Source organism: Sphingobium sp. CCH11-B1 (assembly GCF_001556865.1).
Lineage (GTDB): Bacteria > Pseudomonadota > Alphaproteobacteria > Sphingomonadales > Sphingomonadaceae > Sphingobium.
Window position 1 is genome coordinate 1 of the sequence record NZ_LSJY01000210.1, and the last position, 52,166, is coordinate 52,166.

The window sequence follows — 52,166 nt, forward strand, 5'->3', positions numbered from 1 at the left end:
CGCCCCGGCTGTAAGCGCGGCTCAGGCGGCGCCGGCTGCGGAGCCGGCCTTGCCTTCGGGCAATGTCGTCAAGTCGCCGATCGTGGGCACCGCCTACCTCGCCGCCGAACCGGGCGCGGCCCCCTTCGCGCGTGTCGGCGCGCAGGTCAATGCGGGCGACACGGTCCTGATCGTCGAAGCGATGAAGGTCATGAACGCCATCCCCGCTCCAGCCGCCGGCACGATCAAGGCGATCCTGGTCGATAACGGCCAGCCGGTCGAATATGACCAGCCGCTAATCGTCATCGAATAAGGCCGCTGCACCCATGGCCATTGAAAAGCTGCTGATCGCCAATCGCGGCGAGATCGCGCTCCGCATCCATCGCGCCTGCCACGAAATGGGCATCAAGACCGTCGCGGTGCATTCCACCGCCGACGCGGACGCGATGCACGTCCGCCTGGCCGATGAAGCCATTTGCATCGGTCCGCCTGCCGCTCGCGACAGCTATCTCAACGTCGCCGCGATCATCTCCGCGGCGGAGATCAGCGGCGCGGACGCGATTCATCCCGGCTACGGCTTCCTGAGCGAAAACGCCAAATTCGCCGAGATCGTGGAAGCGCATGGCATCAAGTTCGTCGGCCCCAAGCCCGAACATATCCGCACCATGGGCGACAAGATCGAGGCCAAGCGCACCGCGGGCGCGCTGGGCCTGCCGCTCGTCCCCGGGTCGGACGGCGCGGTCAGCGATGTCGAGGAAGCGCGCGCCATCGCGGAGAAGGCGGGCTATCCCGTCATCATCAAGGCCGCGTCGGGCGGCGGCGGGCGCGGCATGAAGGTGTGCAATTCGCCCGACAGCCTCGAAACGCTGATGCAGCAGGCCGGCAGCGAGGCGAAAGCCGCCTTCGGGGACGCGACCGTCTACATCGAGAAATATCTCGGCAATCCGCGCCACATCGAAATCCAGGTGTTCGGTGACGGCAACGGCAACGCCATCCACCTTGGCGAGCGGGACTGCTCGCTCCAGCGTCGGCACCAGAAGGTGCTGGAGGAAGCGCCCTCCCCCGTGCTCAGCCAGGCGGAACGCGAGCGGATAGGCGGCGTCTGCGCCAAAGCGATGGCCGACATGAGCTATCGTGGCGCCGGCACCATCGAATTTCTTTGGGAAAATGGCGAATTCTACTTCATCGAGATGAACACCCGGCTTCAGGTCGAACATCCGGTGACGGAGATGATCACCGGGCTCGACCTGGTGCGCGAACAGATTCGCGTTGCCGAAGGGCGTCCGCTGTCGGTGGCCCAGGAAGATATCCGCTTCACCGGCCATGCGATCGAATGCCGCATCAACGCCGAAGACCCGCGCACCTTCGCGCCCTCGCCGGGCACCGTCACCAGCTATCATGTGCCGGGCGGCATGCATGTCCGCGTCGATAGCGGCCTGTATCAGGGCTACAAGGTGCCGCCCTATTACGACTCCATGATCGGCAAGCTGATCGTCTATGGCCGCACCCGCGAAGGCGCGATCATGCGCCTGCGCCGCGCGCTTGAGGAATATGTGATCGAAGGGATGAAGACCACCATCCCGCTGCATCAGGCGCTGCTGACCGATCCCGATTTCCTGGACGGCAATTATACGATCAAATGGCTGGAGGAATGGTTGGCCCGGCAGGAGGGTTGAGCTGACACACCGTGCTCCGGCCAAGGTCGGAGCCCAATTCAGTCTCATCCACCCCGCCACCCCTTGCACCCTTCCATATTTCGACTAATATCGAAATATGGAATCGGATGTTGCGGTCGAAGCCTTGGGCGCTCTTGCCCATCCCACGCGGCTGGCGCTGTTTCGCTTACTCGCTGCTGCGCCCGATGAAGGACTGGCGGCCGGAGACATAGCGGAACGGCTGGACGTCGCACCCTCCACCCTTTCCCACCACCTCGCCGCGCTGGAGCGGCCGGGCCTCATCCGCCACCGCCGTGACCAGCGCCGCCTGCTCTACAGCGTCTCCCCTCCGGCCGTCGGCGCGCTTATCGCCTTTCTGACCGACCAGTGCTGCGGCGGCCGCCCGGACCTTTGCGGGGGCCGGTCGTGAAGCGCATGTGCGCCGCCGAAGCGCTCGGCACCGGGCTGCTCGTCGCCACGGTCATCGGCTCTGGCATCATGGCGGAGCGACTCTCGGGCGGTAATGTCGCCGTCGCCCTGCTCGCCAACACGCTCGCTACCGGTGCGGGGCTCTATCTCCTCATCACTCTCTTCGCTCCCATCAGCGGTTCGCATTTCAATCCCGTGGTCAGCGCCTTGATCGCCCCGCGACGCGAATGGGCGCCGCGCATGGCCTCGCAAGTTGCCGGCGGCGTCTCCGGCACGATCCTCGCCCACGCCATGTTCGGCCTGCCGTTGCTCGCCCTCGGTACAGAGATTCGCACGGGCCCCGGCCAGTGGCTCGCCGAAGCCGTCGCGACCTGCGGCCTGCTGCTCACCATCCGGCTCGGTTCGGCTGTCCGCCCCGCCGCGGTGCCCGCTTTGGTTGCCGCCTGGATCATCGCCGCTTACTGGTTCACTGCCTCCACCAGCTTCGCCAACCCGGCGGTCACGCTCGCCCGTGCCTTCACCGACAGTTTCGCGGGCATCCGGCCAGTCGATGTCCTGCCCTTCGTCGCCGCCCAAGTTGCGGGCGCGGCGCTGGGGCATCATCTGGCGGGCTGGCTGCTCGCCGCCCCGCCTCTACAAAAGGAAAGTCCGATCGATGAAAGCCACCATCTGGCATAATCCCGCCTGCGGCACCTCGCGCAAGACGCTGGCGATCCTCCAGGAAACGCCCGGCCTCGACGTGGAGGTGATCGAATATCTGAAGACGCCCTACACCCGCGAGAAGATTGCCCAGTTGATCGCAGACGCCGGGCTGACGCCGGTCGAGGCGATCCGGAAGATGGGAACCGACGCAGAGGAGACGGGCCTCCCGCAGATGACCGCAGACGCCATCCTTGACGCCATGGCCGCCAACCCGGCCTATGTGAATCGCCCCTTCGTCGAAACGGACAAGGGCGTTCGTTTCTGCCGCCCCCAGGACAAGGTTCGTGAAATCCTCTAGGCCGGCCAGCGAGCCAACTGATGTTTTCCGGTTGGCGTCGCCGGCTGAGGTGCTCCCCCGCCCAATGTCTCGCCCGCCGTCACACCCCTGTAACAATGCCATGATTTCAGCCTTGCTTTGAACGGTGGAAGGCCTAGCCTTTCGCCCATGGCAAAGGATCCGGCATTGGCGACCATCGCCGTCTACAGCCTGAAGGGCGGCGTCGGAAAGACGACCTTCTCCGTCAATCTCGCCTGGACATCCGCAGCGATATCGAAACGGCGCACGCTGCTGTGGGATCTCGATCCGCAGGCCGCATCCAGCTGGCTTCTGTCCAGCGACAGCAAGGGGCGGGACGCCGCGCAGGCGATCTTCAGCAAGGATGTGGAGGTCAGGAAGCTGATCCAGCCCTCCGCCGTGCCGGGGCTCGACCTGATCGCCGCCGACACCTCGTTGCGAGGTCTGGATCATCTGTTCCGCGAAATGGACAAGAAGAAGCGGCTCGCCAAGCTGATCGAAAGCCTCGGCAAGGATTATGACCGGATCATTCTCGATTGCCCGCCGGGCCTTACCGAAACCAGCGAGCAGGTTCTGCGCGCGGCGGACCTGATCGTCATCCCGGTCATTCCGTCGCCCTTGTCCCAGCGCGCCATGGGGGAAGTGGCCCGCTATCTGGTGCAGCGCGGCGGTAGCCATGCGCCGATCCTGCCGGTTTATTCGATGGTCGATCGTCGCCGCGCGCTGCACCGATCGGCGCTGGACGCGCAGCCGGACTGGCACGCCATCCCCATGGCAAGCACGATCGAGCAGATGACGGTGCGCCGCAAGCCGCTGGGTGCCTTCGCGCCAGCCTCTCCGCCGGCGCAGGCGTTTGCGGCGCTGTGGACGGAAGTGGAACGCCTCCTGCTCGCGCGCTGAGGCAGCGCCCCCTCGCAAATGCGCAGGTCAGGCGGCGATGTCGTAGGGCCGGATTTCGCCGGTCAGATAGAGGTTGCGCGCCTTGGACCGGCTCAATTTGCCCGAGCTTGTGCGCGGCAGCGTGCGCGGCGGCACCAGTTCGACGACGCAGTTCATGCCGGTGATCGCGCGCACCCGTTCGCGGATCTGATCGCGCAGGCGGGAGCGTTCCTCATTGTCCGACGTGCGGCAATGGACGAGAACGGCGGGCGCTTCCTCGCCACCCGGCGTGGTGATGGCGAAGGCGGCGATGTCGCCCTGCTTGAAGCCGGGCAGCTGTTCCACCGCCCATTCGATATCCTGCGGCCAGTGATTCTTGCCGTTGATGATGATCATGTCCTTGGCGCGGCCGACAATGTAGAGATAGCCGTCGGACAGGTAGCCCATGTCGCCCGTGTCGAGCCAGCCGTCGACCATGCAGGCCTGCGTCGCGGCATCGTCGCGGAAATAGCCGACCATGAGGCTGGGGCCGGTGGTCCACACCTTGCCGATCTGCCGTTCGCCCAGCGGCGCGCCGTCCTCGTCGCGAATTTCCACGACCATGTCCTTGGCGGGCTTGCCGCAATTGACGATCGAGCGGAAGCGCTGTGGCCGGCCCTCTGGCGCGTCGCCGCCCGACAGGTCGGTTTCCTCCACCAGTTCGACGATGATCCCTTCGCCCGGCGGCATGATGGTGACGGCCAGCGTCGCTTCGGCAAGGCCGTAACTGGGCAGGAACGCCTTGGGCGAGAAACCCGCGTCGGCGAAGGCGTCGACGAAGCTTTGCATGACATCGGGACGGATCATGTCCGCGCCGTTGCCAGCGAGCCGCCAGCGCGACAGGTCGAAACGGTCGGCCGCCTTGGTCTGGCTGGACATGCGGCGGGCGCAGATGTCGTAGCCGAAGGTCGGCGAATAGCTGATCGACGTGCCTTCGTTCCGGCTGATGAGGTCGAGCCAGGCGAGCGGACGGCGGGCAAAATCCTCCGTCTTCATATAATCGGTCGACACCTGGTTCGCCACGACCGAGAGGAAGCAGCCAACGAGCCCCATGTCATGATACCAGGGCAGCCAGCTGATGCAGCGGTCGCTCTCGATCACTTCCATGCCATGGCTGTGCGCCGACAGGTTGGACAAGAGCGCGTGATGCGTGACAGCGACGCCGTGGGGGAAGCGGGTCGAGCCGCTGGAATATTGGAGATAGGCGATTTCGTGCGGCTGTGCCTGCGGCAGGTCGACCGGCACGGCATCGGTCGCCACGAAATCTTCGAACGCGATGCTTTCGACGCCGCGCTGCCGTCCGGCTTCCGCCGCCATTTCCGCCAGTTCCCGGGGAAAGAGGAAGAGCATCGGGTCGCAGCTCGACAACTGGACGTTCAGCTGGTCGATATAGCTTTCCTTGCCGCCGAAGCTGGTCGGCAGCGGCAGCGGCACGGGCCAGGCACCGGCATAGACGATGCCGAAGAAGAGTTGCGCGAAGTCCGCGCCGGTTTCAGCGACCAGCGCCACCCGGTCCTGCGGCTTGACGCCATGGGCGATCAGGCGGTGGGCGCAGGCGACAGCGTCGGCGCGCAGTTCGGAAAATGGATAGGGACGCGCCAGATTGCCGCGGGCGTCGTGGAAATTCAGGCCCCGCTTGCCCTGCGCCGCATAATCCAGCGCTTCGCCCAGCGTCCCGAAATCGGAAAAGCGGCGCGGCAGATCGTCGGTGGTCGGCGTCGGAGCCATCATTTCTTGCGAACCCGTCATATTGGTTGACCCAATGTCTTTGCAGTTTGGTGAAAAGTCGGCCGCTAGCAGCTTTGGCCACCGCTTGCACCGCCTATTCTACTCCAGCATCGACCTTTACCCGACAAGGCGCGGTAAAATTCCGGCCCGACTGTGGCATAAAGATGGCGCTTGGGCCATGGTCGCGTCCGATGACCGGCAAACGCCCGCCCGCCCCGCTGGACGAGGATGCGCTGCGCGAGCTTGCGCTGCGCCATGTCGCGCGTTTCGCCACCAGCCGGGGGAAGCTGCTGGCCTATCTGAACCGCAAGCTGCGCGAGCGCGGATGGGGCGGCGAACGGCCCGCCGAGCCGGAGGCGCTGGTCGAGCGCTTCGTCGAACTGCGCTATATCGACGACGCAGGCTATGCCGCCATGAAGAGCGCGGCGCTCGGCCGGCGCGGCTATGGCGCGCGGCGGGTGGCGGAGGAACTGCGCGCGGCCGGCATCGCGGAGGACGACCGGACACAGGCCGATGCGCAGGTCGCCGCCGACCGCTGGGCCGCGGCGGACCGCTTTGCGCGGCGCAAGCGGATCGGCCCCTATGCCCCCGCCCCGCTGGACCCCAGACAGCGGGAAAAGGCCATCGCCGCCTTCCTGCGGGCGGGCCATGACTATGCCGTGGCAAGACGCTGGGTCGATGCCGCGCCCGGCGAGGAGATGGCGGATGAAGGGCCTGGCTGACGTCACGGCAGGGTCACGCCGGCGAAGTTCACACCATCACGGGCAACGCGTTTCCGCCGGAAATGGCGCGCGACGCGCTTCCCAAGCGCCCGCGACGCTTCTGTCTGGTCACGCCGACGCACCGGAAAGGTCATGGGTCCGCGCCTGTCGCGCGTCAGCCGCGCGCCGGTTGGGTCACGGCTTTTCTGGCCGTCCGGGCGGGATCCGCGAAGGGATCGGCCATATTCTGCGCATGGAGCGCCAGCGCGTTGGCCCAGGTCCGGTCGAAGGGCGTGCCGGCAAGGCGGCGGCGCAGGCGATGGGCGCTGGCCGGCGACATGCCCGCAGCGCGCGCCGCCCGCGTGACGTTGCCGGTGGCGAGCAGGACGGTGAGGAAACGGCGTTGCCGCTCCGGCGTCCAGCGCGCGCAGGTGGGATGGGTCGCGCCGGGCGCGGGCGGATTGGGGGACTGCTGTTCCATCCGACAGGGTGGAGCAGAGGAAATCCTATTAGGAAAGGGAATTTCAAACAGCGCGTCATGCCAGCGAAGGCTGGCATCTCGGGAGAGGATGCGGGACGGTTGGGCATGGCGGCAACCTCACCATGTAAAGGCCCGAGACCCCAGCCTTCGCTGGGGTGACGAGATTGGGTGGGCCTTCGTCGTGGTGGCGGAGATGGAAGGCGGGCGCTTTTACTCCCCGTGTCATGCCAGCGCAGGCTGGCATCCCAGGCATGGATGCGCAACAGTGCGGCATGGCGGGGGGCGGCTATACCTACATCATGACGAACAAGCCGGGCGGGGTTCTGTATGTCGGTGTCACGGCCGATCTCGCGGCGCGTGTCGCCCAGCATCGTAACGGCACCGGATCTGCTTTCTGCCGACGATATGGCCTGACCCGTCTGGTTCTGGCCGAACCGCATGATGACATCGTGCTGGCCATCAGTCGGGAAAAGGCGCTGAAGGCGTGGAAGCGCGCGTGGAAAGTCCGGTTGATCGAGGAAAGCAATCCCGAGTGGCGCGATTTGTCGGACCTTCTTCTATAACCGCCTGAGACCCCAGCCTTCGCTGGGGTGACGAGAATTTGGGGCGGGGCTGTCACCCCCCCCGTCATGCTAGCGCAGGCTGGCATCCCAGGCGTGGACGCGCAACAGTGCGGCATGGCGCGGAAACCTCGTCCGGTGAAGGCCTGAGACCCCAGCCTTCGGAGTGTTTTTCGGGGGCCACACCGATTTCATGCCCCTCCCCATGGTCCGGAAATCGCGCTAAGCGTCGGGCATGAAGCCTTTTGCCGCCCTGCTTGCCCTTGGCATGCTCGCCGCCTGTTCCCAGCCCAAGCCGGCCGCCGACAATGGCGCGGAAGCACAGGCCGCGCGCGCCTTGCTGCCTTTGGTGATCCGCAGCGCCAGGGGGGCGCATCGTTTTGACGTGGAGGTGGCGCGCACGCCGCAGCAGCAGGAGACGGGGCTGATGTTCCGCAAGGACCTGTCGGCGGATGGAGGCATGCTGTTCCCGATGGACCCGCCGCGCACCGCGAGCTTCTGGATGAAGGACACGCTGATCCCGCTCGACCTGCTGTTCGTCCACACCGACGGGACCATCGCCTTCCTGAAGGCACAGGCCCAGCCCTATGACCGGACGCCGGTGTCGGCCGGGGTGCCGGTGGCGGCGGTGCTGGAACTGCGCGGCGGGCGCGCCGGGGAACTGGGCATCGCGGAAGGCGACCGGATCGCCTGGGGCGGTTGCGCCGTGCCGCAGGAGACGCGCACCACCGACCTCAATTTCTGTCCGTCCCGCGCCCGCTGACGCGCGCATCCCCTTGCCCGCGCGGATCGCAACGGCTAAGCGCTTCCCCCATGGGAATCCTGGCTAACATCTTCACCTGGTGGAACGGCGCCACCATCGGCACATCGCTCTTCACCGCCCGCAAGGGCAAGAAGGTGGGCGAGGACCATCAGGGCAATGTCTATTATGAAGGCGGCGTCGGCATCGACGGCAATCCCCGCCGCTGGGTGATCTACAACGGCGCGAACGACGCCAGCCGGGTGCCGGCCGAATGGCATGGCTGGCTGCATCATTCGATCGAGGGCGCGCCCGAAAGCTTCCTGCCGCCGCCGCGCATCTGGGAAAAGGACTATACCCCCAACGCCACCGGCACGCCCAACGCCTATCGCCCGTCCGGCGCGCTCGAAAAGGGTGGCCTGCGCCAGAAGGCGACCGGCGACTATGAAGCGTGGAGCCCCGACGCGGCATGATCCAGCGTCCGGCGGGGCTGGTCCCGCCGATCCTGCACACCATCCCCCTGCTCTGCTGCATGCTGGCGATCGCCGGGTGCGGCGGCGACAAGATACCGAGCGCGAACCAGTCCGGCCCAGTTAAGGTCGAAGGCAGCCCGATCCGCACCGCCGACAATGGCGTGCTGCCCGGCACGCCGATGGCGCAGCGCACGGCGGTGGTCGGCCTGCTGAACAAGCGCAACGGGCTGACCCGCGACCTGACGATGAAGCCGGGCGAGGCGCTGCGCGTGGGCGATGCGATCGTTCGGCTGCAGGCGTGCGAGACGACCGCGCCGTGGGAGAATGTCCAGGAAACCGGCGCCTTCGTGCAACTGGACGTGCGGTCGAGCGGCGACGGCAAGTGGCGGCGCGCCTTTTCCGGCTGGCTGTTCCGCGACCGGCCGGACCGCAATGTGGTGCAGCACCCGGTCTATGACGTGTGGGTCAGAAGCTGTGCGATGGAATGGCCCGAAAGCGGCCCGGACACGGTGAAGCTGGGCGGCAAGGGCGAACCGGCTTCGGCCGCCGCTTCCCGGGCCAGCGGATCGAATGCGAGCGAGGCCGCCGCGCCCGAGCCGGACAGCGCCACGCCCGCGCCGAGCGCCACGCCCTCCACCGCCGCGCCCAGCAACTGAAGATAGTCGCGCTGGGCGATCTCCACGGCGCCCAGCGAGCGCAGATGGTCGGTCATGAACTGGCAGTCGAGCAGGGTGAAGCCGGCAAAGCGCATCCGCGCGACCAGCCAGGCAAGCGCGACCTTGGACGCGTCGGTGCGGCGCGACACCATCGATTCGCCGAAGAAGGCGCGGCCGAGCGCGACGCCGTAGAGGCCGCCCACCAGTTCCTCCCCGTCCCAGACTTCGATCGAATGGGCGTAGCCGCGTTCGTGCAGGTGGCGATAGGCGCGCTCGATGGCGTGATTGATCCAGGTGGCGGGCCTGTCCTCCGCGCTCTCGGCGCAGAGCGCGAGGATTTGCGGGAAGGCGCGGTTGGCAGTGACGCGGAAGCGATCGCGGCGGATGACCTTCGCCAGCGAATGCGACAGGTGAAAGCCATCGAGCGGGAGGATCGCCCGCCGCTTGGGCTCGACCCAATAGACCTCCTCCGCGTCGCGGTCGTCCGCCATGGGGAAAACGCCGATGGAATAGGCCTGCAACAGGACAAGCGGGTCGATCATCATGTCCGGGCAGGATAGGCGCTCAGGTCGCGGGCGCAAGGGGGCCGTCAAGCGACGGCCGGCTCCAGCAGCCGGATGGTGCCCGCCGTCGCATCCATTTCCGCCGCTATGCCGAGCGGCAGGCTATACTGGTTGGCGACATGGCCGAACTGGCCGCCCTGGAAGGCAGGGACGCCGAGCGGTTCGAGATGCTGCTGCAGCACTTCCGACAGGGTGAAGCCGCCAAAGCTGGCGCCCGCAGGTCCGCAATCGCTGCACTGGCCGAAGACCACGCCCTTCAATCGGCCAAGCACGCCGCCGAGCGCCAACTGGGTGAGCATCCGGTCGATGCGGTAGGGCTGTTCGCCTATATCCTCGATGAAGAGGATCGCGCCGGTGAAGTCGGGCAGCCAGGGCGTGCCCATCAGCGCGGCGAGGACGGAGAGATTGCCGCCCAGCAGCCGCCCGCGCGCCACGCCGGGGCAAAAGGTGCGGATGCGCCCGGCGCGCTGCACCAGCCGATCCTCATGCCCCGCAGGCGTGCTGAACGTGGGCGTCGCGCCGTCGAAGGCGACGGCCCGGAACGCGTCCCAGCTGAACTGGCCCCAGCTGCTCGACGCGTTGGGGCCGTGGATCGTGGTGAAGCCCGCCTTGGCCGCGAAGGCCAGATGCAGGGCGGTGATGTCGGAAAAGCCGACCAGCAGCTTGGGATTGCGGCGGATCGTCGCGAAATCGAGCAGCGGCAGGATGCGCGCGCAGCCCCAGCCCCCGCGCACCGCGAAGACGGCGCGGACGTCGGGATCGGCATAGAGGGTGTTGATGTCGGCCGCGCGATCCTTGTCCGACCCCGCGAGATAGCCATAGCGGCCCGCCAGATGCGGCGCATCCCTGGGCTTCAATCCCATGGCGCGGATCGTTTCGCGGACGAGGTCGAGATCGAAGGCATCATCGACGAAACCCGCCGGTTCGACGAGGCCCACCGTGTCGCCGGGCCGCAGCCGGGGCGGCTTCACGGGCGCGGAGGCCGCTCCCGCCGTCCCGGCCCACAGAGGCGTCGCCAGCATCGCGCCCATGCCCGCGAGCCATGCCCGCCGATCAAGGGGAGCCATCGACATTGGCGGCATCAATAGAGGCTCCCGTCCCGCCGGCGATACCGCCCCTGCGACAGGCACATGTCGATGTCGGAATAATGGCAGTCGCCCTGCGGCGGCCGGCCGAAGGCGAGGAAGACGCAATCTTCCAGCCCTTCGTTGAGCAGATGATGGCCGTTGGGCTCGCCCTTCGGGAAGGCGGCCATGTCGCCGGCGCGCATCGGGGTGCGCCCGCCATCTTCCACCAGGACCGCCTCGCCCGAGAGGAGGACGACGAATTCATCCTCATCCTCATGCCAGTGGCGGTGCGACGATCCGCCGCCCGGTTTCAGCACCACATGGCTGACGCCGAAGTCCGACAGGCCGCAGGCCGGCCCGAGCCGTCGCACCCATCGCTGCGCCACCATCGCGGCATGTTCCGCCGGATAGGTGGTGCTGTTGGTTTGCGCGATGCTGTCCAAATCGATGCCGGGCATGGGAGCCTCCTTCTGCCGCTGGCCAAAAGCCAATGCTTTCGCTAACCCGGCGCGATGAGCATGACCAGCACCAATGACGATGTCCTGGCCTTGACGCAGCGCCTGCTGGCCTGTCCGTCCGTCACCCCGGCGACCGGCGCCGTGTTCGACGCGCTGGCGGCGATGCTGACGCCGCTGGGCTTCACCGTCGACCGCTTCATGTCGGGCGAAGCACCGGACGGACCGGTCGAGAACCTGCTGGCGTGGCGGACGACCGGGCCGGGGCCGCACTTCGCCTTCGCCGGGCATCTGGACGTGGTGCCGCCGGGCGCGGGATGGACCAGCGAGCCCTTCGTGCCGGAAATCCGGGGCGACCTGCTCTACGGGCGGGGCGCGGTGGACATGAAGGGCGCGATCGCGGCCTTTGTCGCGGCGCTCGCCACCCTGCCCGACGACCTGCCCGGCACGATCAGCCTGATCATCACCGGCGACGAGGAAGGGCCGGCCACATATGGCACGCTGGCGCTGATGGATCGCATGGCGGCGCGCGAACTGCGCCCGAACCTGTGCCTGGTGGGCGAGCCGACATCGTCGGCGCGGCTGGGCGACGTGGTCAAGATCGGGCGGCGCGGTTCGGTGAACATGTGGATCAGCGTGGCGGGGGTGCAAGGTCATGTCGCCTACCCCCATCTGGCCGACAATCCGATCCCCAGGCTGGTGCGCATCCTGACGGCGATCGAGGCGGAAGTGCTGGACGAAGGGACTGACTGGTTCCAGCCCAGCAATATCGAGATCACCGACCTGGAGGTCGGCAATCCGGCGCATAATGTGATCCCCGCCGGGGCGACGGCGCGCATTTCCATCCGCTTCAACGACCGGCATAGCGGCGCGTCGCTGATCGAACGGGTCAGGACCATCGCCGCCGCCGAAGGGGGCACGGTGGACGCGAAGATCAGCGGCGAGGCCTTCCTGACCGAGCCGGGCGCGCTGTCCGACCTGGTGCGCGGCGCGATCCGCGACGTGACCGGCGTGGAAACGGAATTGTCGACGACCGGCGGCACGTCCGACGCGCGATTCCTGTCGCGGCTGTGCCCGGTGGTGGAATTCGGCCTGTGCAACGCGACGATGCACAAGCTGGACGAAGCGGTGGCGGTGGCGGACCTGCGCGCACTGACGGAAATCTACGCGCGGATCGTCGAGCGGGCGCTGCGCTGAACCGGCGCGCGGGCCGGGATCAGCCGGCGTTGCGCGTCAGCATGGGCAGCATGGCGTAACGGGCCAGATAATCCTGTTCATCGGTTGGCCGGGCGAGATGATAACCCTGGAACAGGGTGCAGCCGATGACCCGCAGCACGTCCATCTGCGCCTGGCTCTCGATCCCTTCCACCACCACTTCCAGTCCAAGGCCATGGATGAGGCCCACCACGGCGGAACAGATGGTCCGGGCTTCCGCCGATATGGCGATGTCGCGCACGAGGCTGCGGTCGATCTTGACCCGGTCGACGGGCAGTTCCTTCAGCCGCGACAGGTTGGAATAGCCAGTGCCGAAATCGTCGATGGCGACGAATGCGCCATCCTTCCGCAGCGCGCGGAGCTGGTCCAGCACGCGCGGCTCCATTTCCATCGCGAGCGATTCAGTGATTTCCAGCTCCAGCATGGCGGGCGGCGCCCCATGGCCGCTCATCGCGTGACGCAGGCGCAGGAAAAAGTCGGGCTGCCCCAGTTCGCGCGTCGAAATGTTGATGGCGATGCGCTGGCTGATCCCCGCGCGGGACCAGCGCGCCGCGGTTTCGCACACCTTGCCCATCACCCAGTCGCCCAATGCGACGATCGCGCCGCTTTCCTCCGCCATCGGCACGAACGCGCCGGGCATGACGAGATCGCGCTCCGGGTGCGCCCAGCGCACCAGCGCTTCGGCCGCCACGGCGCGGCCGCTGGCGACGTCGACCTGCGGCTGGAATTCCAGCAGGAATTCGTCCCGTTGCAGGCCGATCAGCAGATCGCGCTCCAGTTCGGCGCGGTCCTGCGCCTCCAGCGCCAACGCGTCGGTATAGACTTCCGCCCGTCCGCGCCCGCTCCGCTTCGCATGATACATGGCGATGTCCGCCGAACGCAGCAGGCCCGCAAGCGTGTCGCCATGATCGGGATAGCAGGCGATGCCGATGGACGCGCCCAGCTCCACATGCTGGCTGCCAAGGTCGAACCGTTCGCCGAGCGCGAACTGGATCGCGCGGGCGATGCGCTGCGCCACCGCAAGTCCGTGGAGGCCCGGAAAGAACAGCGTGAATTCGTCCCCGGCAAGGCGGCCGATGACGGCGTCCCCCTCCCCGTTGCTGACCTGCGCCATCACCACTTCGCGCAGCCGTCCGCCCACGCGGGACAGAAGCTGGTCGCCGGCCGCATGGCCCAGCGTGTCGTTGACGCCCTTGAACCCGTCCAGATCGATGAAGAACAAGGTCGGCAGGCCTTCGCCCGCATGTTCGGCCAGCAGCCGCTCCACCTGCCGGCAGAAGCTGGTGCGGTTGGCAAGGCCGGTGATCTGGTCGAACAGGGCGAGATTTTGCACATGGTCGAGATTGGTGCGGACCTGGCTGAACAGGCTCTGCATCGCGACGGAAAGGTCCGGCAGTTCATGCCCGATCTCCCGCGCGACCCCCGATTGCAGGTCGCCATGCGCGGCGGACAGCAGCCGTTCGGTGGCGGCGTCGATGGCGATGGCGGTGTTCGCGATGGCGCGACGCGCGGACGCCCAGCTGAGCGTGCCGCACAGGATGGCGATGATGAGCGCGCGGCCGACCTGCGCCAGATCGTCCTGCTGACCCGGCGTATAGCCCAGCACGAGCGACAGGATGAAAACCAGCGCCCCGGCGGCACAGGCAAAGGCGGTGGCGCGGCTTGTCAACGTCACGCCCTGCATCTGCCTCCTGATCCGCTAGATCCGCGCTCGCCATTGAGCGCCCGATCGACCGATGATGATGGGCAGTGGTTAAGAAAGGATCATCGCGGCGACCCCGAACGCCATTATTTTTTGCGTCGCAAAATCAGATAGAGCGCGCCGTCGCCGCCATGGCGGGGATGGGCGATGCGAACGCTGGCGATGCGATCCGCATGCGGGCTGACGTCCAGCCAGTGGCCGATCTCCGCCCGGATCGCACCGCGCCGCGACGCGCCTGTCGCGGGCGATGTGCGCGGCGGCTTGCCCGTGACCACGAGCAGGACACGCGCGTCCCGCGCCAGCGCGGCGGCGATCGCCTGGTTGAGGCGGCCATGCGCTGCCGCGAGGCTGTGGCCGTGCAGGTCGATGCTCATGTCCGGGCTGATCGCGCCGCTACGGATACGGCGTTCCCAGCCGCTGTCGAGCACCGCCGCAGGGCTGCGCGGCGCGGGCGCGGCGGGGGTGCGCGCGGGTGGATTTATCGCAGGTGCAGCAAAAGCCGGAGCAGGCGGATCGGGCGGAAAGGACGGCGGCTGGCGCTGGCCGGGGCGGATCGGCCGGACGGAGCGGGTCAGCGCGCTCCAGAGCGCCTGTTCGTCCGGGGACAGGCGCCGCCGGGCCATGCCCTCAGCGCCCGGTGAGGCGCGCCGTCGACCCGATCGGCAGCAGGATGAGCGCGCTGCCCCGGCCCGACATGCCCCCGGCGATGCCCCGCGCCCGATCGCCGGCGCCCCAGAAGCTGTCGAAGCGGTTGGCGCCCTTGATCGCGCCGCCGGTATCCTGCGCGATCCAGATGCCGTTGGGTTCGGCACGGTCGAGCGAGAGGATGACCGGCGCGCCCAAGGGCACGAATTTGGGATCGGCGGCGACGGTCGCCTCCGGCGTGACAGGCACGCCGAGCGCGCCGAGCGGCCCCGCGCCGGTCAGTTCGCGAAAGAAGACGAAACTGCGATTTTCGTTCATGATCGCCGCGCCTTCGACCGGGTTGGCGCGCAGATATTGCATGATGTCCTGCATCGATCCGACTTGGATCAGGCCGCGATCCTTCATCAGCTTGCCGATGCCGGTATAGTCGCGGCCGTTCTGCCCGTCATAGCCGATGCGCATGACGCCGCCGTCAGGCAGCCGCAGCCGCCCGGACCCCTGCACCTGGAGAAAGAAGAATTCGACCGGGTCGGCGGCCCAGGCAAGTTCGAGGCCACGGCCGGCGAGCGATCCCGCCACGATCTGCCCGCGATCGTCATAGGGGACGAACCTGGTGCCTTGCACCTTGCCCCGGATGGAACGGCCCTTCAGGCTGTCGCTGAACTGGCCCAGATCGACATCGATCAGGTCGGACGGACGCTTGTAGATCGGCACGTCATAGCCAGGCATGCGGATGCGGGATCCCGCGATTTCCGGCTCATAATAGCCCGTGACGAACGCCTTGCCGTCGCCCACCTGCACCGCTTCGAAATAGCGGGAGAAGAATTCGGCCGCCGATGATTCGGGCCAGCTCGACGCGGCGGCGCAGGCATTGTTCCAGTCCGATCCGCGCGTCAGGCCGCTGCCGTCGGTGCGGCGCATGAGCGTGGGGCAGGACAGGCGGAAGGCCTGAAGCGCGAGGCGGGAGCGTTCGCCCGATGGGATGAGGCTGGCGATGTCGGGACCGGGCGTGATGCCCAGGCCAGCGGCCGTGCTGGTGTCGACGGTCGGTTCCGCAGGAAGATCGACCGGCAGGGCGGGACGGGGCGTTGCGGGAACCGGCTGCGTCGCTTGAGCGGACGGGGCGGAAGGCCGGGCTGGCGCAGGGCCGCCGGCCGACGGCGGAATGACGCCGCCGGCGCAGGCGGACAGCAGCAGCGCAGCGACGGGCGCGCCAAGGAACGGAAAGCGCGTCATGCCCGCGCCGCTCAGACTTCGTCGGTTTCGCTGAGCTTCCAGTTGGGATCGGCGCTGCGGATGTCGCGGGTGAAGGTCCAGATGTCGCGCGTCCCGACCGCGTCGGTCAGCGATCCGGCGACGACATTGCCGTCCTTGTCGCGGGTGACGGCGGCGATGTCCGCTTCGAACCGGAGCGCGACTTCGGCGATGCGGCCGTCGACGCGCGCTTCCACGATCTGCGCCTTTTCGATGCGGACGAGGCGGTTGTCGAGCACATGGCCCTCCGCCTCGCGCGCGGCGATCGCTTCCTCGAACGAGGCGAGCACTTCGGGATCGCAGAGCCAGTCCAGTTCCTGCCGGTCGCCGCGCCAGAACGCCTCCAGCACCATGCGATAGGCGCTCTTGGCGCCTTCCACGAATTGCGGCACGTCGAAGCTGCGGTCAGCGGCGATCAGCGCCCGGATGCCGGTTTCCGCGCCCGGCGCGATCAGTCCTTCGGCCAGGCGGACCGAATCGCCGCCCGGCTGGGCCATCGGGCCGGGTTGCAGCACCGTCACCTTGGGGCGCTCGTCCGCCGCGCGCGGCGCGGGCTCCTGCTCATGCCCCGTGCGCTTGCCGAGCACGGAATAGAGCCGCAGCGCCAGGAAGCCGGCGATCATGGCGAGGATGACGATCACGTACACGGAAGGCTATACCCTTTGTTCGGGACGATGTTCCCCCCAACATAGGCATGTTTCCGCACAACTTCAAATAGCGGCTTGTCCCACGGCGCGCGGCGCGGCCATTGCCCCCGGCACAGGCCCCTGCTAAGCGCGCGGGTCAGCAATGGCCCGGGGCGCACCCGCCCCCAACCGGGAAAGTCAAGGACGAGCATGGCCGAGGAAACGGACCACATCACCACCAGCATCGGCAACGGCGCGGATACCGCCCCGCAGATCGCGCTGATCAGCCAATATGTGAAGGACCTGTCCTTCGAAAATCCCAATGCGCCCGCCGTTTACCAGTGGCAGGACCAGCCGCAGATCGACGTCCAGTTCAACATCGGCGCCGACCGCGTGGGCGACGACGTGCTGGAAGTATCGCTCAAGATCGAGGTCAAGGCCACCGCGCCGCAGGGCACCGCCTTCGCCGTCGAGCTGGTCTATGCCGCGCTGTTCGGCATGCGCAACGTGCCCGAGGATCAGATCCAGCCCTTCATGCTGGCCGAAGCCCCCCGCCTCACCTTCCCCTTCGCCCGCCGCGTGCTGGCCGACGCGATCCGCGACGGCGGATTCCCGCCGCTGGTGCTGGAGCCGATCGATTTCGGCGGGCTGTACCTGCAGCAGGCCGAGCAGATGCAGGCGACCGCGGGCGAGCCGGCCGGCCACGCCTAAGCGCTCCATGCCCCTCCTCCCCGTTCGGGCCAAGCCTGTCGAAACCCTCCTCCTTCTTTCGGAGGAAGGCCCTTCGACACGTTCGGGGCGAACGGGTTGCGAGGTTCGCAGATGAAGTTGATCCGCGCCCTGGGATCGGTGGGCGGGCTGACGCTTGCCAGCCGCATCCTCGCGCTGGTGCGCGATTCGCTCGCCGCGCGCTATGTCGGCGCGGGCTTTGCGTCGGACGCGTTCAACGGCGTCGCCTTTCGCCTGCCCAACATGTTCCGCGCGCTCTTTGCCGAGGGCGCCTTTTCCGCCGCGTTCATCCCGCTGTTCAACAAGAAGGCGGCGGGCGATGGCGGATTGCCCGCCGGTTATGATTTCGCGCAGCGGGCGATGGCGGTGCTGCTGCCGGTGCTCATCTGCTTCACCATCCTGCTGATCGCCGCCGCCTGGCCGCTGACCTGGGCGCTTTCGGGCGGCTTTTCGCGCCAGAACCCGACGGCGGAGCAGTTCGCCTTCGCGGTCATGCTGTCGCGCATCACCATCCCCTATCTGGCGCTCATCAGCCTCGCCTCGCTGCTGGGCGGCATCCTCAACTCGCTCGACAAATTCTGGGTCAACGCCGCCGCGCCGATCCTGCTCAACCTCAGCATGATCGCCGGGCTGTGGCTGTTCCACGGCGCGGACGAATATGAGACCGCGCGGGTGCAGGCGATTTCGGTGACGCTGGGCGGCGCGCTGCAGCTTTTGTGGCTCACGCTCGCCTGCCGCAGCGCCGGCGTTTCGCTGAAGCTGCGGCGGCCGCGCCTGGACGCGGACGTGAAGGAGCTTCTGCGCCTGATCGTGCCGGCCGCCGCCGGGGCGGGCGCGGCGCAGATCAACCTGCTCGTCTCCACCGCCCTGTCGGGCTGGCTGCTGGCGTCGGGCTCCATCACCTATATCTATTATGCCGACCGGCTGAACCAGCTGCCGCTGGGCCTGATCGGCATCGGCCTTGGCACCATCCTTTTGCCCACCGTGTCGCGGATGTTGTCCAGGGGGCAGGAGGCCGAAGCCATGGAGACACAGAACAGGGGGATCGAACTCGCCCTGTTCCTGACGCTGCCCGCCACCGTCGCCTTCCTGACCGTAGCCGAACCGATCGTGCGCGGGCTGTTCCAATATGGCCGCTTCACGGCGGAGGATGCGATGCGGTGCGGATGGGCGTTGTCGGCCTTTTCCATCGGCCTGCCTTCCTATGTGCTGGTGAAGGTGCTGACGCCGGGCTATTATGCGCGCGGCGACACCAGGACGCCGGTGCGTTATGCGATGCTGTCGATCCTGATCAACATCGTGGGCAATATCGCGATGATCCCGTCTTTGGGAACCATTGGCCTGGGCCATATCGGCCCGCCGCTCGCCACCGCCCTGTCCTCCACCGTCAATGTGGCGATGCTGTATCGCACGCTGGTGAAGCGCGGCCATTTCCATGCCGACGCGGGGCTGCGCCGCCGTCTGCCACGCCTCGCGATCGCCGCTGTCATCATGGGCGGGGCGCTGCTGGCGGGCAAGCATCTGCTCGACCCGTGGCTCACCGGCGCGATGCTGCAGCGCTATGCGGCGCTGTCCCTGCTTGTCGGCGCGGGCGTCGCGCTGTACGGGCTGGCCAGTGTCGTGGTGGGCGCCTACCGCCTGTCCGACATCAAGGCGCTGATGCGCCGCAAGTCCGCAACCTCCTGAACCAACGGATACCCCCATGCGCGTCCTTTCCGGCATCCAGCCGACCGGCAACCTGCACCTTGGCAACTATCTGGGCGCGATCCGCAACTGGGTGCGGATGCAGGACGAGATGGACAGCGCGAGCCAGTGCTTCTTCTTCCTGGCCGACATGCATTCGGTGACGGTGCATGAGGGACGCGAGCAGCGCATCCGCAACGTGCGCGACATGGCCGCCGCGCTGGTCGCCGCCGGGATCGATCCCGACAGGAGCGTCCTGTTCAACCAGGCGCGCGTGCCCGCTCATGCCGAGCTGTGCTGGTTGCTCAACGGCACCGCGCGGATCGGCTGGCTCAACCGCATGACCCAGTTCAAGGACAAGGCGGGCAAGGACCGCGAAGGCGCGTCCGTCGGCCTCTTCGTCTATCCGGTGCTCCAGGCCGCCGACATCCTGGTCTACAACGCCACCCATGTGCCCGTGGGCGAGGACCAGAAGCAGCATCTGGAACTGGCGCGCGACATTGCGGCGAAGTTCAACACCGATTTCGGCGTGGACCTCTTTACCCTGCCCGACCCGATCATTCCCAAGGAATCGGCGCGGATCATGTCATTCCGCGACGGGACCGCGAAAATGTCCAAGTCCGATCCGTCCGACATGAGCCGCATCAACCTGACCGACGATGACGACGCCATCATGACCAAGGTGAAGAAGGCCAAGACCGATCCCGAACCGCTGCCCGAAAGCGCCGAAGGGCTGGCCGGGCGGCCGGAAGCGGGCAATCTGGTCGGCATCTTCGCCACTTTGTCCGGCAGCACGGCCGACGCGGTGTGCGCCGATTTTGCGGGCAAGGGCTTTGGCGCGTTCAAGCCGGCGCTGGGCGAATTGCTGGTCGAGACGCTGCGCCCGATCCGCGAACGCTTCCTGGAACTGCGCACCGACGATGCGGCGCTGGACGCCATTCTGGACAAGGGCGCGGCCAAGGCGGCGGCGGCGGCCGAACCGACGCTGCGCGCGGCCTATGACGCGATGGGGCTGATGCGTTAGGGGACGGGATACGGGTTTTCGCGGGTCGCGCCGTCCCATTTCCGACCGGACATGGTTTTGCGCCCATATGGTTGGTTCGAGCGTTCAAACGATGTTCAGTTGCGTTTTGCTAGGGCAGGGCGCAGAAGATCAACAGGCGCATCGCCTGGATACAGGACGTGAGAAAATGACCCGTTTCAAGAAGTTCGGCCTGATCGCGGCGCCCGCCCTGGCGCTGGTGTCGCTGTCGGGATGCGCGACCGGCTTCAAGGCCGATGTCGCCCGTTTCCAGCAGCTCCCGGCCCCCGCCGGGCAGAGCTATACCATCGTCGCCGACGATCCGCGGCTGTCGGGCGGCCTGGAATTTTCGCACTATGCCGATCTGGTCGGACAGCGGCTGAGCCAGACCGGCTATGTGCAGGCCAGCGACCCGGCGCGCGCGGACCTGATCGTCCGCGTCGCCTATGATGTCGACAATGGCCGCGAGAAGGTGCGCTCGACCGGCTTTGCCGGGGCCGGTTGGGGCCCTGGCTGGGGTCCGGGCTGGGGCCGTGGTCGCGGATACTGGGGCCGCCCCTGGGGCTATGGCTTCTATGACCCCTGGCTGTTCGGCGGCGCAGGCTATGGCGACGTCAGCAGCTATACCGTCTATACCAGCGACCTGAGCCTCAAGATCGACCGCGCGGCGGACAATCGCCGCCTGTTCGAGGGCAAGGCGCAGGCCCAGTCGCTGTCCAACAAGCTGACCTATCTGGTGCCGAACCTGATCGACGCGATGTTCACCAACTTTCCGGGGCAGAACGGCGAAAGCGTGAAGATCACCCTGCCGCCCGAAAAGAAGGGCTGAGCACTCTATCGCTATGAAGCGGCGAGAGGCCCGGCGTTCGCGTGAACGCCGGGCCTTTTGCTGTGGGGCGTAGATGAGGGGCGAGCGTTCGCTGTAGTCGGGCCGCTGTTGCAAAAGGGCAGGAAGCAGGATGCCGGGTCGAGCCCGGCATGACGAAGGGGTGGCGAAGGTCGACCATTGGCGGGCATTTGTCTGCCTTGCACGATGCTCTGAAAGCAGACACAATCGGACGAAAATAGCGGCGTGAGAAGCCAATGGTCTATGTATTTTGCCATATTGAAGATGTCGGCAATGGCTTCCCGCCAATGTGCGACATGACCTTTGAAATTATCGAAAAGAAGTATGACGAAGCTCGGTCTTGCTGGAAAATAGCTTTTCGCGCGGATGCTCCCCCTTATGAGCCTGTGGGATTTGGAGCTACTATCCCGACTTCTGGATGGCGAGAGCAAGTCGATGGGGAAGGTGAAGATGCATTCCACAGCTTCTGGGGGTCGATCATCCTTCATTCGCGCGGCGTTGAAAGCGATCGGCTATTGGGCCTTCTGGCAAAGCAATATGGAATTCCGGCACCGGCAAAGGCGAACGGTCTGTTTGAAAGAATGCTAGGAAAGAAAGGCGATGGAATTGAGCATGGGTGGATCTTTGCAAATAGCATTGAATGCCTCGCAGTAGGTATCAACTCCAATCCCGCGTTAATTGCTGATGACGTAGTTCACATGAAAATATTTTTGGAAGATGGTGTCGAAGACGGACGCTACGCCGAAATTTTCTTTAACGTTGATATGCCGGAGGGGTTCGCAGCGTTAAACGAGAAGGACCAAGATTATCGCGCAGATTTGGTTCACTGGCTGTCATTGCCGGGAGATGTCGATGCCAATCCGTACTAATGAGGGTGGCCTGCTTTACTGCGAATTGACGTCCGCTATCGCCTGATCCGCGTCCTAAACTTGCCTGTCCGCTATCCACCCCACTCCGTCATCCCAACGAAAGCTGGGATCCCACTTTCTTACAGCGCTGAGGAAATAAAGAGATGCCAGCCTGCGCTGGCATGACGGGATGGGGGAGACTGTCCGTCGCACGCCCAAATCCATTCACCCCCTATCCTGCGCCCCGCCTGCCCGGTAGCCTGCTGCCCATGTCCCTGACCGTCCGCATCCTGATCGCGCTGGTGCTGGGGCTGGGGTGCGGGATCGGGCTGGCGGAATGGGGTGCGGGCGTCGAGGGGGAGATCGTCGCGGTCGCGCAGCCGATCGGCAAGGCGTGGCTCGGCGGATTGCAGATGCCGCTCATCCCCCTGATCTTCGCGCTGCTGGTCATGGGCATCGCCCAGGCGGCGGCGACCGCGCGCAGCAACGGGACGGCGGGACGCGCGATTGGCCTGTTCGCGATCCTGCTGCTGCTGTCGGCCGGCGTGGCGGCGATCGCGGGGCCGCTGATGCTGCATCTGTGGCCGGTGCCCGCGAGCGCGATGGGCGCGCTGACCGGCGCTGGCCCGGTGAGCGAGGTGCCGGACGTGCGGCCTTCCGCCGAGTGGCTGCTGGGCTTCATCCCGGTCAACCCGATCAAGGCCGCGAGCGAGGGTCAGGTGGTGGCGGTGGTGCTGTTCGCGCTGGTGTTCGGCTTTGCGGTCACGCGAATCGCGGCGGAGCGGCGGGCGATGCTGACCGGATTTTTCGAGGCGCTGGCCGACGCGCTGCTGGTGGTGGTCGGATGGGTGCTGTGGCTCGCGCCCGTCGGCGTCTTCGCGCTGGCGCTGGTGGCGGGCGCGCGGTCGGGCCTCGCCACGGCGGGGGCGCTCCTCCACTATATCGGCTTCATCGTGCTGCTGTGCCTGCTGGTGACGCTGCTCGTCTATCCGCTGGCGATGATCGCGGGGCGGATCGCGCCGGGGCGGTTCGCGCGTGCCGCCCTGCCCGCGCAGGCCATCGCCTTTTCAACGCAAAGTTCGATCGCGTCGCTGCCCGCGATGATCCAGGCCTGCGACGGCGGCCTTGGCGTGCGGACAACGACGCGCAGCATCGTGCTGCCGCTCGCCATATCCCTGTTCCGCATCACGAGTCCCCCCGCCAATCTGGGCGTGGCCCTTTATCTGGGGGCGATGAGCGGCGTGCCGCTCGGCCCGACGCAATTGGTCCTGGGCGTATTGGTGGCGGCGATCGTCAGCCTGGCGGCGGTGGGGCTGCCCAGCCAGATCACCTTCTTCACCACCACCGGCCCCATATGCCTTGCGATGGGCGTGCCGGTCGAGGCGCTGCCGCTGTTGCTGGCGGTGGAGACCGTGCCCGACATCTTCCGCACGGTGGGCAACGTCACCGCCGACATGGCGACAGCGCGGATCATCGATCAGGGCGCGGTCAGGGAATCCGCCGCGCCGTCAGGATCCTGACCGGCGTTTCCAGCATCTGCCCCTTCATCACGCCCTCGCCCCTGGTAGGCGATTTGGGATCGGCGAGGATCGCCTTCACCACGTCCATCCCCTCCACCATATGGGCAAAGACGGCAAAGCCCTGATTGTCGCCGGCCGCTTGCGGATGGGCGTCCATCGCCGGCATCTTGCCCAGTACGATGAAGAAGTCGCCGGTGGCGCTGCCCGGCGCATAACGGGCCATGGACAGCGCGCCGTCATCATGGGTGAGGCCGGTCTGGCTGGTGGGTTCATGCGCGATGGGCGGCAGGATGCGCTTGGGGTCGTTCTGCGCTCCGCCCTGCACGAAGCCATAGTCGGGCGCGCCGACGCCCCGATAGAAAGCGGTGCCGTCGAGTCGTTTCTGGTCCACATATTTGAGGAAATTGCCGGCCGTGACAGGCGCCTTGCCGGCATGGACGGCGATGACGATGCGCCCCTTGTCCGTTTCCAGCGCGACGCGGACGTCGCCGGGCATCGGCGCTGGCGGCACGCCCTGGGCGGCGGCGTGCGGGACGATGAGAAGGGCGAGCAGCAGGAGCAGGGCGGAGCGAATCATGGCCCCTAGCCTAGCTGCTCCCGCCCCGGACGCCAGAGCCCGTCTGTCAGCCTTCCAGCTGGCGCAGCAGGGCACGCACGTCGGCATCGATGTCGGGGTTGCTTTCGCGCAGCTGTTCGATGGTGCGCACGGCGTGGATGACCGTGCTGTGATCGCGCCCGCCGAAGATGCGGCCGATTTCCGGCAGCGAACGCGGCGTCATCTTCTTGGCGAGATACATGGCGACCTGGCGTGGCCGGGCGACAGCGCGCGCGCGGCGCTTGGAGCGCATTTCCGCGGGATCGATCTTGTAATGGGCGGCGCAGGCCTTCTGGATTTCGTCCACGGTGATGCGGCGCGTATTGGCGCGCACCGCGTCCGCCAGCATCTGCTGCGCGAAGTCGAGGTCGATCGAGCGGCCGGTGAGCTGCCCATAGGCGACCAGCTTGTTGAACGCGCCTTCCAGTTCGCGCACGTTCGAGCGGATCGAGCGGGCGAGGAAATCGATGACGGCATCCGGCACCGGCGGGTCGCCGGCCACCAGCCGCTTCGATTCGAGGATGGCGAGCCGCAGGTCGAGCCCGGCGGGCTGGATGTCGGCGACCAGGCCACCGGCGAGCCGCGACAGGATGCGCGGATCGATCGATTCGAGCAGTTGCGGCGCGCGGTCGGCGGTGACGACGATGCGCGCCCCCGAATCGATGAGGTCGTTGACCGTGTGCAGGAATTCCTCCTGCGTCGACCCCTTGCCCGCGATGAACTGGATGTCGTCGATCAACAGCAGCCGGGCTGCCCGCAGCCGCGCCTTGAACGCCATCGTGTCGTTGGCGCGCATGGCGTTCACGAATTCCATCATGAAGCGCTCCGCCGACATGTAGAGCACCGGCTGCTGCGGCGAATGGGCGGAAAATTCGGCGGCGATCGCGTGCAGCAGGTGCGTCTTGCCCTGGCCGGTGCCGCCATGGATGAAGAGCGGGCTGAAGCGCGGCGTGGCTTCGCCCGCCATCGCCTGCGCCGCCGAACAGGCGAGCCGGTTGGTATCGCCCACAACGAAATCGGCAAAGCCATGGCGCGGCTGGAAATTGGACGCGGGCGCTGCAGCCACGGCGGCGGGCGCGGGCGCAGCCTGTTCGACATGCACCACCTCCAGCAGGCGGAGGCCGGCCGAATCGGGCGCAGGGCGCACCCGCACGTCCCGCACCGACGCGCCCGCCGCGCGCCACGCCATGCGCAGGCGATCGCCGAAATGGCCGGACACGAAATTGGCGCTGAAATCGCTCGCCACCAACAGGTCGAGGGTCTGCGATTCGGGGCAATAATCGCCAAGCCGCACGGGCTTTAGCCACTGGTCGAACATCCGGGCGCCGATATCGCGGCGCAGGCCGGCTCGGATCGCGGCCCAGGCCGATTCCAGGGCTTCGTCGGCCCGAATCGTCTGTCCATCCTGCCAAGCCACAACGCGCACCCCGTCCTTCATCTTTTTCCCTGTTCCCCACACCCGGTACGCCCCGATACGGAGCGGCACGATTGGACGCACGAACCCAGTCAGAAAAGCCCCCGCCTTCCCGAGCACATGCGCTGAAAATCTGTCATGACGGCCAGAGGTCAGTGATTCGACAGCGGCCGGATTTCAAAAATAGACAGGGCGGCAGGGCCGGATCAAGGCCAAGACGGTTCAAAAAAATGAAATAAAGACGTTGACGCGGATAAGCGCCAAAAATCGGCGTTACTTATTTTTTTGTTTTTTATCAGCCTATTACTTCAACAAAACTATGTTGCAGCGCGTCGAATCGCGGGAAATGCGTCACTGTCCGAAAATGACATCCATGTGAATGCAGCGAAAAAGCCCGCCTCGGTGAACCGAGGCGGGCTGTTCAGGTCCGAGCCTTGTCGAAAGGGTCAGGCGAGCGCGCTGACAGCCTTGGTCAGGCGGCCGAACTTGCGCGCGGCGGTGTTCTTGTGCAGCACGCCGCGGGCAACGCCACGGGCCAGTTCGGGCTGAACGGACTGCAGCGCCGTGGCGGCGGCGGCCTTGTCACCGGCGGTGATGGCGGCTTCCACCTTCTTCACCAGGGTGCGGATCCGGCTGATGCGGGCGCCATTGATCGCGGCGCGACGCTCGTTGCGACGGATGCGCTTCTTGGCTTGCGGCGTATTGGCCATTCTTTTCCTCGGTTCTCGTCAAATCTAGGGCAAGAGGCCCGATCAGATTCGCCGACCAGCCTCGTGAAGGTGCGCCCCTTACAGGGGAATGGGACACCCGTCAACGGGGCGAAGCCGCGCTATTTCTGGCATTTCGGGCAGTAGAAGGTGGATCGCCCGCTCATCGTGCGCCGCAACACCACGCCGCCGCAGCCGCACGCTTCCCCTTCCCGGCCATAGACGCGCCACTGTCTGGAAAAATAGCCCAGCTCCCCATCGGGCCGCGCATAGTCGCGCAGCGTCGACCCGCCGGCCGTGATCGCGGCGGCGAGCACCGTGCGAATCGCTTCCACCAGCATGGCAAGGCGCTTGCCGCTGATCTTCCCCGCCGCCCGCGTGGGCGCGATGCCCGCCATGTTGAGCGCCTCGCAGACATAGATGTTGCCAAGGCCCGCGACGATCCGCTGGTCGAGCAGCGCCGCCTTGATCGGGGTCGCCTTGCCGCCGAGCGCGGCGGCCAGCCGGTCCGCGTCGAAGTCCGGGCCGAGCGGTTCAGGCCCCATGCGGGTGAAGGGGCTGTATCCGGTCCAGGCGTCGGCGCGCACCAGATCGACCGATCCGAATCGCCGCGGGTCGTTGAGCGTCAGGAGCCGGCCTTCATCGGTTTCGATCAGCAGATGGTCATGCGCGCCGATTTCCACCGGGTCGATGCGCCAGCGCCCTGACATGCCGAGGTGGAAGACCATCATGTCGCCCCGATCGGTTTCGATGAGGCCATATTTGGCGCGGCGGGACAGGCCGGTCACGCGCGCGCCGGTCAGCCGCTGGCGCAGGTCCACGGGGATGGGAAAGCGCAGGTCCGCGCGGCGCGGTTCCACCCGCACGAGCGCGCGCCCCTCCAGCACGGATCGAAGGCCGGCAACCGTCGTTTCGACTTCGGGAAGTTCGGGCATGATCCGCATCTAGGCACGGGGCGGGGGAATAACCAGCTTCTTGGCTGGAACGGCGATCAATCTCTGTCTAGAGGGCTTCATCATGAGCGAAACAGCATCCTTCGGCTATCGCGACGTCGATGCCGCCGAAAAGGCGGGCATGGTCCGCGCGGTCTTTTCCAACGTCGCGGGCAAGTACGACCTGATGAACGACGCCATGTCGGGCGGCGCGCATCGGTTGTGGAAGGACCAGTTCGTGCGCCGGGTGAAGCCCAGGCCAGGCGAACAGATCCTCGATATGGCGGGCGGCACGGGCGACATCGCCTTTCGCATGCACCGGCATGGCGCGCAGGTGACGGTGTCGGACATCAACCCCGAAATGCTGGCCGTGGGCGTCGAGCGTGCGCAGAAGAAGGGCTATGAGGGCCTTATCTGGTCCGAGCAGAATGCCGAAGAGCTGACCTTTGGCGACCGGGAATTCGACGCCTACACCATCGCCTTCGGCATCCGCAACGTGACCCATATCGACAAGGCGCTGAAGGAAGCGCACCGGGTGCTGAAGTTTGGCGGGCGTTTCTTCTGCCTGGAATTTTCGACGACGACATGGCCGGGTTTTTCGGACGTCTATGACGCCTATTCGCACAGGCTGGTGCCGCAGCTTGGCAAGCTGTTCGCCAATGACGCCGACAGCTATCGCTACCTGATCGAATCGATCCGCCGCTTTCCGCCGATGCCGAAATTCGAGGGGCTGATCCGCGACGCGGGCTTCACGGCGACGAAGGTGGAACCGATCCTGGGCGGGCTGGTGGCGATCCACAGCGGCTGGAAGATCTGACGCGGGAATGACCAGCCACGTCACCCATATCTGGCGGCTCCTGAAATGGGGGCGGACGCTGGCGCGGCATGGCGCGCTGCGCGGCATAGAGCGCGATCCGCTGACGCCCGCGCCGGTGCGGCGGCTGGTGCGGCTCGCCCGTTTCGGCGCGAGGGTGCCGGCGCAGCCGCGCTATGCCGACGCCTTCCAGGCGATCGGCCCGGCCGCGATCAAGCTGGGCCAGACGCTGGCGACCCGTCCCGACCTCGTTGGAGAGGAAGCGGCGGCGGACCTGCTGCGCTTGCAGGATGCGCTGCCGCCCGTGCCGTTCGAGACGATCAGGGCGCAGATCGAGCAGAGCTTCGGCCGGCCGCTGGAGGCGCTCTACAGCCGGTTCGACGAAGCGCCGGTCGGCGCCGCTTCCATCGCGCAGGTGCATCGCGCGCTCACCACCGACGGGCGCGACGTCGCGGTCAAGGTGATCCGCCCCGGCGTGATCGACCAGTTCAACCGCGACATCCAGACCTATGAATGGGCGGCCGCCCATGTCGAGCAGGTCGGCGGCGAGGTCGCCCGCCTGCGCCCCCGCCTCGTCATCGCCAACATGAAGCGCTGGACCGCGCGGGAGCTGGACCTGCGCCGCGAAGCCGCCTCCGCATCCGAACTGGCCGAGGCGATGGAGGCCATGCCGGGATATCGCGTGCCCGCCATCGACTGGGACCGCACGACCGGCAAGGTCATGACGATGGAATGGATCGACGGCATCAAGATCGCCGATCGCGCCGCGCTGATCGCCGCCGGGCATGATGTGAAGGATCTTGCCGCCCGCCTCGTCAACGCGTTCCTGCGGCAGGCGATCGCGGAGGGATTCTTCCACGCCGACATGCATCAGGGCAATTTGTTCGTGACCGCGAGCGGCGACATCGTCGCCATCGATTTCGGCATCATGGGGCGGATCGACCGGCGCGCGCGCATGTGGCTGGCCGAAATCCTCTACGGCCTCATCACCGGCAATTATCGCCGCGTGGCGGAAATCCATTTCGAGGCGCAATATGTGCCCGCCCATCACAATGTCGCCGAGTTCGCGACCGCGCTGCGCGCCGTGGGCGAGCCGATGCGCGGCAAGCCGGTGCGCGAACTGTCGGTCGGCGGGATGCTGGACGGCCTGTTCGCCATCACCCGCGACTTCGACATGCAGACCCAGCCGCACCTGCTGTTGCTGCAAAAGACCATGGTCATGGTGGAGGGCGTGGCGACCGCGCTCGACCCCGATATCAACCTGTGGGAAACGAGCGGCCCCTATGTGAAGGGCTGGCTGCGCGACGAGCTGGGGCCGGAGGCCAAGGCGGCCGACACGCTGATCGAGAATTGGCGCACGCTGCAACGGCTCCCCGCCCTTGTCCGCCGGATCGAGGATGCCTTCCCCGAGAAGGGCGGCGCGCCCCCGCCCCCGCCGCTCGGCGAAGTCAGGCTGATCCGGGTGGGCGGCGGATGGCGCTATGCGGCGGTCGCCGCGCTCGCGGCGGCGGCCGGGGCTGGCGCTGTGTGGCTGCTTGGCTTATCTTGAGGGGCATGACCCGCGAGGAAGCCATTGCCCGTTTGAAGCCGCATGAGGCTGAACTGCGCGCGGCGGGGCTGTCGGCGCTTTACTTGTTTGGGTCCACCCCGCGCAATGATGCGGGACAGGATTCCGATGTTGACCTGATGTGCGAAATCGGCCGGAGCAGCCGCATGGACCTGATCGCCTTTGCGGGACTCAAGCGCAGGATCGAGACCTATGTTGCGAGCCGCACGGATCTGGTCGAACGAGGGTCGATGCGGCCGCGCGTCCGCGCGCGGGCCGAGGCAGACATGGTTCGAATCTTCTAATGCCATCAGATTATCGGGATCAGGATCTGCTGGAATTGATGGTCGAACGGATCGAGCATATCCAACGCCGTCCGAGGAAGCTGGACGAATCGGCTTTTCTGGCTGATCAGGACGAAATCGACCTGACCTGTTTTCGCCTGCTGCACATGGGCGAAGCAGCCAACAAACTGTCCAGTGCCATCAAACTTCGTCACACTGACATTCCCTGGATCCACATTTACGGTATGCGCAACATCGTCAGTCACGATTATTTCGGCGTGAACCCCGCGATCGTCCGGATGACGGCCACAACGAGGCTGGACCAGCTTCGCGCCCGGTGCCGCAGCGAGCTGGACAATCCACCCTCATGACCCAGCGCGTCCTCCTCATCGTGTCCGGCGGCATCGCGGCGTACAAGGCGCTGGAGCTGGTCCGGTTGCTGCGCAAGCGCGGCATCGCGGTGCGGGCGGTGCTGACCGAGAGCGCCAAGCAGTTCGTGACGCCGCTCAGCCTTGGCGTGCTGACTGAGGATCAGGTGTTCGACGACCTGTTCGACCTGAAGGCCGAGCGCGAAATCGGGCATATCCAGCTGTCCCGGCAGGCGGACCTGCTGGTGGTCGCGCCGGCCACCGCCAACATCCTCGCCAAGATGGCGAACGGGATCGCGGACGATCTGGCGACGACATTGCTGCTCGCCACCGACAAGCCGGTGCTGGCGGTGCCGGCGATGAATGTGCGGATGTGGCACCACAAGGCGACGCAGCGCAATCTGGAGCGGCTCCACGCCGATGGCATCCACATCATGACCCCCGACGATGGCGCGATGGCGTGCGGCGAATATGGCAAGGGCCGGCTGCCCGAGCCGGAGGCGATAGCGGCAGAGATCGAACGGCTGCTCAGCCTCCCGCAGCCCACCGATCCTCTGGCGGACCAGCCGGATTTCGCGCGCGACGCCCGGCCGCTGGCGGGCAGGCATATCCTGGTCACCGCAGGGCCGACGCACGAGCCCATCGACCCGGTGCGCTACATCGCCAACCGATCGTCCGGCAAGCAGGGTTTCGCCATCGCAGCCGCCGCCGCGCGGGCCGGCGCGCATGTCACGCTGGTCGCGGGACCGGTCCATCTGCCCACGCCCGCAGGCGTCGACCGGGTGGATGTGGAGACCGCGCGCGAAATGCTCGCCGCCGTCGAGGCCGCGCTGCCGGCGGACGGGGCGATCATGGTCGCCGCCGTCGCCGACTGGCGCGCCGCCGACCCTGCCGACCAGAAACTCAAGAAGGACGGGTCCGGCCAGCCCGCCCCGCTCGCGCTGGTGGAGAACCCGGATATTCTGGCGACGCTGGGCCGCCATGCCCAGCGCCCGTCCCTGCTCATCGGCTTTGCCGCCGAAACGCAGATGATCGCCGACCATGCGCGGGCGAAGCTGGCCAAGAAGGGGGCGGACTGGATCGTCGCCAACGACGTGTCGGGTGACGTAATGGGCGGCGAGAGCAATACCGTCCAGATCGTGACCGCCGCCGGCATCGAAAGCTGGCCCGTCCTGCCCAAGGGCGACGTTGCCGCCCGCCTCATCGAAAAGGTTGCCGATGCCCTCTCCGCTCGCCCCGATTGACATCCAGATCAAGCGCCTGCCCCATGGCGAGGGGCTTCCCCTGCCCGCCTATGCCACCGCGCATGCGGCGGGCATGGACGTGGTGTCGGCCGAGGAACTGGTGCTGGAACCGGGCGCGCGTCATGCCGTGGCGACCGGTTTCGCGCTGGCGATTCCCGAGGGCTATGAAGTGCAGGTGCGCCCCCGGTCGGGCCTGGCGCTCAAACATGGCATCAGCCTGCCGAACACGCCCGGCACCATCGACGCCGATTATCGCGGCGAATTGAAGATCATCCTCATCAACCTGGGCGACCGGCCCTTCCCGATCGCTCGGGGCGACCGCGTCGCGCAACTGGTGGTCGCCCCGGTGCAGCTTGCCAGCTTCACGGAAGTCGATAGTCTGGACGAAACCGTGCGCGGATCGGGCGGTTTCGGATCGACAGGAGTGTGATGCGATGACGATGCTGCTTTCGCTGATGCTGGCTGCCGCCGCCCCGACGGGCGCAGCGCCGCCCATGCCCGAGGATCTGAGCAGCGTTCCCGTGATCGAGGGGTGGCAGGGGCGCCGCATATCGCCGCGATGGTCGGAAGATGTGGCGCGCTTCTACCGCAAGGGCAAATGCGCCGGCGCCACGCCCTATGAGGGCTCGTGGTTGCTGGAAATCGACATGCTTTTCCTTCTGTCGCCGGACGGCAAGCCGCTGAAAATTGCGCCAGTCAACGCGCACTGCGAGCCGGTCGAATCCTTCGTCAGCGGCCGGATTCTCGGGACGTTGCGCAACAGCTTCCCCAAGAGCGACACAACAGAACCTCGCTGGATGCGCTCGCAGGTACGGTTCCTCTGGTCGGACGCGCCGTGACGCTGACCGACGAGCAGCTGGAGCGGTATGCGCGCCACATCGTGCTGAAGGAGATTGGCGGCGCGGGGCAGGCGCGGCTGTCTTCGGCCGATGTCGCGGTGATCGGCGCGGGCGGGATCGGCAGTCCGGCTATCCTCTATCTCGCAGCGGCCGGCGTCGGCACGATCCGGGTGATCGACGACGACAGGGTGGCGCTGTCCAACCTGCAGCGGCAAGTGCTGTTCGGGACCGGCGACGTGGGCGCGCCCAAGGCGGAAGCGGCGATGGCTGCGGTGGCGCGGCTGAACCCGGACGTGAAGCTGGTGCCCATCAACGCGCGGATCGACGCCGGCAATGCAGCGCTGATCCTGCGCGACGCGGACGTGATCCTGGACGGGTGCGACAATTTCGCGACGCGGCTGGCGGTGGCGGACGCGGCGCAGGCGCTGCGCATCCCGCTGGTGTCGGCGGCGGTGGGGCCGTTCGAGGGTCAGATGTCCACCTATCGCGGATGGGAAGCGGACAAGCCCTGCTACCGCTGCCTGGTCGGCGCGCCGGATGACGCGCCGGAACGCAACTGCGCGGAGACGGGCGTGATCGGGGCGCTGACCGGCGCGATCGGCAGCCTCGCCGCGCTGGAGGTCATCCGGGCGCTGGTGCCGTTCGGCAGGGACATGGCGGGACGGCTGCTGATCGCCGATCTCCTGTCCATGCGGTTCCGCACCATCGACGTCGCCAAGGACCCGGCCTGCCCCGCCTGCGCGGTGGAACTGTGCGCCCCCTGATCCTGATCGTCGGCACCGCCGATGGCGAAAGGCTGCGCGCCGCATTGACCCTGGCGGCGGCGCAGGCGGCGCTGGGCGGAGCGGTGACGCTGTTCCTGCAACTGGACGCGGTTTCGCTGTTGCGCCCGCCCATCGGCGCGCCGGAAGACGCGCGCCACCGCGCCGCGGGCCTGCCCGATCTGGCGGCGCTGCTTGGCGAAGCGCAGGCGCTGGGCGTCCGGCCGGTCGCCTGTCAGAGCGGGCTGGCGCTGTGCGGCATGGCCGCGGCCGACCTGCCCCCCGGCATTGCGGTGGGAGGGCCGCTCTCGGTTCTTCAGGCGGCCGGCGACGACGCCCGGCTGCTGCTGGCCTGAAGCCGGGCGGTCATCGATCAGCGGATGATGGGCAGGTATCGGCGGAGCGCGCGAAAACGGTCCCCCTTCTGCTCCGCCGTGAGAGCAACGGGGCCAAGCGCGGGGGAATGCAGGCCAGGCAGCATGCCGACATGCGCCGCGCCCCAGAGTGCGGCATAGAAGACCAGCGCCAACAGCGCATAGCGCATCGCTTTCATGTCAGCCCCTCTCCCCGCGTGGACCTGTTTTATCCTTTGAGGACCGGGGCTTCAATCCTCCGCGACGGAAAACACATGGCGCAAACGAGTCATGTCCGCCTGCCCATGACATGACAGTGCATCACCGATCTCTCGCGCGTCGCCGGGAAGCGGGCTTCTATTGACAGGGCGGACCGCCCATCTAAGGGGAAGGCGCGGTCCCGTGCGGCCGCGCTTTCCGCATTTCCAACAAGAAAGACCCTTCCCGTGTCCGCCATGCTCAAGATCACCCTGCCCGACGGTTCCGTGCGCGAAGTCGCGCCCGGCACTACCCCGGCGGACATCGCGGCGGCGATCGGACCGGGCCTGGCCAAGGCCGCAATTGCCGCGCGGGTCGATGGCGAACTGCGCGACATCGGCCGGCCGCTGGAGGCGGACGCGCAACTGGCGCTGGTGACGGCGCGCGACGAGGCCGACGCGCTGGAACTGGCGCGGCATGATTTCGCGCATATCCTGGCCGAAGCGGTGCAGGCGCTGTTCCCCGGCACGCAGATCACCTTCGGTCCCGCGACCGACGATGGTTTCTATTATGATTTCGCGCCCAAGGATCGCCCCTTCACCGAGGAGGATTTGCCCGCGATCGAGGCGAAAATGCGCGAGATCATCGCCGCCGACAAGCCGCTCCGCCGCGAAGTCATCGACCGCGACACGCTGATCGCGCAATGGCACGCGGCGGGTGAGACGTTCAAGGCCGAATGGGCCGCCGAACTTCCGCAAGGCGAGGAACTCACCGTCTATCATAGCGGCGATGGCTGGTACGACATGTGCCGGGGGCCGCACCTTGCGTCGACCGGCAAGCTCGATCCGCAGGCGTTCAAGCTGACCCGCGTGTCGGGCGCCTATTGGCGCGGCGACCAGAAGAATGCGATGCTTTCCCGCATCTACGGCACCGGCTGGCTCAACAAAAAGCAGCTCGACGTGCACCTCATGCGCCTCGAGGAAGCGGCGAAGCGCGACCATCGCAAGCTGGGCGCGGAGATGGACCTGTTCCACCTGCAGCAGGAAGCACATGGCAGCGTCTTCTGGCACCCCAAGGGCTATATCATCTGGCGCGCGCTGGAAGCCTATATGCGCCGCGCCATCGACGAGGCCGGCTATCGCGAGGTCAAGACGCCGCAGGTGATGGACGCGCGCCAATGGGAGCAGTCCGGCCACTGGGGCAAATATCGCGAAAATATGTTCGTCATCCCTGACGAAGTGCCGAACGTGGAGGATGAAGGGCCGCTGGTGTCGGACGATGCTGAGTGGATGGCGCTCAAGCCCATGAACTGCCCGGCGCATGTCCTGATCTTCCGCCAGGGGATCAAGAGCTATCGCGACCTCCCTTTACGCTTCTACGAAAATGGCTGCTGCCACCGCAACGAGCCGCACGGCGCGCTCCACGGCCTGATGCGCGTGCGCCAGTTCACCCAGGACGATGCGCACATCTTCTGCCGCGAGGACCAGATCGTCGAGGAAGTCCGCGCCTTCTGCGCGCTGGCGGATCGCATCTACAAGGATTTCGGCTTCACTTACTCGATCAAGCTGGCGTTGCGCCCCGAAAAGCGCTTCGGCACGGAGGACGTGTGGGACAAGGCGGAGGAGGAACTGCGCAACGCGGTCGCCGCCGCCGGCCTCAACACGCCCGACTATGGCTGGGAAGAGCTGCCGGGCGAAGGCGCTTTCTACGCGCCCAAGCTGGAATGGCATCTGACCGACGCGATCGGGCGGACATGGCAGGTCGGCACGATCCAGTCCGACCGCGTGCTGCCCGAACGGCTCGACGCCAGCTATATTGGCGAGGATGGCGAGCGGCATCGCCCGGTGATGCTCCACCGCGCGATCTTCGGCAGCTATGAACGCTTCATCGGCATATTGATCGAACATTTTGCCGGCCGCTTCCCGCTCTGGCTCGCGCCGGTGCAGGCGGTGGTCGCGACCATCGTGTCGGATGCCGACGATTATGCCCGCGACGTGGTGGAAAAACTGCGCGCCGCCGGCATCCGCGCAGAAACCGACACGCGCAACGAAAAGATCAACTACAAGGTGCGCGACCACAGCCTGGCCAAGGTGCCCAACCTGCTGGTCGTCGGCCGGCGCGAAGCGGACGAGGGAACAGTGGCGTTGCGCGAACTGGGCAAGGAGGGGCAAAGCGTCCTTTCTGTTGATGACGTCATCGACCGGCTTGCAAAAGAGGCGCGGGCACCCGATATGCGGTGAGGCAGAAATGCCGCAAGGGCGCGTGATTCCGCTGAGGCGGGACCACGCGCCCCTTTCGGCTTTTCCCAAAAGCCGCTAAGAGCCGTCCGTTTTCCGAAACGACCATAGGAGATAGAGCTATACGTCCCCCGATGATGCGCCGCCCGCTGGCGCCGCCGCCGAAGTCCGGCCCCCGCTATAACGAGTTCATCACCGTGCCCAAGGTGCGTGTGATCGATGACGAAGGCGAAAATCTGGGTGTGATGTTTACGCAGGAGGCGATCGAGCAGGCCTATGAGGTTGGACTCGATCTGGTCGAAGTGTCGCCCAACGCCGATCCGCCGGTCTGCAAGTTCCTGGACATCGGCAAATATAAGTACGAGGCCCAGAAGAAGGCGAACATCGCCCGCAAGACCCAGAGGACGCAGGAGATCAAGGAGATCAAGATGCGTCCGAACATCGACGATCATGACTATGATACGAAGATGAAGAAGGTCCACGACTTCATCGGTGAGGGCGACAAGGTGAAGATCACCCTGCGCTTCCGCGGCCGCGAACTCAGCCACCAGCAGCTTGGCATGAACCTGCTCCAGCGCGTGGCCGAAAACGTCGCCGAAATCGCGAAGGTAGAGGCCTATCCCCGCATGGAAGGCCGGCAGATGCTGATGGTGCTGGCGCCGAAATAAGGGCAGCCATCATGGCGCGAAAAGGGGCGGCTTCCCATTGTGGAGGCCGCCCCTTTTGCGTTCGCCCTCAGCCCGGGCTTGCTGCAGATCCGGCCAGAAGCCCGCCGTCGATACTGAATTCGGCCCCGGTAACATAGGCCGACTCGTCCGCCGCCAGCATCGCCGCTATCGCCGCGACCTCCTCGACCGTCCCGAAGCGACGCAACGGCGTGTCAGCCACCAACGCCGCCATCCGCGCCTCCCGTTCCGGCCCTTCCCCAAGCATCGGCTCCCACATGGGGGTCAGGATCGCGGCGGGATGAATGCTGTTGCACCGGATACGCCACCCCTGCTGCGCGCAATAAAGCGCAACGCTTTTGCTGTGGTTGCGCACCGCTGCCTTGGACGAGGCATAGGCGGCGGCGAGCGGGATACCCACCAGCCCCGACCGGGACGAAATATTGATGATGGAACCGCTTCCCCGTTCGTTCATCGCGTTGATCGCATAGCGACATCCCAGGAACGTCCCGTCGAGATTGACCGCATGCACCGCGCGCCAGTCGTCCAGTGTCGCATGTTGCGGATCATGCGCGACCGGCCCATCCTCGAACCCGGTGATTCCGGCATTGTTCACCAGCACATCGATCGCAGGCGCGATCTTCGCCAGATGGTCCCATCCTCCTTCGTCTCGTACATCCAGCCGAACGAAGAGCATATTCATCTCCCGCGCTGCCTGTGCGCCCGCCGCTTCATCCTTGTCGGTCAAGATGACCTGCGCACCTTCCTTCGCGAAGCGCGCCACGATGGCGTGCCCTATTCCCCGCGCCGCGCCAGTCACGACGCAGAGCTTGCCTTCCAGTCTTTGCATAAAATCCTCGAACCATGATCCGGCAATGGCGACAAATAGCCGCCGTGGGAGCCTTTCCGCACTCAGCGGTTGCGCTGGATCATTTCGACGGGCTCCTTTTGAAGAGCGGTAATTGTCCCGAAGTGACAGTAGCCGTCAATAGCATGGGTTCAGATTTGCCGTGCGTGTCAGGCTGACGGCTTGTCCCGATATAATGACGGGTACATCGCCTTGAACGCGGCCAGCTTGGGCGCATCCCAGCGCAGGATATAGGGATGGCGGGGATTTTTGCGCATGAAGTCCTGATGATCCTGCGCGGCGCTCTGGAAACCGGTGAAGGGTTCGACGCGGGTGACGACCGGGTCGCGCCACAGGCCGCTCTTGTCGAGCTGGACGAGATAGGCGCGGGCCGCCTTGTCCTGCTGCGCGTTCAGGGGGAAGAGCGCGCTGCGATATTGCGTGCCGTGGTCCGGCCCCTGATAGTTGAGCGTGGTCGGATCGGCGATGACGGAGAAGAAGACGCGCAGCAAGGTGCCGTAGCTGACCTGCGCCGGGTCATAGGTGACGCGCACCGATTCAGCAAAGCCGGTGTCGCCGCCACTGACCGTTTCATAGTCCACCCGCTTGCCCCTGGGACCGCCGGAAAAGCCGGAGACGACCAGATGGACGCCCTTCACATGCGAAAAGACGCCCTCCACCCCCCAATAGCAGCCGCCCGCGAAAACAGCGGTTTCCAGCTTTTGGGCAGGCGTGGCGTCGATGGCGGGGACAGGCGCCTGGACAGCGCGTTCGGCGCAGGCCGGGGTCGCGGCGACAAGGGCCGCGACCAGCAATGTCAGGCGGAGACTAGAGCGCCTTGCCATGAGTCGATGTCGCCGCCACGGCGGTGCTGCCGAACATCGGCGGATCGCTCGGCGCCAGCGCGAACATCGCCACGGCGCCAATCGCGAACCCGCCCAGGAAGCGCAGGAACAGATCGGACTTCAGAAACGCCTTCATGGCCAATGCCTTTCATTCCTTCTGCCGGTCGTGCCGGCCCCGGCTACGCCCGCGCGCCTTGCCCCTGTCTGAACGGCCGGCGCTGCGGCAGCAGCTTTCGACCAAAGTCCTCATCAGGGCGACGAACGCAGCGGAACCGCTTAATCAGTTTCTCTTCGCAACCGGCATATAGAGCCTGTCGCATCGATCGCAAGACGTCGCGGTGCGAAAAACACCGTTTCCCTTTTTGCGTCGAAGGGCGTTTTTCCAGGGAAAAGAGCGGTGTACGTCCGCGAAGACGCCGCACCGCTTCCCCTGCGCCCTATTTCAGGGCGGCGCAGGCTTCCTGGATGCGCGTGCAGGCTTTTTTCAGCACTTCGTCCGAGGTCGCGTAGCTGATGCGGAAGGCCGGCGACAGGCCGAAAGCCGCGCCATGCACCGCCGCCACCTTGGCTTCATCCAGGAAATAGGCGATCAGCGCCTCGTCACTGTCGATCAGCGCGCCCTTGGGCGTCGTCTTGCCGATGACGCCGCTGGCGTCGGGATAGACGTAGAAGGCGCCTTCGGGCGTCGGGCAGTCAAGCCCCGGCGCGTCGTTGAGCATCGCGACCACCATGTCTCGGCGCTTCTTGAAGGTGGCGTTGCGCTCTTCCAGGAAATCCTGCGGCCCGGTGAGCGCCGCGACGGCGGCCGCTTGGCTGATCGAGCAGGGGTTGCTGGTCGATTGCGACTGCAGCTTGCCCATCGCCTTGATGATCCATTCGGGACCGCCGGCAAAGCCGATGCGCCAGCCGGTCATGGAGAAGGCCTTGGAGCAACCGTTGACCGTCAGCGTCCGGTCGTAAAGCTCCGGGCACACCTGCGCGATGGTGGCGAAGGGCGTGGGCGCGTACCAGACATGTTCGTACATGTCGTCGGTCATGACGAGCACATGCGGATGGCGCAGCAGCACGTCGGCCAGCGCTTTCAGTTCATCAGCGGAATAGGCCGCGCCCGAAGGGTTGGACGGCGAGTTCAGCATCAGCCACTTGGTACGCGGCGTGATCGCGGCGTCGAGCTGGGCGGGCGTGATCTTGTATCCCTGGCTCGCCGGCCCTTCGATGAAGACGGGCGTGCCGCCCGCGAAATTCACGATGTCGGGATAGCTGACCCAGTAGGGCGCAGGGATGATGACCTCGTCACCTGCATCGACCGTCGCCACCAGCGCGTTGAACAGGGTGTGCTTGCCGCCGGAATTCACGCTGATCTGGCTGCGCTTATAGACCAGGCCGTTGTCGCGCTTGAACTTGAAGGCGACGGCTTCCTTGACGTCGGTGGTGCCGTCGACATCGGTATAGCGGGTGAGATTGTTGCGGATGGCGGCGATGCCGGCTTCCTTGACGAAATCGGGCGTGTCGAAATCGGGTTCGCCCGCCGACAGGCCAATCACGTCCACGCCTTGCGCTTTGAGCGCGTTCACGCGGGCGCTCATGGCGAGCGTGGCGGACGGCTGGATACGACCCAGGGCGGCGGAAGTCTGGCTCATGGCAAATTTCTTTCTTAACAATCCCCGATTCCGCAACATAAGCGGACGCGGAGCGCCTTAGTGCGCAACGGCGGGAGGGGCAACCGTCCGCTTGCGGCTTATTGGCTTTACCCCGAAATAGCGGCGCTATCGCGCGAGCGTCGCCGCGACCATGCCGCGCGCGGCGTTGCCGATGAAAAATCCGGACTCAAGATCGGACAGGCGCAGGTCGCCCTCCACCGCCTCCCCCATGTCGATCAGGCTCTGGCGCAATATGCCCGGCAGCGCGCCGCGCGACAAAGGGGGCGTCACCAGCTTGTCGCCGCGCTCCACGAACAGGGTGGAGAAACAGCCCTCGGTCAGAAAGCCGTCCTCATCCTTCAGCAGCACTTCATAAGTGCCGCCCCGGCTCAGTGCGTCGCGATAGACGCTGCGGTCGGTGGTCTTGTGGCACAGGCGCGGATCGTCGGCGGGGGCATTCCGCCGCACCACCGCGACCGGCACGATCGCCTGAGGCCAGGTGCGGTGTTCGCGCACCTCGATCGCCACCGCGCCCGATCGCGACGCGAGCAGGCGCACACGGCTGCGGTCACGCAGGCGGAATGTGGCCGCCTGAAGCTCGTTGCGCACGCCGTGCCGGTCGAAACGGAAGCCCAGCGCCTCCGCGCTTCGGCCCAGGCGCGCCAGATGCAGTTCCAGCAGCCTGATCCCGTCCAGCGGATCGAAGGCCATGGTTTCCAGCAGATCGAACCGTCCGTCAGCCAGTGCCATCAAACCTCTTCGCGCCCCCGCGCACCCCATGTCAATCCAGCGACAGGAAGCGGGCCTTGGCCAGGCATTCCGCCCATTCCGCGTCCCCATCCGAGTCCGCCACGATGCCCGAGCCGAGACCCAGGCGCCCTGTCCGTGCCCCTTCTTCGACGCAAATGGTGCGAATGGCAACATTGAAGGCGGCGTCGCCTTCGGGATCGATCCATCCCATCGTCCCGGTATAGGGGCCGCGCGGATGGGGTTCGACCGCGTCGATGATCTCCATCGCCCTGACCTTGGGCGCGCCGGTGATGGAACCGCAGGGAAAGAGAACGCGCAGCACATCGACCGGCGACAGACCCGGCAGGATGCGGGCGCGCACGGTCGACACCAGTTGATGAACGGTGGGATAGGTTTCGACCTTGAACAGGTCGGGCACGGTGACGCTGCCGGCGCGGGACACGCGCGACAGGTCGTTGCGCAGCAAGTCGACGATCATCAGGTTTTCCGCGCGCTGCTTGGCATCGCTTTGCAGCGCATCGGCCAGCGCCGCGTCCTGCCCGGCGTCGGCGGCGCGGACCGCCGTCCCCTTCATCGGCCGGGCGGTCAGCTGACCGCGCACCTGCGTGAAGAACAGTTCGGGGGAGAAGGAGAGCAGGCTGTGCCCGCCGGCGCCGATGACCCCGCCATAACCCGCCGCCGCGCGCGGCCGCAGGGCGGCGTAGAGCGCCAGGGGATCGCCCGAAAGCGGCACGTCGCAGGGGAAGGTCAGGTTCACCTGATAGATATCGCCGGCGCGGATATAGTCCTGCACCCGCGCGAACGCGACCCGGTAGGCGGCGGCATCGACCAGCGGCGCGACCGGCCCGACGCGCACGCCCGCCGGATCGGGCAGCATGGCGACAAGAGCATCGGCCGGGATCAGGCGCACCCCTTCGAACAGGCCGAACCACAGGAGCGGCGCCCCGCCGCCCGCCTGCCGCCGCTGCGCGATGGGGGCGAGCCTGTCCTCCAGCGCAAGGCCAGCCTCATAGGAAAGATAGCCCGCCACATGCAGGCCCGCTTCCCGCGCGTCGGCCACCCGGTCGAGCGCGGGCTGGACATCCTCCATCCGGCTCGCGACGATCAGTTCGACCGGGTCGCGATACAGGCGCGCCGGGGCGGCGCGCGCGCGCGCATCGTCGAACAGGCAGAAGATTTCGGCTGGACCCGGCAGGCGCATGGCGCTTCCTTAACAGGCTTTGGGCACTGGAAAAGGGGCGGCAGGGACAATCGGCTGTTGCGCGGCCCCTCCCCGCGGCCTAGCGCGGATCGGGATGACAGAACGTTCCGCCCCACCTGACCGGCCCGTCGCCGCCGCCGTGGCGAGAGGGCTGCGCGGCCGTTGCCCCGCCTGCGGCGAGGGGCGGATGTTCGCGCGCTTCCTGAAGGCCGCGCCCGCCTGCTCCCATTGCGGGCTTCGGCTCGACGTCCATCAGGCGGACGACTTTCCCGCCTACATCGTCATCCTGGCTCTCGGCCACATGCTGGTGCCGCTGATGATCGAGGTGAACGCCGCCTTCGCGATCCCGCTGGGGTGGCAGGCGGCGATCTGGCCCGCGCTGGCGGTGCTGCTGGCCGCGGCGATGATCCAGCCGGTAAAGGGCGGCGTCATCGCCCTGCAGTGGAGCCGGCGGATGGCCGGATTTTCCTGACCCTATTCGGGCTTGCGCAGGAAATTCAGCTCCATCGCCTCGCGCAGCGTGTCGTCGATCAGCCGGCGGCCTTCCGCGCCATGGGTGACGACGGTCGTGTCGGCCGTGGCGACGCAAACGCCCTTCTGAAAGCCGGCCGAACTGATCGTCCAGCTGGTCCGGCCGATATGGCCGATCGCGCAATGCACTTCGAACGGATAGGGGAAATGCGATTCCTCGATGAAGTTGAGGTTCACATTGGCCACCAGCCAGCGGACGCCCTGTTCCTGCGGATGCCGGCCCAGATGATGGTGGAAACGAATGCGCGCGGTTTCGAAGATGCCGGAAATCGCGACATTGTTGATATGGCCCATCGTGTCCAGATCCTGGAACCGGGTATCGATGCTGGTGACGAAGCGATAGGCTTCGGGTTGCAGCCGCCAGGATTCGGGTCTGGCCATGTCCTGTCTCCTGTAAAATAGTGCTCCGCTCTTACGCTGCCCGCGCGGCGATGCAATCGTGCCGCAAAAAATCGCGAAAGTGCGGCCATTTGGACACAGACGGCCGCCCGCCGCAACATTGCGTTTCACGCGGCGCAACTGGACTTGCCCAATCTCCGCGCATAGTTTCGCCCACGCCACGATCCCGGGGAACAACCGCCCATGCACCGTTACAGCCGCACTGCCATTGCCCTGCACTGGACCATTGCCGCCCTGCTCGCTTTCCAGCTGGCGGTCGGGTGGGGATTGGAGGGTCTGGGGGCGCGCGGTTTCCATCTCTATCAGTGGCACAAGTCGGTCGGCATCACGATCCTGGTGCTGACTCTCGTCCGCATCGCGGTACGCATGACGAAGCCGCGCCCGCCCAAGAGCGAGGGCGGCTGGCAGGGCATGCTGGCGAGCGCGGTGCATGTCGGCCTCTACGCCTTCATGCTGGGCGCGCCGCTGACCGGATGGGCGCTGGTGTCGACCGCCAGGGTGAAGGTGCCGACCTTGCTGTTCGGCGTGGCGCCCCTGCCCCACCTGCCGCTTCCCGCGAGCGTCCACGAGTTGGCGGAAAACAGCCATGGCCTGATCGCCTGGATCGGCGTCGCGCTGTTCCTGCTGCACGTCGCAGGCGCGCTGCGCCATCATGTGCTGATGCGCGATGGCCTCATCTGGCGGATGATCCCGGCCCGGTCTTCGGCGCTCCTCCTGCTGCTCCCGGCGCTGATGCTGATCGGTTTCGGGGTGGGGCGGGCGATCCTGCCGTCCGGCAAGGGCGCGCCCGCTGCTGCTGCCGCTGCGCCGGCCACGGCGGATAATGGCGCGGAAGCGGAGCCCCTGTCCAACATGACGAATATGGCCGCCGTCGAACCGGCCGACAATGCCGCCGCCAACGCAAGCGAGGCGGCGGCGCAGGAACCTGCCGGTCCGCCGCCGGCATGGACAGTGCAACCGGGCGGGCGCATCGGCTTTTCCGTCGGCAATGACGGCGAGACGATCAGCGGCAGCTTCGCGAAATGGACGGCGAAAATCGTCATGGACCCGGAGCATCCCGAAAGCGCGGACATGGCGGTGACGATCGACATGGCGTCGGCCAGCGTCGGCGATTCCTACAAGGACGGCATGTTGCCCGGCGACGAATTTTTCGGCACGGCCGCGCATCCCACCGCGACCTTCATTGCCAAGGGCGCGGAGGCGACCGGCCCTGGCCGCTATTGCGCGAACGGGACACTGACGCTGAAGGGCGTGTCGAAGCCGCAGACGATCCGCTTCACGCTGTCGGGCAAGGACGCGACCCGCAAGGTGTCGGGCAGCGCAACGATCGCGCGCGCCGCCTTCGGCGTCGGCAATGGCGACAGCAGCGCCGGGCTGGCCCCCCAGGTCGCGGTGACATTCTCCTTCACGGCCAAGCGCCAGCCCTGACTGGACAGACGGGGTTCATCCGGCGCAATCTATGCCGCAGCTTTTCAAGCTGAAAGAGGATCACCGACATGCGGCTTCCCGTCATGGCCGTGGCGGCATTCGCGATGACGCTCATGCCCGGTCCGGCATCGGCCCAGTCCTTCATGTTCGAAACCGGGACCACGCTGCTGGCCAAATGCCGCAACAAGGCGGCCGGTTATGACCTTGCCTGCACCGCCTATATCGTCGGCGTGGTGGACGGCATCCGCAAGGACATGTTCATCGGCCGCGCCCGCCCCGTGTGCTGGCCCGATCGCATGACCGCGGACGAGGCGCGCCACACCGCCGTCGCCTATCTGGAACGCTGGCCCGACCAGCGGTCCGGCCCGGCATCGGTGCTGGTCAGCGTGGCGCTCAACGAGCGATGGCCCTGCCAGAAATAGAGCCGCTCGATCAGGCTGATCGGGACAAATCATTGCGCGAAGCACGGGCAGGACCGCTACAAACTTGCCTTGCGACCCTCAAGAGCGTAGGTGCGCCCCCTATTTTCTGTTGTGAAGGAGACTCGACGTGGCGGCGAAGTGGACGCCGGAAAGCTGGCGGAGCCAAAAGGGCATCCAGATGCCCTTTTACAAGGACGCGGGGGCGCTTGCCTCGGTGGAAGCCCAGCTTGGCCAGTTTCCGCCGCTCGTCTTTGCAGGCGAGGCGCGCAACCTGAAGGCGGACCTGGCCAAGGTCGCGGCCGGCGAAGCCTTCCTGCTGCAGGGCGGCGATTGCGCCGAGAGCTTCGCCGAGTTCCACCCGAACAACATCCGCGACACGTTCCGCGTGCTGCTGCAGATGGCCGTAGTGCTGACCTTCGCGTCGAAGCTGCCGGTGGTGAAGGTCGGCCGCATGGCAGGCCAGTTCGCCAAGCCGCGATCGGCCGATACCGAGACGATCGGCGGCGTCGAACTGCCGAGCTATCGCGGCGACAATGTGAACGACATCGCCTTCACGGCGGAAGCGCGCGAGCCGGACCCGGAGCGGATGATCCGCGCCTACAACCAGTCGGCGGCGACGCTCAACCTGCTGCGCGCCTTTTCGACCGGCGGCTATGCCAGCCTCGACCGGGTGCATGGCTGGATGCTCGATTTCATGGGCCGCTCGCCCTGGGCCGCGAAGTTCGAGGCGATGGCCGACCAGATCGGCCAGGCGCTCGATTTCATGCGCGCCTGCGGCCTCGACGCCGACAGCGTGCCGCAACTGGGCGGAACGAGCTTCTACACCAGCCATGAAGCGCTGCTGCTGCCGTTCGAGCAGGCGCTGACCCGGCAGGACAGCCTGACCGGCGACTGGTACGACACGTCCGCGCACATGCTGTGGATCGGCGATCGCACGCGCTTTGAAGGCAGCGCCCATGTCGAATATCTGCGCGGCATCGGCAATCCGATCGGCATGAAGTGCGGCCCTTCGCTGGAGCCGGACGCGCTCATCCGCCTGCTCGACATACTCAACCCGTCGAGGGAAGCGGGGCGCATCACGCTCATCACCCGCTACGGCCATGACAAGATCGAGGCCGGCCTGCCAAAGCTCGTGCGCGCGGTGCTGCGCGAAGGGCATCCGGTGGTGTGGTCCTGCGACCCGATGCACGGCAACGTCATCAAGGCGGCGAACGGTTACAAGACCCGGCCGTTCGATCGCATCCTGGCCGAAGTGCGCGGCTTCTTCGCCGTCCACCGCGCCGAGGGCAGCTTCGGCGGCGGCATCCATGCGGAAATGACGGGGCAGAACGTCACCGAATGCACCGGCGGCGCCATCGCCATCACCGACGAAGGGCTGGCGGATCGGTACCACACCCATTGCGACCCGCGCCTCAACGCGGCGCAAAGCCTTGAACTGGCCTTCCTGCTCGCGGAGATGCTGAACGAGGAACTGAAGGAGCGCCGGGCCGCGGCCTGACGCTCTTTCCGTCAGGCCGGGAGGATCAGGCTCGCCTCCAGCCCGCCTTCGGGGCGGTTGGCGAGCCGAAGCTCGCCCTGATGTTCCGCCATGATCGCGCGGACGAGGGCAAGGCCCAGCCCAGCCCCGCCCGTCTCCCGATTGCGCGATCCTTCGAGGCGAGTGAAGGGCTCCAGCATTTCGGCCATCCGATCCTCCGCGATGCCGGGACCGTCATCGGCGACGGCGATGCGGATCGCGCTGCCTTCCCGGCTGACCGAGACATGCGCGCGCGCGCCATAGACGATGGCGTTTTCGATGAGGTTGCGCAGCGCGCGACGGATCTGCTGCGGCCGCACGAAGGCGACGGCGCGGTCGCTTTCGGCCAGGTCGACCGGCGATCCGAGTTCGATGAAATCCTCCACCACCGCGTCCGCCAGCGAGGAAAGATCGACCTTCTGCGCGCTTTCCGTGCTGCGCCCGGCCCGGGCGAGCGAGAGGATATCCTCCAGCATCCGGTTCATTTCCTCGATGGTCTGCGACATGCGGGCACGCTCGCCATCATCCTCCACCGATTCGGCGCGGACGCGCAGAGAGGCGAGCGGGGTGCGCAGGTCGTGGCCGATGGCGCCGAGCATCCGGTCCTTTTCGTCCAGCATCGCGATGATGCGCGCGCGCATGGCGTTGAACGCCATGGTGAGGTCGCGCACGTCGCCGGGGCCGCGCTCGTCCACCGGGTCGGCCGATCCGGTGCGGGCGAACTGCTGGGCCGAGCCAGTGAGCTGGCGCATCGGCCGGGCCATCCGCCGGCCGATCCAGACAAGCGGCGCGAGCACGATGATATAGAGGATCAGCGTCTGACCGATCAGCCAGGGGAGGAAGCGTGGCTGGCGATCGCCGCCGCGCGCCTGCGCGACGACCCAGCGGCCCGGTTCATATTCGACCGCCAGGGTGAACAGCGTGACCGGGCGATCCGCCGCCTGATCGCCATTGGCGCGCATCCGTATCCGTTCCCAGCGGCGCATCGGCAGGGGCCTGTCATCCTCCGCCGCGACGATGGAGCGAACGGTGAGGCCGATGTCGGAGAACATGTCGGCCGCGCGCCGTTCGATGTCGGGACGCGGCCTGCCGGGCAGCACCGGGCGGGTCCGGGCAAAGCGCACGGCGCGCCACTCGCGGCGCTCCTGCCGTTCTTGCCGGGCATCATCCCGCCCCGGCCGACGGTCGGCGCGGGCGTCGAGCGCATTGATGATGCGGTAAACGGCGGGCGCGGTCTGGCCGGTCAGCGCCACGCGGTTGCGCTCGCGCAGCAGCAGCGTGAAATTGATCGCCTGCGCGACGAACAGGCCGACAGCGACCATGAGGATGATCTGGCCGACCAGGCTTTGCTGCGGGAAACGCGGCGTCTTCATGATGGGCGCTTCACAGCTTGCGCACCTCGGCCGACAGCGTGTAGCCGCCGCCCCAGACGGTCTTGATGAGGGTCGGGCTCTTGGGATCCGGTTCGATCTTCTTGCGCAGGCGGCTGATCTGGTTGTCGATCGCGCGGTCGAAGGCGTTGGCTTCCCGCCCCTGGGTGATGTCGAGAAGCTGGTCGCGGCTCAACACCTGATTGGGCCGTGTGGCGAAGGCCAGCATCAGATTATATTCAGCGGTGGAAAGCGGCAGCGACACGCCCTCCGCATCCACCAGCATTCGTTCCTGCGTCTTGAGCAGCCAGCCGGCAAAGGCATAGGTCGCGCCGTCGGGCGCAGTGACACGCTGCCCGCCGGTCGCAACGCGGCGGAAGATCACCTTGATGCGGGCGACCAGCTCGCGCGGGGAAAAGGGCTTCAGCACATAATCGTCCGCGCCCATTTCAAGGCCGACGATGCGGTCCGTCTCCTCCGACCGGGCGGTCAGCAGGATGACGGGGATCTCGCTCGTCTCGCGGATGTGGCGGCACAGCGACAGGCCATCCTCACCCGGCATCATGATGTCGAGTATGACCAGATCGATCGCGTTGGCGTTGAGGCGCATGCGCGCCTCCGCCGCGCTTTCGACCGCGGTGACGCGAAAGCCGTTGCGCGACAGATAGTGCGCCAGCGGCTCGCGGATGGAACGCTCGTCATCGACGAGCAGGAGATGGGGTCGGTCGCTCATCACGCCTGTCTGTCATGGCTTGGGGACGGTTGGAAGGGCGAAGCAAGGTGGACGCTTCGCCCTTCCCGTTCGGCGGGCGGCAGGCGGGGCCAGGGGGGGAAGCACAGGGGAAAAGCCCCGCGCCGCCGCCGCGCCGGGACGCGGATCAGCCCTGCGGCGCCTGACGCCCGCGTCCCTGTCCACGCATCGCGCCGCGCGCCGCCTTCATCTCGTCGGCGGTGACGAAGCCGTCCTTGTTCGCGTCGAGCCGGTCGAACCGCTCGGTCGCGGCGGCGAGGAACTGCGCCTTGGTCACGACGCCGTCCTTGCCCGCGCCGGCCATCGGGCCGAAGCCGCCGGGGCCGCGATGGTGCCGGCCGCCGAAGCGCCGCCCGTCGGGCCCGCCCCGCTCGGCGCGCTCGTCGGCCCGCGCCTGATGCGCGGCGGTGAACTCCGCCTTGCTGATCTGGCCGTTATGGTCGGCGTCGAGCGCGGCGAAGCGCGCGTCGAGGCGCTGGGCGCGCTTGAGATCGCGATCCTTGGGCGTGAGCTGCCCGTCCTTGTCGACGTCCATGCGGGCGAAGCGGGCTTCGGCGGCGGCGGTCATTTCCGCCTTGCTGATCTTGCCGTCCTTGTCGGTGTCGACGAGCGCCATGATGCCGCCGCGACCGCGCGGGCCGCCTTCGGGGCCAGGCTGGGCATTAGCGAGGTGGGTCGCCGCAAGGCCGCCGACGAACAGCGATCCGGCCGCGACCGTGAACATGAAGTTGCGAAGCATGTCTGTGTCCTTCGTAATGGGTCATCGCGAACGGCAGTGCGCCGTCCTTGAAACCGCTTATGAAGGGCGAATGTCCCGCAACTTTGTCAGGCCGGACATGGATATGTCGCGAATTGTATCAGGATGGGCGGTCCCGGCAGGCCAGCCGGAGCGGGCGATTGGCCTGACGCAGGCCGTCAGCCACTTGGGTCGGTATCGGGAAAAGGCTGGAGCGGGTAGCGGGGATCGAACCCGCATCACAAGCTTGGAAGGCTAGTGCTCTACCATTGAGCTATACCCGCCCGGCAGCAACGCGCCCTGCCATCAACCAGGGGCGCTCGTCAACCGCCATTGCACGGCCCGCGTGAAGAACGCCCTTACCCCTTTCGCCCAAATCCTCTATCAGTCGCATATGGATAGCCCTTCGCTGCGCCAGCTGGACATTTTCGCGCAGATGGTAGCGGCGGGCGACGCCTCGCGCTGCGCGGCGGATCTGGGCATCGGGGTCGACCAGTTGCTGGCGGACATCGCCGCGCTGGAACTGAGGCTGGGCTATCGCCTGTTCGAGGAGCCGGCGATCGCCGCGCGGCTGACGCCGGCGGGGCGCAAGACGGCGCAGGCAATGCTCCAGATCGCGCAGGATCAGGACGCGGCCGCCGCCGACCCGCCGCCCGAAGCGGCACCGCTGCCGCTGGCGACGCCGTCCCGCTTGCCCGAGCCCGCAGGCCCCACGATCATGCTGGCCGCGCCCGCGCCGGTGTTCGGCCGGCTGCAGGAATCGCTGTCCGCCTTCGAGGCTGCGAACGAGGATGTCGCGATCGCGCTCGACCTTCATGTCCATGACGCGCGGGACGCGGCCGCCACGATCGCTGCCGGGCGCGCCGACATCGCCTATTTCTATGCGCTGGGCGATCCCGACGGGCTTCCGTCGCGCTATGGCTGGTCGGAGCCGCTCAACCTTTATATCGGGGCGTCCCATCCCCTTGCGCGGATGGACAGCGTCAGCCGGGCCGCGATGTCGGTCACGCCGATGATCGCGTTCGAGGAAGGCGGCGGGATGCGGCGGATCATCGACGCGGCGCTGGTACAGGGACGGGCGCAGATGGCCGCGCCCGCGCTGGAGAGCGACAATATGACCGACATACTGGCGGCGCTGCGCGGGGGGGCGGGCTGTTTCGCGGCCTTCGGCCCGCTGGCCCGCGACCTGGGCCGGATGAGCGGCATCCGCCGGCTCGCGCTCGACATGCCGCTGCCCGCGATAGACGTGCGGCAGGCGGTCGGACCGCGCGCGGCCGACAAGCCGGCCGTGGGCGCGCTCGCCGAATTCCTGTTCCTCTGACCTTGCGTCCCTCAGCGCCCCGGTGCAGGGCCGCTGCTGCCGCGCTGGATCAGCGTGAATTGCAGCGGTGGCGTCTGCTGCAGCCCGTCGGCCAGCGCGTCGATGACCGTGCGGCCCATATCCTCCAGCGGCTGGCGCATGGTGGTGAGCGGCGGCCAGGAGGTCAGGCTGGCGGTCGTGTCGTCGAAGCCCGTCACCGACAGCTCCTCCGGCACGCGCATCCCCATGCGATGCGCCAGAGTCAGCACGCCCAGAGCCATTTCGTCATTGGTCGCGAAAATGGCGGTGGGCGGATCGCCGCGGTTGAGCAGCGCCTCCCCGGCCTCCACGCCCGACGCGAAGTCGAACCGCCCTTCCACGAACAGGGCTGCGTCCTCCGGCAGTCCGGCCGCCGTCATCCCCTCGCGAAAACCTTCCACCCGGCGCAGCGCCGCCCGGTGGGTGGGAGGCGGGGTGATGACGCCGATGCGGCGGTGACCCAGCCCGACGAGATGATCGGCCATGGTGCGGCCCGCCGCATGCTCGGGCGTGTGGATGTTGAACCCCGCGCCTTCCTCCGACCCGGCGATCCGTGCGCAGGGCAATCCCATCTCCACCAGCCGTTGCAGCAGCCCCGCATCGTCCGACAGCGGCGGCACCAGCAGCACGCCGTCGGGCCGCAACGCCGCCACCAGCCGTTCGAGCACCTCGAACCGCTCCTCGCCGCCCAGCGAGATCGGCTCCACCACCAGATGATAGCCCAGTTCCCGGCACCGCCACGCCGCGCCGATCTGGATGCGGCTGACATAGCCGGGGGCAGGATTGTTGTAGAGGAATGCGATCATGAAGGACCGCCCGCCAGCCAGCCGCCGCGCCGACTGGTTGGGGCGATAGCCCAGCTGCTCGATCGCGCCCTGCACCCTCTCGCGCAATTCGTCGCTGACATTGGGCGCCTTGTTGACGACGCGGGACACCGTCTTGATCGAAACTTGAGCCAGGGCGGCGACGTCGTGGATGCTGGTCATGAACTTTCGCGCGGGCTGCAGGACGGATAGCGGACAATGGCGGCATGGCGCATGGCTTGGCAAGATGGCTGCGGAAAGTTTATCTGCATGCCCCGGAAGGAAGCGATCATGAATAACGTCGTCAACCTGCGGCAGGCGCGCAAGGCGAAGGCACGCGCCGACAAGGCCAGCCAGGCCCAGGTCAACCGCGCACGCTTCGGCCGGACCAAGGCGCAGCGTCAAATCGATGCCGCCGAAGAGCAGCGGCGCGCCGCCTTGTTGGAAGGCGCGAAGATTACAGGACAAGATGAAGGCGAAGATTAAGCGTTGTTCAGGAATATGACGCCTGTAAATATTTGGTTCATCTTGCAGGATGAACGATTGTTCATCTCAATCAACTGGCCGATAATTTACTGCGCCTCATCGTGATTGGCGGATGGTCATGGCGATAAATCGTCGGGACGATTGTTGTACTTCCGCTATGACTGGAAATATTCGCACCACCCGCCCCGCCAGGGCCGCGATTGCCGCTGTTCTGGCCATCACCGCAACCCCGCTGGTCGCGCAGGAGGCCATGCCGCCATCCGCGCCGGTCCCCGCAGCGCCGATGCCGACGCCGGTCGTCCCGCCGCCGGTGGCGAACGTGCCTGCCGCTGAGCCGGCTGCGACGCCGGCTGCGACCGACGCCGCGCCCACGGTCCAGTTCAAGCCGAGCCAGCCAGTCGTTCAATCGACCCCGCCGGTCGATGAACGCATCGCCGCCGCCCGCGCCGCGTCCGAAGCGGAAGCAACGCCCGCCGTCGCTCCGGTCCGCCGGGCCAATGCTGAGCCCGCCACCGCGCGCCCTGCCGCTGAACCGTCGACCCGGTCCGCTGCTCCCGCGCCGTCGGCTCCGGCAGAACGGCAGGCCACGCCCGTGGACGCAGCGCCGGCCGCCCCGGCGGTTGCCGCGGCCCAGCCAGCGGCGTCCACCCCTGC

At 66.8% G+C, this 52,166-nt stretch carries 60 protein-coding genes, 1 tRNA gene and 2 pseudogenes; 36 read left to right on the forward strand and 27 right to left on the reverse strand.

The features are described 5' to 3' along the window. The 6 genes from AX724_RS21270 to AX724_RS21295 all read left to right on the forward strand — a co-directional run. A partial coding sequence (locus tag AX724_RS21270) for an acetyl-CoA carboxylase biotin carboxyl carrier protein (RefSeq protein WP_331711467.1) occupies positions 1-292 on the forward strand: 292 nt, incomplete at its 5' end. Positions 293-305: 13 nt separating this feature from the next. After that, complete coding sequence (gene accC, locus AX724_RS21275) at positions 306-1,655, forward strand: acetyl-CoA carboxylase biotin carboxylase subunit (protein ID WP_066770948.1); 1,350 nt, start codon at positions 306-308, stop codon at positions 1,653-1,655. A gap of 97 nt (positions 1,656-1,752) precedes the next feature. Next, complete coding sequence (locus AX724_RS21280; protein ID WP_066770951.1) at positions 1,753-2,064, forward strand: ArsR/SmtB family transcription factor; 312 nt, start codon at positions 1,753-1,755, stop codon at positions 2,062-2,064. 5 nt (positions 2,065-2,069) lie between these two features. Further along, entirely contained in the window at positions 2,070-2,741 is a 672-nt protein-coding gene (locus AX724_RS21285) for an aquaporin (protein ID WP_066770954.1), read from the forward strand. Further along, on the forward strand, positions 2,719-3,063 hold the full coding sequence (locus AX724_RS21290; protein WP_066770956.1) for an arsenate reductase family protein: 345 nt from the start codon (positions 2,719-2,721) through the stop codon (positions 3,061-3,063). The genes AX724_RS21285 and AX724_RS21290 overlap by 23 nt, the downstream gene beginning before the upstream one ends. 147 nt (positions 3,064-3,210) lie before the next feature. Then, entirely contained in the window at positions 3,211-3,960 is a 750-nt protein-coding gene (locus tag AX724_RS21295; protein ID WP_066770959.1) for a ParA family protein, read from the forward strand. 27 nt (positions 3,961-3,987) lie between these two features. Here AX724_RS21295 and AX724_RS21300 read toward each other — a convergent pair whose 3' ends face one another. Then, positions 3,988-5,709 (reverse strand): fatty acyl-AMP ligase, encoded by a 1,722-nt coding sequence (locus tag AX724_RS21300; RefSeq protein ID WP_066771102.1) that lies wholly within the window; start codon positions 5,707-5,709, stop codon positions 3,988-3,990. A gap of 188 nt (positions 5,710-5,897) precedes the next feature. On the opposite strand from AX724_RS21300, the gene AX724_RS21305 reads away from it, so the two are divergent. After that, positions 5,898-6,428 carry a regulatory protein RecX gene (locus tag AX724_RS21305; protein WP_066770961.1) on the forward strand — a complete coding sequence of 177 codons (531 nt, stop codon included), beginning with the start codon at positions 5,898-5,900 and terminating at the stop codon, positions 6,426-6,428. A gap of 2 nt (positions 6,429-6,430) precedes the next feature. On the opposite strand, the gene AX724_RS24805 is transcribed toward AX724_RS21305, so the two are convergent. After that, positions 6,431-6,562, reverse strand: coding sequence for a hypothetical protein (locus AX724_RS24805; RefSeq protein WP_269454178.1), 132 nt, complete (start codon positions 6,560-6,562; stop codon positions 6,431-6,433). A gap of 20 nt (positions 6,563-6,582) precedes the next feature. Then, positions 6,583-6,888, reverse strand: coding sequence for a hypothetical protein (locus AX724_RS21310; protein WP_066770966.1), 306 nt, complete (start codon positions 6,886-6,888; stop codon positions 6,583-6,585). Positions 6,889-7,160: 272 nt separating this feature from the next. On the opposite strand from AX724_RS21310, the gene AX724_RS21315 reads away from it, so the two are divergent. The 4 genes and pseudogenes from AX724_RS21315 to AX724_RS24665 all read left to right on the forward strand — a co-directional run. Next, positions 7,161-7,451, forward strand: coding sequence for a GIY-YIG nuclease family protein (locus AX724_RS21315; protein ID WP_082733639.1), 291 nt, complete (start codon positions 7,161-7,163; stop codon positions 7,449-7,451). A 232-nt stretch (positions 7,452-7,683) separates the two neighbouring features. Continuing rightward, positions 7,684-8,211 (forward strand): DUF192 domain-containing protein, encoded by a 528-nt coding sequence (locus tag AX724_RS21320; RefSeq protein ID WP_066770971.1) that lies wholly within the window; start codon positions 7,684-7,686, stop codon positions 8,209-8,211. A gap of 50 nt (positions 8,212-8,261) precedes the next feature. Further along, positions 8,262-8,660, forward strand: a complete 399-nt coding sequence (locus tag AX724_RS21325) for an NADH:ubiquinone oxidoreductase subunit NDUFA12 (RefSeq protein ID WP_066770976.1) — start codon at positions 8,262-8,264, stop codon at positions 8,658-8,660. 245 nt (positions 8,661-8,905) lie between these two features. Then, a pseudogene (locus AX724_RS24665) lies at positions 8,906-9,076 on the forward strand (DUF2155 domain-containing protein); the annotation flags it as partial. A 35-nt stretch (positions 9,077-9,111) separates the two neighbouring features. On the opposite strand, the gene aat reads toward AX724_RS24665, so the two are convergent. The 3 genes from aat to AX724_RS21345 are packed head-to-tail and all read right to left on the reverse strand — an operon-like array spanning position 9,112 to position 11,404. Continuing rightward, positions 9,112-9,861 carry a leucyl/phenylalanyl-tRNA--protein transferase gene (gene aat / locus AX724_RS21335; RefSeq protein ID WP_066770981.1) on the reverse strand — a complete coding sequence of 250 codons (750 nt, stop codon included), beginning with the start codon at positions 9,859-9,861 and terminating at the stop codon, positions 9,112-9,114. Positions 9,862-9,905: 44 nt separating this feature from the next. Then, positions 9,906-10,952: a S66 peptidase family protein gene (locus AX724_RS21340; RefSeq protein ID WP_197421666.1), complete on the reverse strand. Its 1,047-nt coding sequence runs from the start codon at positions 10,950-10,952 to the stop codon at positions 9,906-9,908. 8 nt (positions 10,953-10,960) lie between these two features. After that, positions 10,961-11,404 carry a cupin domain-containing protein gene (locus AX724_RS21345; protein WP_066770983.1) on the reverse strand — a complete coding sequence of 148 codons (444 nt, stop codon included), beginning with the start codon at positions 11,402-11,404 and terminating at the stop codon, positions 10,961-10,963. A 54-nt stretch (positions 11,405-11,458) separates the two neighbouring features. On the opposite strand from AX724_RS21345, the gene dapE reads away from it, so the two are divergent. After that, entirely contained in the window at positions 11,459-12,598 is a 1,140-nt protein-coding gene (dapE, locus tag AX724_RS21350; RefSeq protein WP_066770985.1) for a succinyl-diaminopimelate desuccinylase, read from the forward strand. Positions 12,599-12,617: 19 nt separating this feature from the next. On the opposite strand, the gene AX724_RS21355 is transcribed toward dapE, so the two are convergent. The 4 genes from AX724_RS21355 to AX724_RS21370 all read right to left on the reverse strand — a co-directional run bounded on the left by AX724_RS21355 (position 12,618) and on the right by AX724_RS21370 (position 16,864). After that, the gene (locus tag AX724_RS21355) at positions 12,618-14,300 is read right to left on the reverse strand and encodes a putative bifunctional diguanylate cyclase/phosphodiesterase (RefSeq protein WP_066770987.1); all 1,683 of its coding nucleotides are present in this window, start codon (positions 14,298-14,300) and stop codon (positions 12,618-12,620) included. 104 nt (positions 14,301-14,404) lie between these two features. After that, entirely contained in the window at positions 14,405-14,941 is a 537-nt protein-coding gene (locus AX724_RS21360; RefSeq protein ID WP_066770990.1) for a Smr/MutS family protein, read from the reverse strand. 4 nt (positions 14,942-14,945) lie between these two features. Continuing rightward, positions 14,946-16,199 carry a murein transglycosylase A gene (locus AX724_RS21365; protein ID WP_066770994.1) on the reverse strand — a complete coding sequence of 418 codons (1,254 nt, stop codon included), beginning with the start codon at positions 16,197-16,199 and terminating at the stop codon, positions 14,946-14,948. Positions 16,200-16,210: 11 nt separating this feature from the next. Continuing rightward, positions 16,211-16,864 (reverse strand): Tim44/TimA family putative adaptor protein, encoded by a 654-nt coding sequence (locus tag AX724_RS21370; protein WP_066770996.1) that lies wholly within the window; start codon positions 16,862-16,864, stop codon positions 16,211-16,213. Positions 16,865-17,053: 189 nt separating this feature from the next. On the opposite strand from AX724_RS21370, the gene secB reads away from it, so the two are divergent. The 6 genes from secB (at position 17,054) to AX724_RS21400 (ending at position 23,491) form a co-directional block, all read left to right on the forward strand. Beyond that, positions 17,054-17,554 (forward strand): protein-export chaperone SecB, encoded by a 501-nt coding sequence (secB, locus tag AX724_RS21375; RefSeq protein ID WP_066770999.1) that lies wholly within the window; start codon positions 17,054-17,056, stop codon positions 17,552-17,554. Positions 17,555-17,665: 111 nt separating this feature from the next. Continuing rightward, entirely contained in the window at positions 17,666-19,258 is a 1,593-nt protein-coding gene (gene murJ / locus AX724_RS21380; RefSeq protein WP_066771001.1) for a murein biosynthesis integral membrane protein MurJ, read from the forward strand. Positions 19,259-19,274: 16 nt separating this feature from the next. Next, a complete protein-coding gene (trpS, locus tag AX724_RS21385; protein WP_066771003.1) occupies positions 19,275-20,279 on the forward strand; it encodes a tryptophan--tRNA ligase in 1,005 nt (334 codons plus the stop codon). A gap of 166 nt (positions 20,280-20,445) precedes the next feature. Then, positions 20,446-21,105, forward strand: coding sequence for a DUF4136 domain-containing protein (locus tag AX724_RS21390; RefSeq protein ID WP_066771005.1), 660 nt, complete (start codon positions 20,446-20,448; stop codon positions 21,103-21,105). Between the two features lie 254 nt (positions 21,106-21,359). Then, positions 21,360-21,992, forward strand: a complete 633-nt coding sequence (locus tag AX724_RS21395; RefSeq protein ID WP_156448204.1) for a hypothetical protein — start codon at positions 21,360-21,362, stop codon at positions 21,990-21,992. A gap of 248 nt (positions 21,993-22,240) precedes the next feature. Then, on the forward strand, positions 22,241-23,491 hold the full coding sequence (locus tag AX724_RS21400) for a dicarboxylate/amino acid:cation symporter (protein ID WP_066771113.1): 1,251 nt from the start codon (positions 22,241-22,243) through the stop codon (positions 23,489-23,491). Here the strand turns inward: AX724_RS21400 and AX724_RS21405 are convergent. The 4 genes from AX724_RS21405 to mutM form a co-directional block, all read right to left on the reverse strand. Then, positions 23,460-24,068 carry a peptidylprolyl isomerase gene (locus AX724_RS21405; protein ID WP_066771008.1) on the reverse strand — a complete coding sequence of 203 codons (609 nt, stop codon included), beginning with the start codon at positions 24,066-24,068 and terminating at the stop codon, positions 23,460-23,462. The two genes, AX724_RS21400 and AX724_RS21405, sit on opposite strands and share 32 nt — an antisense overlap. 46 nt (positions 24,069-24,114) lie before the next feature. Next, a complete protein-coding gene (dnaA, locus tag AX724_RS21410) occupies positions 24,115-25,524 on the reverse strand; it encodes a chromosomal replication initiator protein DnaA (RefSeq protein WP_066771009.1) in 1,410 nt (469 codons plus the stop codon). 422 nt (positions 25,525-25,946) lie between these two features. After that, the gene (gene rpsT / locus AX724_RS21415; RefSeq protein WP_066771018.1) at positions 25,947-26,210 is read right to left on the reverse strand and encodes a 30S ribosomal protein S20; all 264 of its coding nucleotides are present in this window, start codon (positions 26,208-26,210) and stop codon (positions 25,947-25,949) included. A 119-nt stretch (positions 26,211-26,329) separates the two neighbouring features. Beyond that, entirely contained in the window at positions 26,330-27,142 is an 813-nt protein-coding gene (gene mutM / locus AX724_RS21420; RefSeq protein ID WP_066771114.1) for a bifunctional DNA-formamidopyrimidine glycosylase/DNA-(apurinic or apyrimidinic site) lyase, read from the reverse strand. An 82-nt stretch (positions 27,143-27,224) separates the two neighbouring features. Between mutM and AX724_RS21425 the strand changes: the two genes are divergently transcribed. From AX724_RS21425 to AX724_RS21465, 9 genes are read left to right on the forward strand one after another with little or no spacing between them, the layout of a single operon-like run. Next, positions 27,225-27,956: a class I SAM-dependent methyltransferase gene (locus AX724_RS21425; protein ID WP_066771021.1), complete on the forward strand. Its 732-nt coding sequence runs from the start codon at positions 27,225-27,227 to the stop codon at positions 27,954-27,956. Positions 27,957-27,963: 7 nt separating this feature from the next. After that, positions 27,964-29,502, forward strand: coding sequence for a 2-polyprenylphenol 6-hydroxylase (ubiB, locus tag AX724_RS21430; RefSeq protein WP_066771024.1), 1,539 nt, complete (start codon positions 27,964-27,966; stop codon positions 29,500-29,502). Between the two features lie 5 nt (positions 29,503-29,507). Further along, a complete protein-coding gene (locus AX724_RS21435; protein WP_066771027.1) occupies positions 29,508-29,804 on the forward strand; it encodes a nucleotidyltransferase family protein in 297 nt (98 codons plus the stop codon). A 38-nt stretch (positions 29,805-29,842) separates the two neighbouring features. Then, positions 29,843-30,154 (forward strand): HepT-like ribonuclease domain-containing protein, encoded by a 312-nt coding sequence (locus AX724_RS21440; RefSeq protein ID WP_231736790.1) that lies wholly within the window; start codon positions 29,843-29,845, stop codon positions 30,152-30,154. Further along, on the forward strand, positions 30,151-31,395 hold the full coding sequence (coaBC, locus tag AX724_RS21445) for a bifunctional phosphopantothenoylcysteine decarboxylase/phosphopantothenate--cysteine ligase CoaBC (protein ID WP_066771033.1): 1,245 nt from the start codon (positions 30,151-30,153) through the stop codon (positions 31,393-31,395). The genes AX724_RS21440 and coaBC overlap by 4 nt, the downstream gene beginning before the upstream one ends. Next, on the forward strand, positions 31,370-31,825 hold the full coding sequence (dut, locus tag AX724_RS21450; protein WP_066771038.1) for a dUTP diphosphatase: 456 nt from the start codon (positions 31,370-31,372) through the stop codon (positions 31,823-31,825). The genes coaBC and dut overlap by 26 nt, the downstream gene beginning before the upstream one ends. A 4-nt stretch (positions 31,826-31,829) precedes the next feature. Beyond that, the gene (locus AX724_RS21455) at positions 31,830-32,234 is read left to right on the forward strand and encodes a hypothetical protein (protein ID WP_066771041.1); all 405 of its coding nucleotides are present in this window, start codon (positions 31,830-31,832) and stop codon (positions 32,232-32,234) included. Further along, positions 32,231-32,998, forward strand: coding sequence for a HesA/MoeB/ThiF family protein (locus AX724_RS21460; RefSeq protein WP_066771044.1), 768 nt, complete (start codon positions 32,231-32,233; stop codon positions 32,996-32,998). Before AX724_RS21455 ends, AX724_RS21460 begins: the two co-directional genes overlap by 4 nt. After that, complete coding sequence (locus tag AX724_RS21465) at positions 32,986-33,351, forward strand: DsrE family protein (protein WP_066771050.1); 366 nt, start codon at positions 32,986-32,988, stop codon at positions 33,349-33,351. Before AX724_RS21460 ends, AX724_RS21465 begins: the two co-directional genes overlap by 13 nt. Before the next feature lie 17 nt (positions 33,352-33,368). Here AX724_RS21465 and AX724_RS21470 read toward each other — a convergent pair whose 3' ends face one another. Continuing rightward, positions 33,369-33,548, reverse strand: a complete 180-nt coding sequence (locus tag AX724_RS21470; protein WP_066771052.1) for a hypothetical protein — start codon at positions 33,546-33,548, stop codon at positions 33,369-33,371. Positions 33,549-33,803: 255 nt separating this feature from the next. Here AX724_RS21470 and thrS point away from each other — a divergent pair, with 255 nt between their 5' ends. Further along, positions 33,804-35,786, forward strand: coding sequence for a threonine--tRNA ligase (thrS, locus tag AX724_RS21475; protein WP_066771054.1), 1,983 nt, complete (start codon positions 33,804-33,806; stop codon positions 35,784-35,786). Positions 35,787-35,917: 131 nt separating this feature from the next. After that, positions 35,918-36,451 carry a translation initiation factor IF-3 gene (gene infC, locus AX724_RS21480; RefSeq protein WP_066771056.1) on the forward strand — a complete coding sequence of 178 codons (534 nt, stop codon included), beginning with the start codon at positions 35,918-35,920 and terminating at the stop codon, positions 36,449-36,451. 67 nt (positions 36,452-36,518) lie between these two features. On the opposite strand, the gene AX724_RS21485 is transcribed toward infC, so the two are convergent. The 6 genes from AX724_RS21485 to pabB all read right to left on the reverse strand — a co-directional run bounded on the left by AX724_RS21485 (position 36,519) and on the right by pabB (position 41,731). After that, entirely contained in the window at positions 36,519-37,298 is a 780-nt protein-coding gene (locus tag AX724_RS21485; RefSeq protein WP_066771058.1) for an SDR family oxidoreductase, read from the reverse strand. 167 nt (positions 37,299-37,465) lie between these two features. After that, positions 37,466-38,140 carry a peptide-methionine (S)-S-oxide reductase MsrA gene (gene msrA / locus AX724_RS21490; RefSeq protein ID WP_066771060.1) on the reverse strand — a complete coding sequence of 225 codons (675 nt, stop codon included), beginning with the start codon at positions 38,138-38,140 and terminating at the stop codon, positions 37,466-37,468. Further along, positions 38,124-38,276, reverse strand: coding sequence for a hypothetical protein (locus tag AX724_RS24275; RefSeq protein ID WP_197421667.1), 153 nt, complete (start codon positions 38,274-38,276; stop codon positions 38,124-38,126). Before AX724_RS24275 ends, msrA begins: the two co-directional genes overlap by 17 nt. A gap of 301 nt (positions 38,277-38,577) precedes the next feature. Then, positions 38,578-39,780 carry a pyridoxal phosphate-dependent aminotransferase gene (locus AX724_RS21495; protein ID WP_066771062.1) on the reverse strand — a complete coding sequence of 401 codons (1,203 nt, stop codon included), beginning with the start codon at positions 39,778-39,780 and terminating at the stop codon, positions 38,578-38,580. Between the two features lie 126 nt (positions 39,781-39,906). After that, positions 39,907-40,530, reverse strand: a complete 624-nt coding sequence (locus AX724_RS21500; protein WP_066771063.1) for an aminotransferase class IV — start codon at positions 40,528-40,530, stop codon at positions 39,907-39,909. Positions 40,531-40,561: 31 nt separating this feature from the next. Beyond that, positions 40,562-41,731, reverse strand: coding sequence for an aminodeoxychorismate synthase component I (pabB, locus tag AX724_RS21505; RefSeq protein ID WP_066771066.1), 1,170 nt, complete (start codon positions 41,729-41,731; stop codon positions 40,562-40,564). A gap of 94 nt (positions 41,732-41,825) precedes the next feature. On the opposite strand from pabB, the gene AX724_RS21510 reads away from it, so the two are divergent. Then, on the forward strand, positions 41,826-42,203 hold the full coding sequence (locus AX724_RS21510) for a DUF983 domain-containing protein (RefSeq protein ID WP_066771069.1): 378 nt from the start codon (positions 41,826-41,828) through the stop codon (positions 42,201-42,203). 2 nt (positions 42,204-42,205) lie between these two features. On the opposite strand, the gene AX724_RS21515 is transcribed toward AX724_RS21510, so the two are convergent. Continuing rightward, positions 42,206-42,643, reverse strand: coding sequence for an acyl-CoA thioesterase (locus tag AX724_RS21515; protein ID WP_066771071.1), 438 nt, complete (start codon positions 42,641-42,643; stop codon positions 42,206-42,208). A gap of 201 nt (positions 42,644-42,844) precedes the next feature. Between AX724_RS21515 and AX724_RS21520 the strand changes: the two genes are divergently transcribed. The 3 genes from AX724_RS21520 (at position 42,845) to AX724_RS21530 (ending at position 46,009) form a co-directional block, all read left to right on the forward strand. Further along, positions 42,845-44,089 carry a YceI family protein gene (locus AX724_RS21520; RefSeq protein WP_066771073.1) on the forward strand — a complete coding sequence of 415 codons (1,245 nt, stop codon included), beginning with the start codon at positions 42,845-42,847 and terminating at the stop codon, positions 44,087-44,089. A gap of 68 nt (positions 44,090-44,157) precedes the next feature. Next, positions 44,158-44,511: a Rap1a/Tai family immunity protein gene (locus tag AX724_RS21525; protein WP_066771082.1), complete on the forward strand. Its 354-nt coding sequence runs from the start codon at positions 44,158-44,160 to the stop codon at positions 44,509-44,511. 127 nt (positions 44,512-44,638) lie between these two features. After that, the gene (locus AX724_RS21530) at positions 44,639-46,009 is read left to right on the forward strand and encodes a class II 3-deoxy-7-phosphoheptulonate synthase (protein ID WP_066771087.1); all 1,371 of its coding nucleotides are present in this window, start codon (positions 44,639-44,641) and stop codon (positions 46,007-46,009) included. Positions 46,010-46,020: 11 nt separating this feature from the next. Here the strand turns inward: AX724_RS21530 and AX724_RS21535 are convergent, their stop codons facing one another. The 4 genes from AX724_RS21535 to AX724_RS21550 all read right to left on the reverse strand — a co-directional run bounded on the left by AX724_RS21535 (position 46,021) and on the right by AX724_RS21550 (position 49,168). Further along, positions 46,021-47,400, reverse strand: coding sequence for an ATP-binding protein (locus tag AX724_RS21535; RefSeq protein ID WP_066771089.1), 1,380 nt, complete (start codon positions 47,398-47,400; stop codon positions 46,021-46,023). 10 nt (positions 47,401-47,410) lie between these two features. Then, on the reverse strand, positions 47,411-48,130 hold the full coding sequence (locus AX724_RS21540) for a response regulator (protein ID WP_066771091.1): 720 nt from the start codon (positions 48,128-48,130) through the stop codon (positions 47,411-47,413). Positions 48,131-48,275: 145 nt separating this feature from the next. Further along, entirely contained in the window at positions 48,276-48,887 is a 612-nt protein-coding gene (locus AX724_RS21545; protein WP_066771095.1) for an EF-hand domain-containing protein, read from the reverse strand. 207 nt (positions 48,888-49,094) lie between these two features. Further along, positions 49,095-49,168, reverse strand: a tRNA-Gly gene (locus AX724_RS21550). A 110-nt stretch (positions 49,169-49,278) separates the two neighbouring features. Here AX724_RS21550 and AX724_RS21555 point away from each other — a divergent pair. Beyond that, positions 49,279-50,205: a LysR family transcriptional regulator gene (locus AX724_RS21555; protein WP_066771117.1), complete on the forward strand. Its 927-nt coding sequence runs from the start codon at positions 49,279-49,281 to the stop codon at positions 50,203-50,205. An 11-nt stretch (positions 50,206-50,216) separates the two neighbouring features. On the opposite strand, the gene AX724_RS21560 is transcribed toward AX724_RS21555, so the two are convergent. Continuing rightward, positions 50,217-51,209 (reverse strand): LacI family DNA-binding transcriptional regulator, encoded by a 993-nt coding sequence (locus AX724_RS21560; protein WP_066771098.1) that lies wholly within the window; start codon positions 51,207-51,209, stop codon positions 50,217-50,219. Positions 51,210-51,245: 36 nt separating this feature from the next. Here AX724_RS21560 and AX724_RS21565 point away from each other — a divergent pair, with 36 nt between their 5' ends. Then, the gene (locus AX724_RS21565) at positions 51,246-51,512 is read left to right on the forward strand and encodes a DUF4169 family protein (RefSeq protein WP_331711468.1); all 267 of its coding nucleotides are present in this window, start codon (positions 51,246-51,248) and stop codon (positions 51,510-51,512) included. 157 nt (positions 51,513-51,669) lie between these two features. Continuing rightward, a pseudogene (locus tag AX724_RS21570) lies at positions 51,670-52,166 on the forward strand (hypothetical protein); the annotation flags it as partial.

What these genes read in the sequence shown, in the direction of transcription:
- msrA (WP_066771060.1), bottom strand. Translation starts at nt 38,140, where the DNA reads ATGGCAAGGCGCTCTAGTCTCCGCCTGACATTGCTGGTCGCGGCCCTT.
- AX724_RS21500 (WP_066771063.1), bottom strand. Translation starts at nt 40,530, where the DNA reads ATGGCACTGGCTGACGGACGGTTCGATCTGCTGGAAACCATGGCCTTC.
- AX724_RS21300 (WP_066771102.1), bottom strand. Translation starts at nt 5,709, where the DNA reads ATGATGGCTCCGACGCCGACCACCGACGATCTGCCGCGCCGCTTTTCC.
- rpsT (WP_066771018.1), bottom strand. Translation starts at nt 26,210, where the DNA reads ATGGCCAATACGCCGCAAGCCAAGAAGCGCATCCGTCGCAACGAGCGT.
- AX724_RS21455 (WP_066771041.1), top strand. Translation starts at nt 31,830, where the DNA reads ATGACGATGCTGCTTTCGCTGATGCTGGCTGCCGCCGCCCCGACGGGC.
- AX724_RS21520 (WP_066771073.1), top strand. Translation starts at nt 42,845, where the DNA reads ATGCACCGTTACAGCCGCACTGCCATTGCCCTGCACTGGACCATTGCC.
- AX724_RS21560 (WP_066771098.1), bottom strand. Translation starts at nt 51,209, where the DNA reads ATGACCAGCATCCACGACGTCGCCGCCCTGGCTCAAGTTTCGATCAAG.
- pabB (WP_066771066.1), bottom strand. Translation starts at nt 41,731, where the DNA reads ATGCGCCTGCCGGGTCCAGCCGAAATCTTCTGCCTGTTCGACGATGCG.
- AX724_RS21280 (WP_066770951.1), top strand. Translation starts at nt 1,753, where the DNA reads ATGGAATCGGATGTTGCGGTCGAAGCCTTGGGCGCTCTTGCCCATCCC.
- AX724_RS21365 (WP_066770994.1), bottom strand. Translation starts at nt 16,199, where the DNA reads ATGACGCGCTTTCCGTTCCTTGGCGCGCCCGTCGCTGCGCTGCTGCTG.
- infC (WP_066771056.1), top strand. Translation starts at nt 35,918, where the DNA reads ATGATGCGCCGCCCGCTGGCGCCGCCGCCGAAGTCCGGCCCCCGCTAT.
- AX724_RS21555 (WP_066771117.1), top strand. Translation starts at nt 49,279, where the DNA reads ATGGATAGCCCTTCGCTGCGCCAGCTGGACATTTTCGCGCAGATGGTA.
- AX724_RS21395 (WP_156448204.1), top strand. Translation starts at nt 21,360, where the DNA reads ATGGTCTATGTATTTTGCCATATTGAAGATGTCGGCAATGGCTTCCCG.
- AX724_RS21435 (WP_066771027.1), top strand. Translation starts at nt 29,508, where the DNA reads ATGACCCGCGAGGAAGCCATTGCCCGTTTGAAGCCGCATGAGGCTGAA.
- AX724_RS21360 (WP_066770990.1), bottom strand. Translation starts at nt 14,941, where the DNA reads ATGGCCCGGCGGCGCCTGTCCCCGGACGAACAGGCGCTCTGGAGCGCG.
- AX724_RS21425 (WP_066771021.1), top strand. Translation starts at nt 27,225, where the DNA reads ATGAGCGAAACAGCATCCTTCGGCTATCGCGACGTCGATGCCGCCGAA.
- AX724_RS21485 (WP_066771058.1), bottom strand. Translation starts at nt 37,298, where the DNA reads ATGCAAAGACTGGAAGGCAAGCTCTGCGTCGTGACTGGCGCGGCGCGG.
- AX724_RS21295 (WP_066770959.1), top strand. Translation starts at nt 3,211, where the DNA reads ATGGCAAAGGATCCGGCATTGGCGACCATCGCCGTCTACAGCCTGAAG.
- AX724_RS21290 (WP_066770956.1), top strand. Translation starts at nt 2,719, where the DNA reads ATGAAAGCCACCATCTGGCATAATCCCGCCTGCGGCACCTCGCGCAAG.
- trpS (WP_066771003.1), top strand. Translation starts at nt 19,275, where the DNA reads ATGCGCGTCCTTTCCGGCATCCAGCCGACCGGCAACCTGCACCTTGGC.
- secB (WP_066770999.1), top strand. Translation starts at nt 17,054, where the DNA reads ATGGCCGAGGAAACGGACCACATCACCACCAGCATCGGCAACGGCGCG.
- coaBC (WP_066771033.1), top strand. Translation starts at nt 30,151, where the DNA reads ATGACCCAGCGCGTCCTCCTCATCGTGTCCGGCGGCATCGCGGCGTAC.
- AX724_RS21340 (WP_197421666.1), bottom strand. Translation starts at nt 10,952, where the DNA reads ATGTCGATGGCTCCCCTTGATCGGCGGGCATGGCTCGCGGGCATGGGC.
- AX724_RS21310 (WP_066770966.1), bottom strand. Translation starts at nt 6,888, where the DNA reads ATGGAACAGCAGTCCCCCAATCCGCCCGCGCCCGGCGCGACCCATCCC.
- murJ (WP_066771001.1), top strand. Translation starts at nt 17,666, where the DNA reads ATGAAGTTGATCCGCGCCCTGGGATCGGTGGGCGGGCTGACGCTTGCC.
- AX724_RS21540 (WP_066771091.1), bottom strand. Translation starts at nt 48,130, where the DNA reads ATGAGCGACCGACCCCATCTCCTGCTCGTCGATGACGAGCGTTCCATC.
- AX724_RS21405 (WP_066771008.1), bottom strand. Translation starts at nt 24,068, where the DNA reads ATGATTCGCTCCGCCCTGCTCCTGCTGCTCGCCCTTCTCATCGTCCCG.
- AX724_RS21535 (WP_066771089.1), bottom strand. Translation starts at nt 47,400, where the DNA reads ATGAAGACGCCGCGTTTCCCGCAGCAAAGCCTGGTCGGCCAGATCATC.
- accC (WP_066770948.1), top strand. Translation starts at nt 306, where the DNA reads ATGGCCATTGAAAAGCTGCTGATCGCCAATCGCGGCGAGATCGCGCTC.
- AX724_RS21400 (WP_066771113.1), top strand. Translation starts at nt 22,241, where the DNA reads ATGTCCCTGACCGTCCGCATCCTGATCGCGCTGGTGCTGGGGCTGGGG.
- AX724_RS24275 (WP_197421667.1), bottom strand. Translation starts at nt 38,276, where the DNA reads ATGAAGGCGTTTCTGAAGTCCGATCTGTTCCTGCGCTTCCTGGGCGGG.
- dnaA (WP_066771009.1), bottom strand. Translation starts at nt 25,524, where the DNA reads ATGAAGGACGGGGTGCGCGTTGTGGCTTGGCAGGATGGACAGACGATT.
- AX724_RS21510 (WP_066771069.1), top strand. Translation starts at nt 41,826, where the DNA reads ATGACAGAACGTTCCGCCCCACCTGACCGGCCCGTCGCCGCCGCCGTG.
- dapE (WP_066770985.1), top strand. Translation starts at nt 11,459, where the DNA reads ATGAGCATGACCAGCACCAATGACGATGTCCTGGCCTTGACGCAGCGC.
- dut (WP_066771038.1), top strand. Translation starts at nt 31,370, where the DNA reads ATGCCCTCTCCGCTCGCCCCGATTGACATCCAGATCAAGCGCCTGCCC.
- AX724_RS21440 (WP_231736790.1), top strand. Translation starts at nt 29,843, where the DNA reads ATGGTCGAACGGATCGAGCATATCCAACGCCGTCCGAGGAAGCTGGAC.
- AX724_RS21565 (WP_331711468.1), top strand. Translation starts at nt 51,246, where the DNA reads ATGGCGGCATGGCGCATGGCTTGGCAAGATGGCTGCGGAAAGTTTATC.
- AX724_RS21325 (WP_066770976.1), top strand. Translation starts at nt 8,262, where the DNA reads ATGGGAATCCTGGCTAACATCTTCACCTGGTGGAACGGCGCCACCATC.
- AX724_RS21495 (WP_066771062.1), bottom strand. Translation starts at nt 39,780, where the DNA reads ATGAGCCAGACTTCCGCCGCCCTGGGTCGTATCCAGCCGTCCGCCACG.
- AX724_RS21470 (WP_066771052.1), bottom strand. Translation starts at nt 33,548, where the DNA reads ATGAAAGCGATGCGCTATGCGCTGTTGGCGCTGGTCTTCTATGCCGCA.
- mutM (WP_066771114.1), bottom strand. Translation starts at nt 27,142, where the DNA reads ATGCCCGAACTTCCCGAAGTCGAAACGACGGTTGCCGGCCTTCGATCC.
- AX724_RS21315 (WP_082733639.1), top strand. Translation starts at nt 7,161, where the DNA reads ATGGCGGGGGGCGGCTATACCTACATCATGACGAACAAGCCGGGCGGG.
- AX724_RS21355 (WP_066770987.1), bottom strand. Translation starts at nt 14,300, where the DNA reads ATGCAGGGCGTGACGTTGACAAGCCGCGCCACCGCCTTTGCCTGTGCC.
- AX724_RS21545 (WP_066771095.1), bottom strand. Translation starts at nt 48,887, where the DNA reads ATGCTTCGCAACTTCATGTTCACGGTCGCGGCCGGATCGCTGTTCGTC.
- aat (WP_066770981.1), bottom strand. Translation starts at nt 9,861, where the DNA reads ATGATGATCGACCCGCTTGTCCTGTTGCAGGCCTATTCCATCGGCGTT.
- ubiB (WP_066771024.1), top strand. Translation starts at nt 27,964, where the DNA reads ATGACCAGCCACGTCACCCATATCTGGCGGCTCCTGAAATGGGGGCGG.
- thrS (WP_066771054.1), top strand. Translation starts at nt 33,804, where the DNA reads ATGCTCAAGATCACCCTGCCCGACGGTTCCGTGCGCGAAGTCGCGCCC.
- AX724_RS21525 (WP_066771082.1), top strand. Translation starts at nt 44,158, where the DNA reads ATGCGGCTTCCCGTCATGGCCGTGGCGGCATTCGCGATGACGCTCATG.
- AX724_RS21305 (WP_066770961.1), top strand. Translation starts at nt 5,898, where the DNA reads ATGACCGGCAAACGCCCGCCCGCCCCGCTGGACGAGGATGCGCTGCGC.
- AX724_RS24805 (WP_269454178.1), bottom strand. Translation starts at nt 6,562, where the DNA reads ATGACCTTTCCGGTGCGTCGGCGTGACCAGACAGAAGCGTCGCGGGCG.
- AX724_RS21285 (WP_066770954.1), top strand. Translation starts at nt 2,070, where the DNA reads ATGTGCGCCGCCGAAGCGCTCGGCACCGGGCTGCTCGTCGCCACGGTC.
- AX724_RS21390 (WP_066771005.1), top strand. Translation starts at nt 20,446, where the DNA reads ATGACCCGTTTCAAGAAGTTCGGCCTGATCGCGGCGCCCGCCCTGGCG.
- AX724_RS21515 (WP_066771071.1), bottom strand. Translation starts at nt 42,643, where the DNA reads ATGGCCAGACCCGAATCCTGGCGGCTGCAACCCGAAGCCTATCGCTTC.
- AX724_RS21345 (WP_066770983.1), bottom strand. Translation starts at nt 11,404, where the DNA reads ATGCCCGGCATCGATTTGGACAGCATCGCGCAAACCAACAGCACCACC.
- AX724_RS21320 (WP_066770971.1), top strand. Translation starts at nt 7,684, where the DNA reads ATGAAGCCTTTTGCCGCCCTGCTTGCCCTTGGCATGCTCGCCGCCTGT.